The following is a 53,727-nucleotide window of genomic DNA, read 5'->3' as shown; positions in this document are numbered from 1 at the left end:
ATGCCTAAAAAATTCTCTATTCTCTTTATACTTCCAATGTACAGATTTTTGGGCTTGTCCGCATACTTCATACAAATTATCTACTTGTCTGCTTACTACACCACCCTTAGCAAATTTTAAATGATACATCTCTACGCAGATGCAATCATCCTTTTCTTTTAGTGTAATTATATCAGCTATCTCTCCTGAATTATCATCATCGTAAATAATGTTATAATCCGCATCCATGCCCATCAATTTTTGAATTACATTATACTGTATAGATTCTGTGCGTAATGTTCCTACACGCTGCGATTCTTTTGATATATCTACACCGCTCCAATCCCAAGCATTAATTCGTTCTACAGGATAAACACCGGGAGCTTGCTTTAATTCAATGTATTCATTTCCGCATAAATATGAACCATCGATAAACCAAATACTTGGTTCATAAAGTTGAAAGAATTCTTCAATTGAGAAATCTTTTCGACCAACGTGGACAGTTACCGCAGGCATTCCTTCCTGTAATGCATAGTGGCTAAATGCAATGTCACCTTTTTCACCGATAGTCATTATAAATTGACAACGCAAGTCATCATTAGACAAATTAAAACTTAGATTAAATATAATTGACTCAGAGCTTGATTTTTCAAAATCCAAATCAATCGATGTATTGCCTAAATCACATTGATATCCATTTACATGGAACTCTATTTTGTTTTCTGAACTATTATATAAATCTTCGTTCCAGTCTATCCAAACACAAGATTTATTCGGTATCTGAGTAACTAATTTTGGTACGAGAGCCTCTTTTAGTATTTCATCTCCGTCTATATTAGGGTTAACTACTTTAGTGCCTATGGATTTACACCAATTAACAAGGCCATGAATGTTCCCTGTCAGCAATGTCCAAACTCGACCTTTATATGAACATCCTAATGTTACTTTATTTCCGTTTTCATAACCTGAACCAACAATGAAAGCTTTTTGTCCACTGGACTTTTCAGCAATTGATAATGCTTCAGCTACATCGCTACCTACACTCATTCTAAACCGAATATTTTTGCCTACCACTTGTTTTAACCCAACATTTTGTAAGCGAACACGATTTATTCCATAGAATGATTTAAATGGTTCTGAACTCCTGATTAGAGAAGTTTTTTCACCAATAACTGCTTCTGCTAATGTCGCATACATTCCTTTATTGTCACTTGAATTTACATAGAGCAGTTTATTATCTATATCATTAATTACAATTAGCAAATCCCAAATAAGATTTTCTACTTCTTGAACGTTTCCCCAATCAACCGGTTGTCGGCGAGCAATGATAACTAATAGGACGTTTTCTTCTCTATTTAGGATAGACCAAGCTTTATCTCCTTCTTTAAGCTCTATTGCATTTTGATATTGTTCATAATGCCAAGCATTTTTGGGATTTCGATAAATAACTGTGCTCAATGCTGGCCTAATGTTTTGCAATGGAATTTTTAAGTCACTCGGTATATTAAACCCTTTTAGAAAATCACCAAATCCAATTTCTTGTGCAATTGAATCAGTACTCATTTCGGGCAAAAGGCCATTCCAATCGGCATCTTGTGCGTATAAACGTTCTAATTCTTGACTAACCGATATATCTGCGATATTAGCTACAAATGTAGCATCTCCTAAATCTTCATCGAACTTTGTTCGAGTAAATCTACCAATTAGCTGTAGGGTTACAGTCAAACTTTTTTTCACATCATGTAATGCAGCAACTTTCAAAGTAGGTAGGTCAAATCCTTCACCCAACATGTCAACACAAACAACAACTTTTGAAATACCCTTTTTAAGATTTTCAATTGATTCACGTCTACTTTGTTCTGATAACCCCGAACCACTAAAAATCATAACAGGATTGTACTCAGGGGATAGTTGCTTATAGATTTCAAAAACTTCTCTTGCACGTTTTTTATTTTCACAACGTGCCATCACTATTTGCTTTATATAGCCTGCTGCTTCTTGTTGCTTTAGTATGACAATAGCTGCATTTGCTATTTCGATATCAGATTTTTCACTGTTTATCTCAAATATTGGACTAAATGAGATATTAGTGAAATAGTGTTCTTCCTGTGCCATACGTAAAGGATAATTATAAATTATCTCACCATTAAGCTTCGCTCCATCATTTCTAAAAGGAGTGGCTGTAAATTGCAATACTCTGGAGTTAGAAAATCTCTGAATAAATTCTGTCCAAGTTTGTGCAGTCGTATGATGTGCCTCATCAATAAAATAATGTGAGCAAAGATCGGAAATACATTTTTGCATTATGTCTGAGTATCCCGATACGCACGACATTGTTGTAATAATGACATTACAGCCAATAATGAATTCCCGAAGCTCATCGCATGTTTTGAAGCGTTCATGTAAAATTCCAACAATAGGTTGTTCAACTGTCGGTAGGACAATTCCAAACGCTTTTAAAAGACCAAGTGTGCAAAACTTGTGAGATAATTGGCCTCTTAAGGAGTCACTAGGAACTGTAACAATCAATCTCTCGCATTGAGCAGCAATAAGTAACGACAGCATGGTCTCAGTTTTTCCGGTTCCGGTGGGCATTACTATAGTTGCAATATCAGTTGAAGTCGTCCAATGTGCAAGTGTAGCATGTATCGCTCCTAATTGGGGTGTACGTAGACCCTGCTCGTCTTGAGATTCCTTTTTCAGAAGTATACCGTTGTGCCAGGATTCCCTTATTTGTTCAGCCAATAAGTTCTCATTTGGATGTCGCATCCACTTTAATTTTTGAACGCCCTGGAGAATATCGTCCAAGTTCGGAACAGTATCAGTAGTTAGAATATATTGTTCATTATATTTGAATTGAGCTCTTTTATGTTTGATATATATCTGAACACCAGATGGATCAATAGCAACAATATCGCCCTTTGGAGATTGTTTTATGCTTACATCTGTTTCTGGGGTAATCATATGTGTTATCATATTTTTCCCAAATTTCTTTTGTTTTATATAAGCTGGTAGCTTAATTGAACCATCCAATAAAATCATCTCCTAACTCTATTTATCCAAATTGTATGGTTTACGGCAATGAGTATTTCATGATCTGTGAGGTATATCAAACAATATTTTTATAGTAATTCAATTTCTTCATCAGTAAACCAGCCATTTGAAATGGCAGTATCCCTGACTACGTTTTTATCATTCGTGTAAGCCACAACTGACAAACTTTTTTCTGCTCGCGTACATGCTACATAGAAAAGTCGTGTCGTTCTTAAGATTCCCGTGTCCTTGCCTTCACGTTCATTTTTGATATCTGTTTCTGTTTTAGCCTTCGCACCGAAAAGCTTCTCATAGCTAAATAGAAATCCTTTGGACTCGGCGTCATCCATAATAACCATAACTCTAGGGAACTCCAAGCCTTTTACACCTTGGTGCGTAGCAAATTGGGTATTGTCAGTGACATATGCCGAATATCTTTCCAACTTATCAAAAGGCACAGACAGTGCTTCCCTTAAAGCTGTTATCTTTTTATCCTCATCTGCTGTTGGGCCAGACAAAATATCGTCTACACGATCATTGAGGGGGAAAAGGTTAGTTTTTTTGATGACCTTTAATATATCAACACAAGTAGGAATAGATCCATCCTTCCAGAGCAAGAGCAATTCTTCGACTGATTTTTCGGCAGATTCAAGCAATTTGCTCTGATCTGTAGAGTTTTCTAGGAAAGCCTTTTTGCCTAAAAGCGGGGAAGACTGTCGCACAATTTTTGAAACCTCAAAGTCATTTCCGCTTTGATATGCTTTTATTAATGGAGAAATAACATTTGCTAAAAATGATATTTCAGATATTGGTCCATTACGCAAAGATGTGCTGAAGGAATCTATTTCGTTCAGCGGGGAATATAATTCAAGAAATCCAAATCTACTGGCAGCCATATGGTGCTCTAGAATCAGGCTTTTATACTGGGTGACATCAAGCCATGCTTTGTCATTAGTTTTCTCAGACATAACTTTAGCGGCTTGATGTTCTACTTCTTCTTTATTAGCAGAAGAATCAGCTATAAATAAACGTACTGTTCCTGTCTCAGCATCAGTGCGTGGCTGCTGTTGCTGTTTATCAATAGTCTTCCGTATTGTATTGGCTAGCTCAACTATGCGCGTGGCACTACGGTGGTTCATGACTTTTTCAGGCTTTTCCCATTCATTGGGAATACAATCGGCTAAATTGTCCTTGCCATCCATATATATTCTCTGCATGGTGTCACCAAACATGCCAATAACAAATCTGTCTTTATATTTTTCGTAAACGATAAGCAACGCATCAACAAGCTCTTTCTTTGTATCTTGGCTCTCATCAATTAACAAGATGGGATATTTACCGATTAGAATTTCCTGCATGGTTCCTTCGGTAGCTATAAATTCGGAGCCCATTTTAACGACTTCGCTATGGTTTAGAGAATCATAGCCCACATTATCTCCATTAGGATTGTAGGAAAATTTCTTTATGGTATCAATTTTACTAATGCGAGCGGTTTTCTTTTTTATCTCTTCGGCTCTTTTAATGGCAGCATCACCGCCACGTCCTTTAGCCTGTTTTTCATTCAACTCTGCAATATCTCTTTTCAGAGATTCGATAATCCAAGCTTTAATATCAGGCTGATAGTTTTTAATCAGTTCCCATAGAAAACTATGAATGGTAGATACCGCAAAAATCGGCTTATACTGAAGCCTTTTAGAAATTTCGTCGCAAGCAGCGTTGGTATAGGTTATAACTGCAATTTGTTTTGAGTATACGGACAATTTTGCACCCATTTTCTTATCTAAGAAAGAAAGCGCATTAATTAAGCTCCGTGTTTTGCCGGAACCCGCTCCTGCAAACATAAAGAAGCTTTTGGGATTATCTTCAGAAAAACACATTCTTATTTCATCATCTACATGATCATCTACATGGTTATCCGATAATGGATGAGTAACTTTTATATCTTCCATTTCAACACTCCTCTGGGCGCAGAATAGTTTGGAGCCACTCTAATCCTTCCGCAATATATGGAGGGACCGTAAGCTTACCGGGATCAATGGCATAAATTAAATCCAGAGCAAATTCAGCTTTCTGGTCAGTTTTTCCAGTTCTAAGCTCATCATATATTTGCTTATGTATGTCATCAAATGACTTTTCAGCATTGAGTGCGGCATTTACTTTCTTAAGAAGGTTCCCAGCATCGCCCGCATCATCTTCCTCAAGCTTCAGATCTTTGAATAGTTTATAATTTGTATAAATCATACAATCCTCAAAGGTGCTAGACAGCACCTCTGTCGGTACTCCTTTAAAATCAATTTGTACCGGAGTCTGATAGGCAATTCGTATAGAGTACATGTAAGGGATCTTACATATAGACTCTTTTTGTTTTTCCCCAAGATCAAGAAGTTTGTCCAAATCTTTTTCTTTAATCAGCCAATTAGTGATAGCATAATTACTACTTATTAGTCCTTTGTTCCGTTCAGGGCGAACCGCCTTATGGTGACCGCTTGGTTCCGCAGAATCCAAATCAGAAATTACTAATGTTGGTAAGCATAGCTTATCAATCAAAGGACTTAGCCGATGTGAATGACGACCACTTATACTAAGTATCGAAACATACCTTTGATGCAATTCCGGATAATGTTCTTTTATAAAATGCGGCACCAGCATACTTTCAGCGGAACCTTCAACTAATATAGCAGCATCTGCAAAGAATAAGTCACAATGGGTTGTTTGCAGGTATCGCGTTACAAATTTGTCTGTTTCATCTTCTTTACCAAATACATCAGATAGATTAATTACTTTTGCCGTAGCAACATTACAGCTCGCACATTCAGGAAGTCGCTTGAAATAGCGTAAATCCGCGAAGTCTGTCTCGCGTGCAATATGGCTAGAATGGGTGCTAATAACAAGCTGTGTGGCAAAATTCATGTTTTCTTTTAAAAACTTATGATTTCTTAATACCGAGTAGGCTTTTCGTATAAAAACTTGCTGAACCTGCATATGCAAATGCGCTTCCGGCTCTTCCACTAAAACTAGATGCAATGGTTCAATTGTATCTGGAGCATCCTGTGTTTGCCGGGCTTTTCCCACCCTCATCCAACTATCTCTAAAACTCATAAGATCAAATACCATTGAAATTAGATTCTGATAGCCCAAACCATTATATTTTTCCGGCAACTTCAGTGTCTCATCGTTTTTACTAAGGGCATATTGCACGGCAGAATCGTGTTTCAATGTTTCACTTGTACTAACTTTAGTTGTAATCGTAATTTTAGGATCGGTTACTCCGGGATAACCCAAACCTTCTAGTTCCGAAATTGCAGGGGCAAATTTATCGGATAGGTTTTTGTCAAAAACACCTCTAGCTTGTTCGGTGACTTCCAATATTTCTAAATCTTCAGAGGTAGGGAGTTTCTCTGGATCTAAGTGTTTGTCATAATAGCTCCGCATCTGGCCCGATAATTGTTTTCGTGACCTTTCATTTTCATCAGAAGAATCCGGATCGGAAAAACCACGCTGAGCATCAATCATATCGATCTTGATAATACCCTTTAATGGGTTATCTGTGAAGCATTCCATTGAATAAGGGGTTGATTGTGGTGGTTCTGCTAATGACTGTTTTGGATCAAGTACATATGACTTGATAGAAAAATGCGTAGTTAATTTTTTGTCTAGGAAATCACACAAATCTTTTGGGTATAGATTTATATGAACGGCATCCTTTCCTCTTCCTATGGCTTCAGTAGTACGAGCCGCAGAATAAGCCTCCCGATATTCAGCAAATAATTTTGAAATATCTTTGGGCTGAAAGGCTAAGCGTACTCCAAGCTTTCCTCCGCGCCATTTTAATGTAGGAATAATGCTGGCAACATAGTGAATTTCGCTATGCTCAACTTCTAGCCAAACATCCATCATTGGCACAAGATTGTCCCATTTCGCCAAGTCTTCTGGCATCTTGCATTTTTCTGCTACCCATTCTTCACCAATTGCATTTATTGCAGAACGGTTTGAGATAGTAAAATCGTTAAAAACAAAGCCTCTTCCTGCTAAAAATTTGCCTAATGCATCCATAGCTGACGTTTTTCCGCTATTATTAGCCCCAACGAACAGAGTAGTACTCTTGCTGAAATCTATGTGGCACTGTTGCAATTTCCGGAAATTCCGAACATATATAGATGAAATATTCATATCGACTTCTCCCTGCTTTCTCTTTTGATATATGGGCATTTATGCCATCTGCATTTCTTGAGGTATTATTCCACAGAAATATATAACTGTATTTGTAGCTCTCATAGCTGCGTATAAGTACTATATTCCAAATATCAAGCCACTAAAACAGCCTTACAATGAACTAAAAAGCATTAGCAATCATATGACAACTATACCTTTCTCCGTCCATCCTTGGGTTTCTGCGCATCCTTAGGTATAGCCCACGTAACTCCAAACCGAACAGCGCCCGGTATCTTACCCTGTGCGCAAAGCACCTGTACCCGGCGTGGAGTGATAGCCCATTTTTCCGCTGCTTCTTTCGCTGTCATATAATCCATTAAAACGTTCCTTTTCCGAATAAATATTGTATATATTATATATCGCATCAGCGAATAAAGCAATTAGATTCGTGTAAATTATGGAAATATTCACAGTATTATGGTGAAACGAATTGAAAAATAGCAGAAATTCTACTCAAAAGAGAAATGCCGCCAGCATTTGTGGCGGCTTCTCCTGCTATTTTTATTCACTCGGTAGTTCCTGTTCCATTTGTGTATTTCCCTTAAAGGTAATTCGGATGCGGTCGGCGGATAAAACCTCCACCTTATCGATCACAGCTTTTACCACGTCCTCCCGGTATTCTTTCAGGCTGAGGTCAGTATGTTCCATCATGTAAAGCAGCTCATGGATTCGGGCTTGTGTGTTTTGGGCGAACATGGTCTGCTCTTGGTGCTCCCCAAGCTGACCCTGCAGCCCCTTTATCTCCGCTGCGATTTCCTCGAACTTGGCATCGAAGTAATCGGCACCGGCACTGGACTTGGAGCTGAGTTCCACTAAATCCATCATCACGCTCTGCAGCTCGGCGATGCGGTTTTGGACAGCGGCTTCATTAAAACTATCATCATTCTGTGAACCGATGGCCAGCCGCAGGCCTGCCTTGAGGGCTTCGATGACATCGACCTTATCCGCATCCAACTGGTTCAGGGCGGTGACAATCGCTTGGTGCAACCGGCTTTCCTCAATGGTAGGGGATTCCTTGCAGTATTTCGTGCCGTATTCCAAGCGGTTGATGCAGCGCCAGACCACTTTTTTCTTGCTGTTCCTCGCCCAAGTGACCCTGCGGTATTGTGTACCGCATTCACCGCAGCAGAGAAGCTCGGTCAGCGCATATTTGCTGCTGTATTTTCCTTTTTCGGTTTTAACCGCTTTCTTGGCCACTTTTCGCTTACCGGCTCTCCGGGCGATTTCCTCCTGTACAAGGTTGAATAAATCCTTTGAAACAATCGACTCATGGTTTCCGGTTACATAATACTGCGGGATTTCGCCGTTGCTTTTCCGGGTTTCCTTGGTCAGGCAGTCCACCACATAGGTTTTCTGCAGCAGGGCATCGCCGATGTAACGCTCATTTCGGAGCATATACTGCAGTACGCCAACCGACCATTCCTGCTTTCCGGTGGGCGAGAGGATGTTGTCTGCTTCCAGCGATTCCTTTATTTTTAGGACGCTGGCACCGGAATAAAAGCTTCTGAAAATTCGCTTGACGATTTCAGCTTCCTCAGGCACAATCTTGGGCTGACCGTCCTCACCTTTTTCGTAACCCAAAATGCGGGAATATTGAAAAGGAACCTTTCCGCTTTTGAAGCTCTGGCGCTTGCCCCATGTGACGTTGCGGCTGATGGATTCGCTCTCAGCCTGCGCAAAGCCGCTGAGGAAACACAGCGCCATTTCACTGGCCATCTCCATCGTGTTGATGCCCTCTTTTTCAAAGATGATGGGAATGCCCTTTGCCTTGAGTTTTCGGATATACCCGATGGCATCCAGCGTGTTTCTGGAAAACCGGGAGACGGATTTGGTCAGCACCATGTCGATTTTGCCTTTTTCGCACAGTGCCATGAGCTTGAGAAACTCGGTACGCTTTTTGGCGCTGGTTCCGGTGATGCCCTCATCAGCAAAAATACCGGCAAGCTCCCAATCCTTGTTTTTGCTTATTTTCTCTGTATAATAAGCAATCTGCGCAGCGTAGCTGGACTGCTGTTCTTCCTGTTCGGTGCTGACCCGGCAGTAGGCCGCCACACGCAGCTTTCTCTTTCTGGCATTGGGCTTGGTTAAAAGAATATTGGCAGGGATCACATCGACTCTTTTCTGTATGGGTGTTATGGTTTGTGCTTGCATGGCGGTTTGTGCTTGCATGGCGGTTACTCCTTTCCTGCCTGATTTTGAATTAGCTTTCCGTTGATCATCCGCAGCCACAGGCTGCCGTCCGCATCTATGACCACCTGCTTGACAGTATCCTCAAATAAGCGGATTGAAAAGGCATCCAGCGGCGGCTGTTTCTCGAATATCGCCAGCAACCAGCGGGTTAAGTATTCCGGCTCCGTATCGGCACAGGCCTCATATTTTGCGGCGGCACAGCCGAATATCAGAAACTTGGTGTAGTCGCTCTCCACCTCGCTTTTTTCCAGTTCCCGGTTAATTTGATTCTCTGTCCGGGCAACGTCAAGGGAATAATTCTCCCGGTGGGGTGAAGGAAGCTCCAGCAGGCTCGGCTCATTGATAATCGAATTTAATATGTCTATTACGCTCTCCAGCAGGGCTTGGTCGGTGATGCGTTTTGGTGTAATGCGCCCCTCGCCGGAGCAGCACCATGCCTCATAATTCTTGCTTCTGCCATCCCTTTTGTATTTGGCTCCACAAGCCCCACAAATCGCCTTACTGCGGATGCTGTCCAGTTCCTCGGATAAGGGCTCCCCTTGGCTTTTCTTCCCGATTAGGGCGGGTACAGCTCCAAACGTGTCGGCAGGGAGTATCGGCGGGAAGTCATCCCTGCCGCAGTAGCGTGAATTCTCCAGCATACGCTTGACCCTGTGCTTATTCCAGTCGGTGCGGTTCTCCATATAGGGGATGCCTTTGGCGGTTAGGCTTTCGGCAATCCGGCGATAGGACATTCCGGCTTGATAATCCTCAAAAACCTGCCGTACCACAGCGGCCTCCGCTTCATGAATGCACAGCACACCGTTTTGGATGTGGTAGCCGAAAGGAAGGTATCGGTTTTTCTTCATCTTCCGAACACCTCCTTGGGCAGCTGCTCGGTAAAGGCAAAGCCACCGATGAGGCAGAATTGCAGTTTATCCTGCTCGGTGACGACAACCTGATTGACAATGCTGTGAAACAGGGTTTCGTCAAAGCTGGTCAGGTACGGTACTCCTTGTTCCATCAGCTCCATCAGAAGCCTACAGTCGGAAATCATCTCATCGTCCGCATCGCTTTCCAGAAGTCTGCGGCGGTTTCGCTTCAGGAGGTCAAGCTGCTGGTTGATTTCATTATTTTTCTGCATAAAAATAGCAGAGTCCACGTAACCTTTCGTCCTGAGACGATTCAGTACCAGACTCTGCTTGGTAAGCTCCGCTATTTCTTTATTAATACTTCCGATTTTTGCATCGCTCATGGTGATTTTGGATTTGAGATCCATGAGCGCATTCAAAGCGGGGGAAAGAATATAGCGACTATTCTGTTTTAGCTTATTAACCATTCGGATAAATGCCTGTATAATGGCATCTTCCCGGATTTGGCGGATTTCGCACAGCTCCTTGCTGCGGAAGTGCTTATGGCAGACCCAATAGGTTTTGCCGTTGGTCACCCTGCGGGAGAAGTTTGTACCGCACTTTCCGCACTTGATTTTTTGGGAGAATACATATTGCTTACGATGCCCCTTGCTTGGGCAGAGGGCGTTACGGGCTTTCATCAGCTGCTGTGCCTGCTGAAACTCCGACCGGCTGATGAGCGGCTCATGGGAGCCGGTGATATAATATCGGTCACGCTCGCCCTTGTTGCGTTTGGTCTGAAAGGGCATGGTGCTGGTGGTGTAAGATTTCTGCAGCAGGGCATCGCCGATATAACGCTCACTTTTCAGGATATAGCTGACGGCAGTATACAGCCAGCTGACTTCACCGTTCTTGCAGGGGATGCCATCTGCATTTAGTTCGACTGCGATCTGCTCCATACTTTTTCCGGAGAGGTAGCTTCCGAATATCCGGCGCAGCACCGGTGCTTCCTTGGGATTGGGAACCATCATATTATTTGCAAGGTCGTATCCGTAGGGAGCGCAGCAGCAAGTGAAATTGTCGTTTTGCATCCTCCGGGCGTAGCTCCATCGCATATTGTTGGAGATGGAGGTGGATTCCTCCTGAGCGATGGAGCTGAAGGCTCCGATCATCATCTCATCGTGCATATCCGCTGTCTTGAGGCCATCTTCCTCAAACTCCACCTCAATACCGAGGGCTTTCAGCTCCCGGACGGTGGAGAGGCAGTCGTGAATGTTTCTCGCAAACCGGGAAACGGACTTTACAAGGATGCGGTCGATTTTGCCTTTCCTGCAGTCGGAAAGCATCCGCTGGAATTCCTCCCGCTTGTCCGACTGGGTTCCGGTGATGCCCTCATCGGCGTAAATGTCCACCAGCTCCCATTCGTCATTTCCGGCAATCAGGGAGGAGTAATGCTCCATTTGCACAGAAAAGGAATTCAGCTGATCTGCCGAATCGCTGCTGACTCTGGCGTAGGCGCAGACACGCAGCTTGGGCGGCGCATAGCGGTAAATGGCGTTTACCGGTTCAATAACCTGTATCAGCGGCATGGCGGCACCTCCTTTGATTTTCGTATTTTCATGTGTGACAGCTCCTTTCGTGTAAGTTCAATACCTCTAAGGTATTAGCACATACACTACCACATAGATGCGGACATAGCTATCACAAAATCCACTAAATAATCCGGAGCCTCGGCTTGTACTTTTCGACCACAAATTCGTCTGCAATCTGAAATTCCGCAGGGCCGATTTTTCCCTGCTCCAGAAGATAGGCGAGGAAGTTGTGCGCCATTAAATAACGGACTTCATTGACCGGTTCTGTTTTCGTCATAGCAATCTCTCCTGACCTAATTGGAACGGCGGCGTTTCAAAATCAGACAGCTTGATTTCTCCCTCCATCGGGGAGTAAATGCTGATCCCGCAGTCACTGATTGTTTGAATAAAGTTGACGGTCTTTGCCATATCCCGCCCGATCCGGCTCACCGAATCCACCAACAGAACCTGAAAGCTCCCGGATTTTGCCGCTTCCAGAACAGCCTGCAGACCGGGACGGTCAAAGTTCACGCCGCTGCCCAAGTCCTGCGAAGAACCGACAACGGCAAAGCCCATCTGTGCAGCATAGGTTTCCAGTCTTTCATATTGCACTTTCAAAGCGCCGTGAGCATCTTCCGGCGCATCAATGCGGCAGTAAATCCATGCGGATTTCTTATCCATAGAAAATTCCTCCTTTCACAAGCTAAGGCTCATTTGCGGTTCCGGAAGCAGGGCATCCAGACCGAAGCTCACGGCTAAGGCTTCATTGACCTGCTGCATCTGCGGTTCACTCAAATGGCCTATGTACTCACGCAGGCGGGAACGATCAATGGTTCTCACCTGCTCTAAAAGAACAAGGGAATTCTGCCGGAGTCCATACTGCTGGCTGCACAGCCGGATATGGGTGGGCAGAGGGTTCTTTTCGGTACGGCTGGTGATGACGGCCACGATGACGGTGGGACTGTAGCGGTTTCCGATGTCGTTTTGAACTATCAAAATAGGCCTTATCCCGCCCTGCTCACATCCGACAACCGGCGTTAAATCGGCATAGAAGATATCGCCTTTGTAAATACGCATTTTGCATTCCTCCTTTTTGTGAAATCAGTGTTATACCACAAGGATAAGGACAGCCGCCGATTGTGACCGGGTTTACCCGCAGGGCGGCTGTCCTCATAGTTTCTGATATAACAAAACTCTTGTTCTTCGTTTTCTGCTGCTTCTATTCGACACTACTTCCCGAAGCACAACACCACAGACAAAGTGCCTGCAGTATCAGGACGATTCCGTCCTTTAGGCAGTCAGCTTAAACCAGCCGTGGCTTGCGGCTGTCATGGGACTCTCACCCCCGCCGGGTTCTCCGGCGGCTGCACCCATTGCGATGTCTGTGGCTATGCAGAAGTATCATTGTAGGCTGTTCAGGTTATGGCGGAGCAATCCACCACGGATTGCTTCTTGGACGGACATTTCTCGCTCGGCACCTTTGATGCTATCGTGTTGACGGATAGCTCTGACCTATCCGCAGATGGTCTTGGCGTGTCCTCCGAAGCCGCTTTCCCCTCATCGGAGCTGAACAGCTAACGTATTTAAGCTGCTGGATATGACCGAATGGTTTCGGTGTTTTTCAAGGAACACGAGAGAGATAGAAAACTCCCCCTCACTTCTATAAAGGAAAAAGTGAGGGGGGTGGACGGATTAATTTTTAATTTTCAAGAAGTTTTTTCAGCTTTCTTAGTATCCGCTTCTTTTTATCACTCAGTGTCATGCGGGGAATGTCAAGCTCCGCAGCCAGCATCCGCTCGCTTTTATCATTGAAAAACAATTCGTCAATGAGAGAGCGTTCGTCCTCCGGTAAGGATTGAAGAGCAATCCACAGTGCCTCCAGCTGTTCCTGATGAATGAGCTTGTCCAAGATATCCGGCTGAACGCGGACTATGAGGTAATCAATATTGACGCCGTCCTCCCGGAAGCGTTCCAGCGACAACTCATTTTGGCGGGTCAGCTTGTTCTGATAGCGCTCCGCTTCCCGCTCTTTATGGTAGGCACGGTAGATGGCCTCGCTGACCTCTACACGCTGCCGTTTTACAACGATGGTATATTTTTTGTTCTCTGACATATGCTTGTCCTCCAATTTTCAAAATGTGATTGAAAACGAAGGACAAGAGGCGGTGACCGGCACCGAGGAATGGTTCTGTGCAGCAAAAAAAGAGCATACCGATGGACATGGCTGTCCGTAGGTACGCTCTTGTACTTTATTTCACATTCTACCTGCTCTGGTGGTTCGTGTTGGTAGGCATAGTTATCCGCTGGGCAACACAGGCTTTTTTTAACGAATCACCTATGTAAGTATCGGTTATGAAGATAGACTAATGTCGCTGCAGCAAATGCGCAGCGGTGTAGTCTGTATAGACCAACACATATAAAATCCCTCCAAACTTTAACGGGTCTGGAGGGATGCTTCAATAAATTAAGGCATAGAGAAATCCCCGCCAAAGCGCCGTTTTTTTATTTGGCGGGTGATTAATTTGTTATTAAACAATTATCCTTTTGCCTATACAAAAATGCTATTGATCATTCAAGACAATCCGGTGTTCTTGTAGGTCTGCTTTACCTGTATAAATAACGGTGCTACCATCCTTTGAAAAAGATAGCACTGCTTCCTGCGTAAGCTGCTGGAGTGTTCCATCAAAGCGGTTACATGCATAAAGCTTGTTTTGCTCCAGCCGGTTTATAAAAACCACTTCCTTTTCGGTTAACAGGAAGGACGCCGTAACGATTCCGTACAGTTCCGTTTCTTGACCTGTACAGACATCATATCGCATAAGCTCGGATTTCTCATTGATGTAATAAACACTCTCGCCATCATAAGAAAGGGATTTCAGAACAGGTACTTCGATGATGACATCCGTTTTACCAGTTACTCGGTTCACTTTGCGTACCTGTCCATTGCCTATGAGATAGAGATTCTGGTCGTCCAGAAAAAATGCTTCTGCAAATTTAAAGGGCTCAATATCCTGTTCATCCGACTTTCCGATACCCAAAAATGTATCACGGTTAGTATCCAGATTGTGTTCCAACGCAATTCTGTCTGTGAAGTTACGGGTATCCACCTCTACAATCGAAAAGTGGTCAGAGGTAGAGAGAAAGCCCGTTTCGTAGGACTCGATCTGCATATAATAAATATAATCACCGTATCCGTATATCCTTTCCGATACTTTTGTGGCGGTCTGCATGGGGTTGCGAACAAGTGGGTGTTTTTCTCCAATGGATTTATTCTCCATCATCCATGCGGACTCATTGGAATTGGGACTTTCTACAAAGAATCGGTAATGGTCATTTTCGTAGGAGCTGCTCTGCTCCAAATTAAACAACGGATGCTCCTGTGCAGTATGTGGTGCGGAACAACCCGAAAATGCCGAAGTTAGAATACATAGCATCAAAACCAAACAGGGGGCTTTGCTTACTCGGCGGATATTCTTTGCACACCAAATATTTGTATGTTTTTTCAGGATGATAATCGCCATCATAAGCATTAGGCACAACGTGATTCCCCAAAGCAGCCATCTTGCTGCACTCCCGATTTCCTGAAATGTCAGCACCTTTTCCTGCATTACGGCATCATACTGATATTCATTTCCTCTGAAAAACCCTGTAGAAATCATGAACCCAAGCGGCCCCGGTAGAAAATACTTAGCGGATGGCAGGGTAAGGCCGTAAAAGGGAAGTAAAACAACTGCCGTACAGGTGAACAGCGTGAGAGCATATTTCTTTACACACACAGAAACAAACAGAATAAGCATGGCGAAGCTCAAGCTTCCGAATAGCTTACCGAAAGAAACTTTAAGGAACGTACCGATCAGTGTTGCTTCTCTTGTGGAAGTTGCAAAATACGAAAGGCTTTGCAAAGGGTAACTCTCATGCGGCAGTCCATACCTCCATTCATAAAATAAATACCGTATACCGCTGTTTAGCAGACAGAGGGTACAAACCACTAACACTACAAGAACTATTTTGTGCAAGGCATGATGCCTTGCGCCTTTTGGCTCTGTCAAAATCAATTCATCCATTTTGCTTTCGTATTCCTGACAGAACACCGGGGCTATGAGCAACAGCAAAAGCAAGACAAACAGCAAATCCAAGCTATCATGGGACAGTAGGCTATCCCAGCCGTTAGTATAGAGAAACCAGCGGTTTTCTGTATTTTCCCGGATACCGTTATATTGCTCATATAACAGCTCAAAGCCCTTTTGATAGCGCACGGTTTCCTCGGCTGCGGCGATTTGAGAGTTAAATTCCCTTTCGGTCAGCTTTCCATCATAAAAATCACCATAGAGCCGTTGAAGCTCGCTGTTCGCCTTTGCAATCCGCTGGGCTTCCTCCGACAGCAGACTTTCTGTTTCATCTGTACATTTCCCCTCGACCTGATGCAGATAGTGGTCATATGCTTCCCGGTTCCGTTCTACATCGTCGTTCATCGGGGTATCGAACAGAAGAAGTCCAGCAAAACTCAGGATAAAATAAAGAAGAATGAGCCATATCCCTCTCTGGTGCCGGAACATCTTTCTGCTTTCATACTGCATTTTGCCGCACCGCCTTTCCGACTACCGCACTTTTTCGCACGGTTACCACAAGAATGACAGAGAAAGCGACTCCCCATAGAATCGCCATAAGCATCGCCATGATATAGCTTGGTATAGGAAAACCGAACAGGTTCACAAACTCCGTTTTGCGAAAAAGCTCCCGATTTACCATGAGCACAAAAGGATTTGTAACCTTTACCCATAGATACCCTGATCCCATAAAAGCCCCTTGCCAATAAATGAGGCCGAATGCTCCTGCAAGGCTAAGGGCAAAAGGCAGCAGGGAATTTTTGAACAGGCTGGAAAGCAACAGGATACCAACACCAAGCGCCAGCATCCCCATGGTCTTAAACACTCCGGAAAGCAGAGCGTATTGTCCCAGCGTCAGGTTTAAAGACGTATCCGCAAAACTTTTAATAGCATACAAGGGGGCTGCTGCACCTTCAACGGAACCAAACACCGTAGAAAACACTGCAAAATCAAACAACCAAAACCATGTGCAGACGCCGATTACAAAAAGAGCGGAAGATACAAGTTTTCCCACAATGGTTTTGCTGCCACCGTGTTTTGTAGTCAGAAGTAAGGTATCCATTTCCGATTCCTTTTCTGATACGAATACGCCTACCAAACCATACACGCAGAGAAGAAGCGCTAAAAAAGAAGAAAAGTCGTAATGGAGATAATACTGATACATTTCTGTAAACGCAAAGCCCTGTATTTGACGTCCGCTGAAGCTCTCTGCAATGGCGGCGTTCTTCCGGTAATCATAGGTGTTTCCGACTGCTTGGTAGAAGCTCATATTTTCCTGTGCTGCCGTAACAACCTGCTGTGCGTAGCTCTGATACATATAATCATGTTCCATCGGTAGGACAAAGCAGCGCCGAAAGAAATGATAGTCGGTATATACATTGCCGGTATAGGTATTGGGGTCATCCATTCTTGTGCTTGCTGTCAAATCCGCTGTTTTTGCTTCAATTGGGCGGTAGATCTCCAGCAACTGTTCGATTTTATCCGTCGTGATCTCTCCACCGAATTCTTTGTAATAATCCCAATAAAGCTGTTTTATCTGAGCGGATTCCTCCGCGCTATGTCCTCGGGAAAACATGGAATTCTCAGAATAAATGCCGTAAATTTTGAAAGCGCTTATAAGAGAAAATACCAGTATCGCGATAATGATTGACGGCTTAAAAAAGTGCTTACGGTACTCAAAGCGGATCAGTCTTACCATTGCTCCCCCTCCCCAAAGTGGTAGAGGAACACATCCTCCAGATTGGCCTGTATAGGAACCGCCGCTTCGTCTGGTCGTTCATCCCCGATGATGCGGAGGTGAACGCCATCATGATCCCGAAGCATATTGCTGATTTTCAAGCTAGCGAGCTTTTCATTAAGCGCATCATCCGAAACGGTGAGCGACCACACCTTGTTTTCCATGCTCTGCATGAGCTTGCGGGGAGTATCCTGCATTAGCAGATGCCCCTCTTTCAGTAGCATGACCTCGTTTGCGATAAATTCAATATCTGACACGATATGCGTAGCTAATAGGACTGTGCGCCCCTGCGCAAACTTTGTAATCAGATTGCGGAAGCGAATGCGTTCCTGCGGGTCAAGTCCGGCAGTAGGTTCGTCCAGAATCAGAATATCCGGGTCACCCAGCATAGCCTGTGCAATACCCACACGCTGGCGCATCCCCCGGAGAGCGCACCGATTTTTTTATGGTGAGCCTCACTCAAATTTACAATTTCCAAAAGCTCTTTGGAGCGCTGCTCTCCCTGTGGTTTCGGGATACCTTTCAGCGCACACATATACTTCAAAAATTCCATGACTTCAAAATTCTTATAGAACTGCGGATACTGCGGCAGATATCCGATGCGAGATAAAAATCCCGCACCCAGCTTCCGAACATCCACGCCATCAATCAGCACCCTGCCGACATCCCCTTTGAGGATGCCGACAAAGATGTTGATGAGTGTGGTTTTACCCGCACCGTTGGTTCCCAAGAGGCCGTATACGCCCTCCTGAAGCTCGGTGGTAAAGTCTTTTAGGGCATATTTGCCCTTATATTGCTTTGAAACGCCTTTAAAAGTTATCTTCATTGATCCTCCTATGGGAGCACTGTATTAAAAAGAAAAAGATGCTACCTTTGTGCTCACGGCCGCCTGTTTATGCCCCAAAAGAACCATGCAGGTCTTTGCATTATCCACCACACAAATCATGGGGTCGTTGATACCGTACAGCTCCTGTCCGTCATTGGATATGCTTTCTTCCTTTACAAGTTTTCCAGTGTCTGATTCGTATACCCGAACTGTCCAACCGGTCCTGCTGGGAACCGATGACGCAAAATAGCGCCCGGTATCGGAGCCGTAGATATTGCCGCCTTCTTTTTTGTCGGATAGCTTATGGGTTTTCTGCTCTCCAGTTTTGCTGTCAATCACCATCATGCGCCCGGAGGCTGTTTTAAAATCCTCGGCAATCAATAACCGTGAAGGATAGCTTGTTAGCATTTTGGGAGAATAGCCCCCCGGTTTTTTGTTTGTCAACCCACTGCCATCTATGTTTACGGTTCCTACGGTATCAAAGGATGGTTTATTATTTACAGCAGGGACATCAAAGCTCTGCGCTTTAAAGGCTACGCTCTTCCCGTTGTTTGTGAACCCAATTTGTTCAATAATAGAAAGCCCCAGATTGTTTTTATCATCATTTCCGGTGAGAGCAATCAGCTTCGTGCTCTTTTGGTTCACACGGTCATAAAGCATGATGCCCTGCTGCAACGTAGCAAAAGCGAGGGTATTGCCATCCGGCGATATAGCAATAGCTTCTGTTTCGACCAGAAGCCCTCCATCTTCCACAAGCTTCGAGATATCAATTTCGGATTTTAATACAAGGTTTTCGTCATAAATAACGGCGCGGAATTGAAACGCAGAGTCGCTTAGCACGAAGCCACCAGTGGAATTCTCCGAAATTGTCTGTCCCACAACGGCATAACCGCTATCAAGCGCCAAAACACGAATTGTACTCAATGTTGGAGTTTGGGCGGTAGCAGCAATCTTTCCGCTTGCCAAGTCATACAGTGACAGCTGATCGGCAAGAACCAGCACTTTGCTGCCATCTGCGGGATAGATGCCTTTGATCTTTCCCTGTATGCTGCTAAAGTTTGCCTGCTTCACAGCGATGGGAGTAACGGTTACTTCACTTGACGACGGGGGACTACTGGTCTGCGGAGGCGTACTGTCTGTTATTGCTTCCGCTACGGGGACAGAAACGGATGGGAGGGCGCTATCACTTTGCACAGGAGTGGTTTGCGGGGAAGAACTCGATTCTGGAAGTTCATTGCCTCTTTGCGCGCATCCGGATAAAATCAAGATTAAGCACAATACCACACTAAAAACTGCTTTTTTCATTTTCATTCTCCTTGTTATTTTTTATAGAGCAAAACCGAAGCGGTCTTGTTTAAAAACTTGCCGTCCTCCCAAAGCTCCTGAACATTGCATAGGGTAGAAACTACATAGAAGGTATTGAAATCTTCCAGCTCTGAAAGATCAATATCTGCTTCAATCACGGATACATTCCCCTTTGTCAGCACGGTTTCAAAGGATGTGTTCTTCCCATCCGACAATGCCTGATGATTGATGTAAAAGGTGTGACGATACCGTGAACCGGGATATCCTACGATTTTGAAAGTAACGTGGAGCGTTCCATCTGCATTCACTTTCAGGTTGCTGATCAGTCCGCCCCCACCATCAAAAAACTGCTGTGCGAAAACCTGCTTGTTTAACGTTTCCAGTGTAATATCTTCCATGCCAGAATAAATGAAAAGGCTATCGAGGTAATCCTGTGTAACCGGCTCCGTGGATTGTTTAACGTTGTGTAATTTCTTATACTTTAGCAGGGTGGTGCTGTTTGGAGATTGAGCATCTGCTTCAAAAGTGATTTCATAATCACCGGCAAGGGTGTCATGATACATACCGTAACTGCTGGAGTTCTCCATATCCGGCATAAAATCAGGCGCATATACGCTGACAATCATAAGCGATAGGGTATCTCCCATTTTTCCGGTCACCGGTTCAAAAATGATAGAGAACGGGTACTCTTTGTCGTCCTCCGCTAGGTTCATACTGTGCATGGTTTGATAACCGGGAGCAGTCTCGGTTTTGTACGGTTGTGCTATGCCGTCCACAAATACAAGAAAGCCTACATTCTTTGCTTTCCCGGCAGCAGAAACTTTGTAGGGAATACTTATTTCACCACCCTCATAAACAAAGGGGAGTTTGTTTCCGTTTTCATCTCGATTCATAGTTGTTGGACTATGGCCGATACTTCCAAGAACACCGCCCGCCATTTCATCCCCGGTTTGAAACGGATTTTTATCCGAAGTGTTAGAGCTGTTATTCGGAGTGCTGCTTGGCTCACTTTTCTGTGGGGCGCATCCCGCTACTGTCATGGCCAACAAAAATGCCAAGAGTAAAACAAAGTTTTTTTTCATGGGTTACCTCAACTTTCATTTCATTTGCACTTAAAGGGATCAATATCATAGACAATTGTCTACATTCGGGGTGCACGACCACCTTGTTTCGGTGGTAACGAGGTCGTGTTGGTGCATTATTATGAATTAGTTTTCATCGTCAGCAATTATACGAGGAATTAAGTGATACATTTCAGGATCTTGTATTTCTGGGTCATAGGGCGGCGCTTGGGATGGTTCCACAGGAGTATCTTCATAGATGGGTATAAGCACATCGGGTGGTAAGCTGTTATCAACGGCATTTTGTCTCTCCGAATCATCTTTGGACGTATCGAATGGGGTCGTCGTAAACATATCATTGGGTTGTGTGCTATAAATATAACTTGGCTCTGTATCAGCCGTTATCGTTTGATTAAGCTGTTGTTCATTGCTTTCGGGAACAACAGGCAGGGTCGGAGATAACGCAAAGGCAGTGGTTCCGCACATTGTCACCGCTACAACAGCCATAAAGAGTACCGGCGAGAAGCGCTTATTCGCCATGTCCATCATGGCATAAATACGCTTTTTCATGCTCTTAGTCCCGCTGTAAAAATTTGTGGACAGGGCTGTTTTATAAGCGCCGCTGTTTCGCATCGTACCGATGACGGATTCTCCATATCGTGCGCGCCCTTTTGCGCCAATTCCTTTCAATACTTCCTCGTCACAAGAGATTTCACATAGATTCAGAACCGATCTTACGGCCAAGTGAATCACCGGGTTAAACCAGTGGATAGCGAGGGTTGAAAGCATCAGGATTTTGTACCACAAATCCTTTCTCTTAATATGCACAAGCTCATGCTTGAGGATAAGCGGCAGCTCATCCTCAGAAAAAGTCACTTGTGGCAGTAACACCACAGGGCGAAGCAACCCTACCACCATTGGCGTTTTGATGCAGGCACAGGATTTGATAGGAATATATTTGTTGATGTGAAGCTCAGCTTTCGTGTTATTGAAGATTCTCAGTATATCTACATCCTTAACATCTTCACTCCAACGCTTTACAGCAGATAAAAAACGTAAGTGCGAAAACAGATGCCAGATTAAGAAAACGGATGAACCCAAAATCCAAAGTGCCCCTGCATATTGGAGCCAATCTAAACTTGCTGGGGTATTGGCAGCAGTGACAGGAGAAGCAGCTTGCGTTGTACCCTGCGGCACAGCGGCCTGTAAGAACTCCGGCAAGGTTAGTTTTATGCTTGTCCGAATAGGTACAAGTAACGCCACAAAAACGACTGTCCATAAGTAATAGCGACATTTTGCTGAATACCGATGTGTCAACATGGGAGAAATAAACAGCATCAGCATGATGATTAAGGAAAGCTGTAACGAATTTTGAAGATAAACAGAAAATATCTCACGCATATTATTCACCCCGCTTTTTCAACCATTTTGACAGCTCATCCAAGTCGGACTCGTTTAACTCCTTTCCATCGTACAAAGTATCCACAAGACTGACGATGGATCGGTTGTGAAATCGCTCAATAAAGCTGCTGGTTTCAAATTTTAAGTATCGCTCTTTATCCACCAAAGGATAATAGGTACGCTCCTTGCCGTTTTTTTCGGTGCGCAAAAATCCTCGGTCAACTAATCGAAGTAAAAGCGCAATCAGTGTTTGCAGCCTCCACCCCTTTTCATTGCCCAGCTGATCCATCAAAATGTTGGTGGTGACGGGAGGTTCGTTCTCCCATATAGTTTTCATTACTTCAAATTCCGCATCGGGAAGTTTTTTAATGCTTTTCATGATCTCAACTCCTATTGTAAACGACAAATATATACAAGTGTCTATAATAAGTTATTATACAACCGTCTATAATGATTGTCAATATGTTGATAGACAAATGTATACATTTTTTTGTTCGTATTAATAGTCATCATTGGTTCGTTCTCAATCCAATGCTCATACTGTAAAATTGGGTGTGGAGGTGAACGAACAGTGGAGGAATTGCTGAACTCATTTGGTCAGACCATAAAGGATGCCCGTATTACCGCAGGCATGACACAGGATGCGCTTGCGGAACAGACCGGAGTCACGCCAAGATACATAATGGCCATTGAGAATGAAAATAAACACCCAAGAATGCCGGTGCTGCTTAAGATCATCCGCACCTTGAAAATATCAGCCGATACGATCTTTTATCCGGAAATTCAACATACAGACAGAGAAAAAGAACAGCTTTTGCACATGATCCAGCTATGCGGAGAAAAGGAAATCAAAATAGCTGCCGCAACCATCAAAGCTCTATTGGATGCCAGATAAGCAAAATCCATCTTCTATCTTCGAGGATGGATTTTCTTCATGGCAGAGAGATAGATTGTCTTTTCTCTGTGTTTAAGAAATCCTTAGAGTGACAGGTTCACTGCATAGGTCATGATGACACATACCATATGCCGCCGACAGGACGCACTGCTCCCTTGGCGGCAGGGTATGTGTTTTCTCATTTCACTGTAAACAACAAACTGCTCTTGCCGCCGTTTTCCCGCCAGCGCTGTTCCTTTTGAAGATGGCCGGTCTTTTCAAGGTCAGCGATGGCACGCTGAACGGTGCGGCGGGAGAGCTTCAAGTCCTTGGCAATGGTACCGATGGCGGGATAACAGGTTCCATCCTTGTTCGCTCGGTCTTTCAGATACCGGTACACCACCACGGCACGGTGCGGAACATCTGCGGCATAGAGAGAAGAAAGATAGCTCATCAGGAACACCTCCTTAATCTGTGCGCAGGGGCATGGCAGGAGGCTCCGGCTCATGCTCCGGTACCAATGTATGCAACATACCTCCGCTACGGTCATCATAGGGAGGCTCCGGGAATTCGGCAAAGTCATCCTCATCATAGGCACAGCCACGCTGGAGGATTTCCTGCTCCAACTCGAAGCGGTCGGCATAATGAACCTTTCGGGTAGCACATTCCTCCACCTCAAAGGACTTCTCAAATCGGATACCCCATTTCAGAAACAGCGGTAGCTTAGTGCGCATGGGACAGCAGCCAGTTTTAGCAAGAATAAAGTTCCCCTTGGATAGAGTTTTCAGCTCATCCGGTGTCATCAGCGGCCTTTGGATCATCTGCAGGCTCTGGCTGGGATCATTTTTTCCTCTGCTGATGGAACCGGACATAACAGTCTTGTTCCCAAGCGCCCTTGAGAGAATGTCTGCACTTTCCGAGTTAGGAGCAAAGCCTCCGAACAAAATATCCTGACAGTTATCGATGATGATAGCAGAACCCTCCTTGCCGTAGTTTTTCTCAAGCTGTGCAAAGGACTGGATAATGGGTACCATGCTGATGCGGCGGGAGCGGCCTGCGGAAAACATCATCTCCATCGACTGGATTTTTGGGATGGTTCCGATCTCATCGGCAAAGATCATTACCCGGTTGGGGAGCTTACCTCCATATTCATCTGCTACAGTCAGCATCTCCCGGTAGAGCTGCTGGAGGAACAGGCTGACCATAAAGTATTTCGTGTTATCTTCCTCCGGCAGTACGATGAAGATGGCACACTTCTCTTTGCAAAAGGTTTCTGTATCCAGTGAGCTGTCGAAGCACAGAATCTGCTCCATCTCCGAATCCAGAAAGGCGTTGAGGCGTGACATAGCCGTGGACAGTACGGAGGCCATCGCTTGGTCGGCGGTGTTGAGAGCTGCTCCCGCAAACCATCTTGCCTTATGGTCAGTCGGTAACTTGTCCATAAGCAGCTGAAACTGGCTTTTGTTTTTCACTGGTGAGGGAGCCAGCAAATCCTGTATCATTTTGAACACCGATATGATGTGCCGCTTCTCCGGAGGACAATATTCTGCAATCAGTAAGATTACTGATGTCAATAAACCCTCGGCAGCATCATAGAAAAATGCATTCTGACCGTAGCTTGCCGAGTCCTCTCCGCTGCTGGATATGATGGTCTTGGCGGTGATTTTGGCGTACTTCTCAGCCTTGGCTTTTAGTGCAAGATTCTCCGGATTTTTCATGTAGGCATCCATATAGCGGTTCACAAGCTGCAGGATGTTGTCCCCATCCGAGCGGGTGGGATTGCGCAGATCCAGCACCGATATTTTGTAGCCGTAGTAATCCTTAGCGATGCCTGCGTAGTTTCGGAACAGGTCGCCCTTGGTATCGGTGCAGAGGAAGCTCATACCGGAGGCACAGGCATATTCGATGTTGGGGTAGAGAAAGTTGGCGGTTTTACCTACTCCTGCAGCGCCAATCATGAGGCAATGAATGTCGCCGTCATCAATGAGGGCGGTGGTGGAGCCTGCCTTTTGCTTGCAGCCCACCACAAGCCCCTGCAAAGCGGGCAGATTCTGCCCACGCCGCCATTTCTCCGGTTCATAGGGTACATGGGCGTATATGCGTTTGATTTCGCTTTCTGTGGCAAAACGGGCGGTACCGTGCTGACCGTCACCGACCGTTTTGGATTTGATGCCACTAAGGGTATAGTAGTGTGCTAAAAGAGAAAGACCGCCGATGACGAAAAACATCACGGCGGCAACAGCTATGAGGATAGTTACTTGGGATGGCATAGGAAAACTCCTTTCTTTCACATGTTTGTTGTAGTATAATAAAATGAATATTAGGTTTAGAGATAGAGAATATGTGACAAAAAACAAGGTGGTTTATAAATGAAAAATTTCAGAATAGTAATTTGTTTTCTGATGCTAATAACTATTGCTTCGCTTGTATCATGTAGCAATATATCGACAAAAGACATCAAGCTTTCCATTGATATGGAACTAACCGAGGATTACGATGAAGATGCTCCCTTTATTGATGAAAGGTTAATCTATGTTTCTGAGGACGCTAAGAACATAGATTTAAATGTTTCTTTTCAGATGACGGGCGAAAGCGGTATATTGGAAATAGCGGACAACGCTACCGGTGAGATTTTCTGGAGTGAGTCATGGGATGACGATGTGAGCAAAACTGCGTTTATCATTCCGCTTGCTAAGCTTCAAACAGAAAGAGAATATGTTATACGTTTTACTGGCACCAAGATAACCTATGCAAAAATAGAAATCACCTCTGACAGCAGTTTTGTCAAAGAACAAGAGAAACCCTTAAAGCCCAATAGAAGTTAGGACACTATGCCAGCAATGCGTTAATCAAAAAATATGACTACCATAAAGGGGCTATCATCATTTCATCTCATTACCATAGCCGGTGCGGTCTGCTCCTGTGAACATGATTCTTTCAAATCCTCATTCCAATCCTTGTGTGCCGAAACATTATATACCACACCTTCAAATCCCTGCTCCTTTAAGGTTTTATGAATGCGGCTGGCAGCCTTACGTCCGGCTTCATCATTATCAAGGCAGAGTGTAACCCTTTGAAGTTTCGGATACAGCTCCAGTAGCTTCAGAACCGGCTGTTCCGACACACCGTTTAACGCCACATAGCTGGCATTTTTCCAGTTCTCCGGATGCAGGCTGATGTAGGAAAGCAGATCAATGGGCGCTTCAAACACAAACAAATTATGGGGATAGGGATTCTTTGAAACATAATGAAAGCTGTAAGCCGGATGACTGCCCTCCACATTGATGCGAAAAGCACTGCCGGTAGCAGTGCTTTTCTTATGGGCATGACGGGAAACGCCCTTTTCATCAAAGCCTACAAATACAGCGTTGTGATATTCGGCATCCTCAAACAGCAGATTTTCTCTGGCAAACTCGGACAGCACCTCCCGGCTGATGCAGCGCTGCTTGATAAGATAAGCAAACACCCGGCGCATATCCGTGTGCGCTGGCGGCAGGGCAAAGGGCTTTCGCTGCTCCGGTTCGCTGTGTTTACTGTGCTGCCGGTATTCCACACCCTGTTCACCGCCCAGCAACAGGCTAACCGCCTCCGGGAAAGACAGGTTGTAGAGCCGTTTCACAAGGTCGATGGCATAGCTGCCCTCCTCAGAAGCGTGATCATACCAGCGGTTGCCACGCACCGTGATGCTGTGATCTCTGGCCAGCCGCTTATCTCTGCCGGAGGGCAGGAGCTTTTCTCCCTGCCGCTGGAGGAAATCCACCAAGTCCACCGTGTTGGCTCGCTCCTTTTGTTCGTCTGTAAAATAGATGTAGCCTGACATAGTAAAACCTCCCATCATAAATGAATTTGTGGCACATGGTCATCCCGCTTGTGACCCTGCGCCTGCTTTTTCTCCTGCAGCTTCCGTCTGCGCTTGCGGTCGATGTGATCGGCAGCGATTCCTGCTGTTCTGTGATAATCCTCCCGGAACAGATTTTCCAGCCGGTGCATCAGACGAGTGGCGGCCAGCAGCACCGAGGGATTGCGGTAGCTATTGATGTTGTCAATTAGGTACTGCGCATATTGGTTTCCCTGCTCGGCGGAGGCGGTCAGCCAGCGGACAGCCGCTTCCATATCCTTTGAAACATCCTCCCCTTGGAGATAGAGCTTGCCAAGCTGGTAAGCCGCATACTCGTTTTTCTTCTCTGCCGATAAGATGAACAGCCGGATTGCCTCACCGACATTCTTGGGAACACCGTCACCGGATAGATACAGCTTCGCCAATGAGTACCCAGCGTAAGCATTACCGAGGTCGGAGGAGAGCGTAAACCATTTGACTGCTTCCGGAACATTCTTCGGGATATCCGTACCGGCAAGATAGAGCCTGCCGAGCTGGTAAGCGGCGTACTCATTTTTTTGTTCTGCAGCAGCTGTAAACATAGCTACTGCCTTTGAAATATCTTTCTCCACATGAGTTCCATCCCGGTACAGCTTACCGAGGGCATATTGCGCTCCGGCGTTTCCGGCCTCGGCTGCTTTGACCATCCAAGCTACAGCCTGCTCAGGATTTCCGATGCCTGTTTCCAGACACACCTTGCCCAGCAGATATTGGGCATTCGCATTTCCGAGCTGCGCCGACTTCTCCAGATAGGAAACCGCAGCCTGCACATCCTTTTCCGTGCCGGTTCCAGTGTAAAACATCTGCCCGAGGCGGTATTGTAGCTTGTCATCATGGCTGTCCTTTTCCAGACGATAAAAGCCGGAAAAAGCAGCTTTGAAGTGCTGATCGGAAGCAGTGGAATTCACTGGGGTACCGACACCGTCACGGTACATCTTGGCAAGCTCATAATCCGCATAAGGATTTCCCTGATCGGCAGACAAGGTATAGAGCCGGAGCGCCTGTGCAGAATCCTGCGAAACACCCTGACCACGGTAATATAAACAGCCGAGGGAATATTGGGCGTATTTATGGTTCTTGTCCACCGCCTCCTGAAACCATGAGGCTGCCTTTCCATAGTCCTGTTCCGTTCCAAGACCGGCGGCATGCATTTTTCCGATACGGTACTCCAGATAGGGCTTCGGCTTTTCTGTTTCTGCCGATAAAAAAGCCGCAAGCGCTTTTTCATACCATGCGTGTGCGGCCTGTAAATCAATCTCACGGCCTAAGCCATCGGCTAACATTCTGCCGAGATCGTGCATGGCAAGGGCATTGCCGGATTCCGCTTCCAGCAGAAACAGTTGGTATGCCTTATCAAAGTCCTGCGGTACATCTTCGCTGCCGTAGAGATGTTTTTTCCCCAGCTTGTATTGCTTGTTCCACTCCGCACGAAAGATCACATCGGCAGGCTCCAGAAACACATCATCTGACTGAACATCCGCAGGCTCCGGCAGCTCCGGTTCCGGTGCGGCTTCATCCTCAAATGAGAAATGGTGACTACCAAGCTTTAACGCTTCGGCAATCACCATATTTTTAATGCTCTTAAATTGTTTCTGTTGGGAGAGCGGAGGAAGATGCGGTAGCTTATTTGAATAGGTCTTTAGGATTTCATTCTGCCAGTCGTTCCATGCCCGATACAGCTTGTCGATCCGTTCCTCCTTGGCAAGCTCATCCACGATGCGGTCGATGATGGCTTTCACATCGGATTTGAGGTATCCGTACACCTTTTTGCCTCCGGTATTTTGAAGCCGCCGAGCCAACAACCGCAGATCCACTTCGATGGCTTTGTTTTCACAGACACAATCCTGAACTTGTGAAAGCAGTTCGGACATCACATCGGCGGCACCCTGCTTGAGCTGACTTCGGGCTTCGTTCTGATGCTCATAAATATGGGCGAAGTCCTGACGGAAAATATCGTGCGCCAGCTCCGAGCGCATAGCTTCGATGGCAGGCTCGGTGAGGAAACCGTCATTGTCCTTGGCGGAGTAGACCATGAGATGCACATGAGGATGATGGCTTTCATTATGAAAGGCAGCGTACCAACGGAGGTTCTCGCTGTCGATTTTCATATGCTTGCAGAGCATGGCTTTTTTGCTGCGGAGTAAATCCTGCCACTGCTTTCCGCTGTCGTACCCAAGTCGTGCGGCATCCTCCCGACGCAGGCTGATGACATGAGTCCAGACAGCGCCCCTGTGATTGCACACATCCTCCTGCACCTGCGCCAGTACCACCGGCACTCCCGCATCGGTAAACAGGCCATGCTCTCCAATCCGCTCCACACGGGGACGGCCTGCGATATATTCCACATAGTTTTCCCGCTTGCCGATGAGGTTGAGATTCTGTTCCAATGTCAGGGAGATGAATTCGGTTGCGTTGCCGATGGTGGGGTTCTCACAGTAGTCGGCGTACTCCAACATATCCTTGGCGGAGGGAATGTCACGAATGAGCTGGTTGATGAGCTGATGCTGTTTTGCCGTAGCCGGGAGTAGCAGCTTGCTCTCATCGATCTTTTCCACACCCTCATGGGTTCCGATGTACTGCACATAGTTTTCAAGCTGGGCTGGCGGGGCATCCCGCATGTATTGTGAAGTGAATATGATTTTAGGCATGGCGGCCTCCTTTTTGAATTTTGGGTAAAAGAAAAGAGCGACCACAGTGATCGCTCTTTTACCACATTTTTTCGTTTCTTCCATACAGTTGCTTTGTAACATCAACTTGAATAGTCTCTATTTGTCTACCCATAATTATGAAGTTTTCTATTTCTGGGGGTGGTAGTGATATAAGAGACTTATTTTCAAGCAAAAGATATTGCTCTCGTAGTTGCATTAGTAATCTACCCAAGGCGTTTACTCCAACAAAGCTATCATCTTCTTTTTTAGCTCCCCAAAAAACATCCTTTGAGGAATCTTCTACAATTGTTTTCCCAACAGTAGATTTGAGCAGTTCTCCAAAGTCGTGCCAATTACAGAGTAATTTTGCCCTTATTGCCCACCGCATTATCTTAACACGTTCTTGTTCCCAATCGGAACGTGTTAGATTAGCATACTTTTTGCTGACGTCCTTTGCGTACATGGGACTGTGCTGTTTGATAATCTGTTGTTGTATTTCTGGATGGTTAGGAAATCGACATGCTTGATAAAGTGCCTCGGCAGTTAAAAAATGTATATCATAGATATCAATTTTATAGTTTGGAGCCATATTTGACAAACCGCCAAAGGCTTCTGATGTTTTTCTGAATGCTATGCAATTGCTAATATTATATGTTCTGATTTGCTCATTCCCATACAAACATATCACCGCCATTCTCATTGGCTTTACGAGGAAGCAATGGATACCATTTACTAAAAGGATGCCACGGTTCAGCATTGGCATCTCCCCACCAAAATGCTAATGGACAGTTATTTGACATGTTCATGTAAGTTGCAAAAAATGCACCAAATCCAAAAGAAATCCTATTATCGTAGCCCATGGGTCTTATAAACCGTTTGTTATTATCACTAAAGCTAATAATTTTTAAGCCAGCTTCCATTAACTCTTGTTCAAGAATTGCTCTACTATCCTCTGACGTGTAGACTCCACCCGAATAGATACTTTCTCTAAATAGCCTGACCTTTTTCCCAGGAGTCATATCTGATTCATCCTTAAGGGTATTGATGTAATCAGAAACATTTTCACTTTCATATTCTTGTGGCCATAAACATTCATAAGAGTGATTTCTGCCTCCAGAATTTTGAATGGTCTTGCATCTCCAAATATCAAAATTAATATTATTCTCTTTTATTGAATCCTTTAAGCTTTGCTGAATCCACCACTCTGCAAAACTATGTACTACCATAAAAATCGTGTTAATAGTTGAACCATTAGGTACTTTCCTTATTAATTTTTCCATATCTTTGCGCACAGTGTTTCCAGAGAACATACAGTCATCTACATAAACAAAAGATGTTGCATCCGAATCGCAATCCTCAATATCAATTCCATATAGATCCAAAATAATTTTGCGTGATTTCTTGTACAGGCGATCCTGACTGTTACCCTTTGTCTGACAATTTAAAAAAATAGTATTGGAAATGGCCTGTTCTATATCCTTGCCCCAAATCTTTGTCGAAGAATATATCCCAGTTAAGTATTCTTCAATATTTTCTTTTGAAAAATAATACTCATTTAATAACTTAAAGGTTTCCTGTAAAATAATTTCATGATGGTTATCAAATTGAGACACCCAACGTTCGACATGGGATTTGTCAAACTCAACATTCAAACAACCTTTTTTTCTATTACGAAGTCGATATTGCTCAATTATATTAGCTATTTCTTCACAGTAGTCTTGCGGCATATAAAAACCTCCAATCAGAAATCTAATTTATATAATTATACTACAATCACCGACAAAAATCATCAAAAATGTGCAATTTATGAAAAACAGCCTCCGCTTCCGCAGAGGCCGTCCATCTATGTTTCCTTACAGTGCACCGAGCTTTTTCAACAGCTCCACGCAGTCCCTTGCACCCTGCACATAAAGGTGTTGACATTCATGATCCGCAATCAAATTGGTTTTCTCAAAGTAATCAGTGAGGATTTTCTGCTGTTCCTCCGGCAGTGATTTGACGATCTGATTCGCCTGTGAGCTGAGAGCCTTTACTTCGGCATAAAGCTGCAGCTCGCTGTCATACAGAGCTTCCTTGCGCTTTTCGATAGCGGCTTCCGTCAGCTCACGGATTGCTATTTCAAAGATTTCACTTTTCTCCATTTCATTTTCATCTCCTTTCCCAGCACTACAATGCTGTACACCAACATATAAATGGATATGCTTTCATAGTCCATACCCAAATAGAATAAATTCACCTTACATTTTTAGGTTCGCCGCTTTTGGTAGTTATATGCATCCTCGAAATCAACCGCACCGTTGATCCGCTTTACTTCCTCCACACATTTTAAGTGTAGGCTTTGGAGTGCCTGCTCGTCAACCGAATGGGTATACGCCACCACATGAGAGAGCTTTGACAACTCGGTAGCAATTTTGAAATCCATTCTAGCCAGACGGTTTTCCGTATCCCGGATGGCGCTGACGAGGACGGATGATAAACTCTGCAGCAAATAGTTTTCGATTTTCTGCGAGGTAAGATACCCGCAGTAAAACTTCAGCGCCTCGGTGACAAATTCATTTCTGGATTTCACATTGGCCTGCTCCAGCAGCTCATCGCACCGATCCAGCACTTCTTTTTCGATATAAAATCCGGTGCGGACTTTTTCCGGTTCTTTTGCCATACTGCCTCCTTTTCTCTGTGAATTTTGCCCCGGTATGCACAGTAAGCCCCGGAAACACCGGGTTTTCCTTGCTCTATTCTGAAACCAGCATAACAAATGAGGGCTTTGGTCAGAAAGTTATGTCATTTTAGAATCCCCGAACGGCTTTGCCGGTCGGTGTTCAGGGGAGTTATGCTGCCAAAGCAGCATAACTCCTTTAACCTGCACCATTTTCGACCCAACCGGAACGCCCTCATTCTGAGCCTTTATCGCCTTATCCGGGGCTTTTTCACATTTCCTCCACACGGGCGCAACGTGGGCGGTATCTTGCTGATTGGTATCAGGCTGCCACCCTGCCTGCCAAAAGGTCACACAGCGGGGCACCGCCGCTCACACGCCCGGACTGCGTTTCTACTTACGCCTGCCTATTGTCAGAGCCACCAGTCGCAGCAGGGCGAACCGGTCTTTTGGGTTTTGCAGCGGCCTCACGGGAGAGCTTATCGTCAATGTACTCACGGGTGGCCTGCGGAACGTGCTTTTCGTAGAGCTTCTGGACGGTATCCTCCAGCTCCGTCTGCAAATCCGTATCCTTTTTGCCCATGTGATAGGTCAGGGCATCCAGCTTTTCACTGTCAAAGCTGACTGTCAGTGTTGCTTTTTTCATGATACTTTCCTCCGTTTCATTTCATTTGGGGTGACTGTAAGGGGGTATCGCCCTCTTGCGCGACCCATTTTTCATAATCCGATACCGGGCAGTACCCGGCAAGCATGGACGAGAATTCCTCCAAGCGGGAGGGCTTCACCTTGCCCAGCTCCATCTGCAAACCGTAATAGCCGTTGTAAACCTTGACCACCTCGGCATCCAAAATATCAGCCCAAGCCACTTTCCCGGCATCGGTCAGGGTATGCTCATCCAGCTCCACAATGGTGGCAGGCTGTACCTCCACATCCTTGTGAAGCAGATGGATATCCTCCCAATGGAGGTGGAGTAAATCTTTCAGCCTGCTAACCGGCTCAGTGGATTCCGGCAGCTGCTCCGGCTCCGATTCCTCCGGGTGACCGCCATACTGCGGACAGAAGTTGAGGTAATAGCACACATCAATGGCATTCTCATTCAGCTCGACATCTGCTACGGCTTCACGCTCATGAAGCATATCAACAAGAACATTGCAAATTCCATCGTTGAATTCCAGATTGATTCCGGTTTGTTTTTCAAGCTCATCAAAGGTGAGAATCCAGTTTCCCTCCGTTGTATTCTGCGTTCCGGAGGACACGATGTAATCCACCGCCTTCGTCAGTTTCTGATTAAACTGCTGCAAGACCGGGAAGGTCAGAGCAGAAATGTCGGGAACATAGGAGGCATACCGGCAGTAGCCATAGCCCTCCGATTCCACCAGTAGTCCGTCCTTTCTGCCCTCACCAGTGAGCAGCAGGCAATGATACACACCGCCACTGTCGCAGTGCATCTGATCGATATTTTCCTGAATAAAGACGTAATCCCTCATAGGCTTTTGCAGCACTACTTCAAAAACATCAGCGGGAAGCCGAATGGTTTTTGATACCTCGAAGCTCCGCAGATTGAAATCTGAAGGCTTCCGTTCAAAAATTGCTTTCATGAAATATCATCTCCTTTTGTCTATTTGAGCCTGCCGTAAGCATAAAAGTGGCTGCGCCAATAGCGGCTGTTTAGATCCGCATAGCCGATTGGGCTTCCACAGTGCAGCATCTGACCGTTCCCAACATAGATTCCGATGTGGCTTATGATTCCGGCTGAGGCATAGGTTCCTTGGAAAAACACCAAATCTCCGGGCTTGGCTTCCTCACGGGAGATCACCGCACACTGATTAAAAATACCCGATGCCGTGGTGCGGGACAGATAATATACGCCGGATTTGGAATAGACCCAGCACACATAGCCGGAGCAGTCAAAGGAAGTCTGCGGAGAAGAGCCACCCCAAACATACGGGTAGCCGATATATTTTTGGGCTTCCTCCATCAACGCCTGATAGGTACCATCGCCCATCTCTCCGGGATATTCCCCATCCTCCGCACCGGGGATGGCTCTGCCGTACTTGGCATGGGAGTAAATCTGCTGGGCATTGATCCAGTTTTCCTCTGTAATGGTTCTGGCGAGGGAGCTTTCAAGGTTTGCATATATCTCATTCAGATCGGTAATGGGAACAGCCACCGTGTAGGTTTCCTCCGTTTCATTGCCGTTCTCATCGGTAACGGTGCGGGTGCGTTCCTCGTAGCGGACAAAGCAATCGGCAAAGGCTCGGTAATCGGAAGCATTTATGCGCAGATTTTTAGCGCCGAAATACAGAGAATAAAAAATTGATTTCATGCGGGTGCTGTCGATGCCACCGCTTTCGATCATGGGCGTAATCTCAGATACAGCTCCGTCCAAATCAGAAAAGCTGCCCCGCATATCCTCAATATACTGCCGGTACTCGGCAGGAACCTGCGACGAGATACTGCCTCCGTGAAAGCTCAAATCCACAGCAGAATTGTTGTGGTCTGCGGTACCGGACAGCAGGCTCATAATCATAACGATAATTAAAATAAACGGAGTGAGGATGGCTGCGATGACCACGCCCACCGCTTTCCATGTCCGTTTGTCGGTGGCTGCGGCGATTGCCGCTTTTACCGCAAGGGTAATGGTTGCCGGGTCTGCCATCGGGGATCACCACCATTTCTGCTGCCAAAGATTGAATTGGGCATCCTCCGCAGCCTGCTGCTCCTGCGCCAGACAAATGGATTTCTCCACCGCCTGATCCAAAAAATCCGTATCAAATCCTGCAGTTTCATAGCCCTCGGCAATGGTGTGGAGATAAAAATCCGAGGGTGCGCCGAACTCTCTGCCGTCATTCATGATATAGACCATCGCATTGACCGGTTTGCCGTTCAGCTCTACCTCCAGCATTTCCTTGCGATAAAAATTCGGATATCCCTCATAACGGTCGAGGGAAAGCTCATCCTGCGGCCTGATTTTCCATAGAAGCACAGGCACGGAGCTGCCCTCCAGCGGCTCGATGGTTGCAACGGCACCACGGCTGCCGCCACGGAACAAAAGCTCATATCCTTTGATTTCACCGGCTCCCACCACCTTGGCAGTGGGGCAGCGGAATGCCATCTGCGGCAAATGAAGATTGCTGCCATAGGCAATGTATAAGCGGGTTTTATCCATGTTTTCCTCCTTACATTCGCATAGTAAAAGCCGGGGCATCTTCTGCCTCGGCTTCTGTTGGTTCGAGAGTGGTAGGCTGCACTTCTGTGGAAGTCTGCCGTGCCTGTTCCAGCTCTTTTTCTTTTTTCTGCCGCATCCGTTCCTTTTGTTTTTCTGCCTGTGCCGGATCACGCCAAGCAATGCAGCCGTCCAGATTCTTGAGCAAATGCTCACGGGCGGTCTTGAATTCATCTCCAATCAGCCCCAAGCGCAACAGCCAAGTCCGAAAGGTGTACTTTTCGTTAGTGGTCTGTGTCTTGATTCGGCTGGCACAACGCTGATTGAGCGCCTGTGCGGATATGGCCATGCACAGCTGAATGTAGGCCTTGATTTTCCCGGCATGAGTGGTTCCGTTGAACAGACGAAACTCCACCGTGCCTTTCTGGAACACTGAATGAAGATTCAGGCAGTGGTACCGGCTGTCGTCATAGTGAACGTTGCTGCGGCTTTCGCCGTTGTACCAAATTCGACCGACCTGATCCAGTGTCCGGGGCTTTCTGCGGTTGAGTTCCTCCAGAAACCGGTTATCCACCGGCTTGCACCAGCGGTGCTGTCTGGCTACCGATACCTGTAATGCTTTGTAGATCAAGTCCTCTTTGGCAGCCATGATATTGGTGATATTCCGCAGGGTATTGGCATCAAATGGCGAGGCATCCACATGAACATGGATGCCGCAGGAGCTGTTGGCAATGGCACCGGCCTCCCGGAGCTTGCGCACCAGCTCCTGTACTTTTTCGATATCCTCCCAACGGCAGATGGGGCTGACCATCTCGGTTTTGTATTCATCCGATGCTGCTACGGTCTGTCTGCCGTTTTTTCTCTGTGGTGTAATACTGGCATCGCTCATGAATTTCCACTTGCGCCCTTGGGAGTCGATGGCAGCATAGGTGTCGTAATAGCTGCCGTCATACACAGCCGTTGTACCAAAATAGGCGGCTGCAATATCGGCAGCAGCCTTGCGGGTAATGCCTGTCAGCTCCACCTCAATGCCGAAACGCTGGGCTTTCATGTCCATAACTTTCACCTCTCATTAACGGCCACCCGCCTTTCCGAACAGCTTCGCCTTATGCTCCGGAGCGTTTACCATCAGGTTATACCGCTCATTGCCGCATTTGTAGAGGCACACGCCACGTTGGGGGTAGCGGATCAGGTTGTATTCGCTCTGTTCTAACTGGAGGGTGTCGATATAAAACTTTGCATCAATATTTCCGGCATTGAACAGGAACTGATGAGTCGGGATGCTGAACAGGGGCTTGGTGTATTCCCGGATACCCTCGATATTGAAGTCCTCCAGATTCTGTGAGGCGATGATCACGGCTGAGTCCTTTTTGCGCACACGCTTGGAGAAGTTACGGACGTATTCCACGGCGGCGAGGTTGGTCAGGAACAGATAGAACTCGTCAATGCTGGCGGCGGTGTTGCCGTTGGTCAAAAGCTCGTTGCTCATGTAGGATAAAATGTTGAACAGCAGGGCGTTTTTCAAGCTCTTGCTTGCCTGCAGCAAACCTTTCACTCCAAAGGTCACAAAGCTGGAATCGGTGATATTGGTATGTCCGTCAAAGAATTTCGACTCCGCACCCTTGCAGATGGAGTGCAGCCCCAGCAGGATATTCTGCAAAAGCTCTGCGGTGTAAAGCTGGCGGCTGTTCTCGTCAAAGGTCTTGTATTCTTCCTCAATCAGCCCATACAGATCCGACAGGATGGGATAGTCCTTGGCAGTCAGCCGGTCGAATTTGGTACTGTCGCTGATGCCAAACTTAGCGTATAGCTTTTGCAGCATGATTTCGATGGTGTCGATTTCCCGGTGGTTAAAGTCCTTGTATGTCCGGAAAAAGTCCTTGAGAAAGGAAATATGTTGACTGAGCTTGCTGCTGATGCGGAAGGTCTGCGGCGCATCCTTATCCTCCGGGCTGCCGTTTTCATCCCATGTTTTCGGTTCCAGCACATTGATGATGAATTCACCAGACATGAGGTCAATAAAGCAGCCGCCGAGATTTTTGGTCAGATCCTCGTACTCCATTTCAGGATCGAGTGCGCGCACATTCATGCCGGATTCCCGCAGATTGCACAGAATGAGCTTGAGCAGATACGACTTTCCCTGACCGCTGTTGCCGAGAATCAGGATGTTTGCGTTGGTCTTGTCATCGGCTCGCTTATTAAAATCTACCAGCACATTGCTGCCGAACTTATCTCGCCCCACATAGAAGCCGCTGGCATCCGTTTTACCGGAATAGTTGAAGGGGTAGAGGTTCGCCACACTTGAGGCCGGAAGAACACGCTCGAACTGGTCACGGAACACATTAAAGCCGCTGGGCATCACGCACTGGAAGCCTTGCTGCTGGCGGAGCATCAGCCGGTCTACGTTGAGCTTAGAGCGGATCAGCTCGGTCATGACCTCGGTCTGCAGCAACTTGAGCTGATCCAGATCGTGTGCGGACAGCTCGATGTACACAGCCGAGTGGATGAAGGGTTCCCTGTTCCGGTGCGCCTGCGCCACGATAATGGCCACATCCTGCAGATTGCTTTCGGCCATAACGGTCTGCTGCAGATCATTGGTATTGGATTTGTTCAGCCGGTTCTTATTGGCGGCGTTGATGATGATTTTCTTTTCCTCCACCGGCGTGACATGGCGGGTATAGATGCGCAGGGTTACACCGTCCTTTTCTCCCAAGTGGCGGAGGATTGCCTGTTCCTCGGTGGCGGTGGGATACTCACGCAGCGCCCAAACGCAGCGGTAAGTGTTCCCACAGATGAAGTGATCGGTGTTGAATTTAATCACCGAGGGAGCAATCATATCCAGAAACTCTTGTATTCTGGCATCCTCCTGCGGTGGGGATGGGGGCTTTCTTTTTCTTGCCATCGGCGTTTCTTCCTTTCTGGTTTGGATTTGGGGTATAGCAAAAGCCGCCACATTTCGTGACGGCTTGAAGTAAAATGATTCACTTTGATAGAGAAGTGAGGTATAATTATCTTCACAATTAGAAGAACGGTATTCAAAAATACAAGTTATTTATTATGCTTCATAGGAGGCCTTATGAAATTAAGAAAATACAAACCGGAGGATTGTGTTGTGTTGGCAGAGCTTTTTTTCAATACCATACACTCCATAAATGCGAAAGATTATACAAAACCTCAGCTTGATGCTTGGGCAACAGGAAATGTAGACATATCTGCTTGGAATAAATCTTTTTTGGATCACAACACAGTTGTTGCGGAAATAAATGGTATTGTTGTCGGCTTCGGTGATATGGACGATAAAGGTTATCTTGATAGACTTTATGTCCATAGGGATTATCAAAACAAAGGTATTGCAACCGCTATTACAGATAGTTTGGAGCAGCAGGCCATTCTTGATGGTGTTTCTCTTTTTACCACCCATGCCTCTATTACGGCTAAGCCTTTTTTTGAAAAGCGAGGCTATCGTGTCGTCCATGACAATATAGTTGTTCGTAATGATCTAAAACTTACTAATTTCACAATGGAAAAGAACTGTGTGAACGAGCAAGTGAAACAGTTAAGGCGGTGATGACTATGCGTAAAGAAATTGAAATACAGGGTTGTGTAGAAATTCCCGAAAGCCTCTCATTTGATGAATTTTATGATAAATTCATTGCCTTTATAGAGGCTAACAACTGGTCATTTGGAGGCGGGATGAATGAAATCGTTGACGGCTTCTACATCAATTCCGATGGAACTAAAGGAAAACACGTTTTAGACGAATCTGAGGAAAAATAATTTATGGATCATTACAAATCATGGGCAGGACTCAAAAAACAATTAAATGAAGCCCTGTGTGACACATTAAAAAACAGGGTCACCTACTTTCTCACACGGTATCACGAGGTGCATAACTCCTATGGCAGAGCGGCCATTCTACTTGATGGAAAAGAGCTGGTCTGCTTTTCATGGATAGAAATGTATTATCAGGAGAGGGACATTACACCTTTATACGATGAAATGCCCGGTTCTCCCTATGAAGAGCTTGTTGAAAAAATGAAGCCTACATGGGATGCCAACTGCACTTATTGTGAAATGGATTTTTTAGAGGCGGTTCTTAAATTTCGCAATATGCCGATTCAAGAAGCTCTTACATCCGAAAACTATATCATAAAAGTATTGGCGATTATGGATAGACGTGTCGGCAAAAGGACACTCTCAAAAATCCTTGAGGACGAAGCATATAAGGATTATCCCGCTTGGGTACGTCAGTTTTACGAATTACGTTTATCTCAAATGAATTAAAACGATAGGTAAGCGGAAAGCCAAGGTAGAACCTTTTGGTTTTCCGCTTTTTCTCACTCATTCAAGATAACCCATCGCTCCCCATCGAAATCCTCGAATTTCTCGGTCGTGACATTCTGCTCGAAATAAACCGCAAGGATGCGCTTGATGTCCTCCTTGTCCGCTCGTTTCACCGAGAAGCCCTGCTCTTTCATAGACTTCTCAATGCGGGACAGGTACAGGAACACCTCTTTTTCCTTTTCATTCCGCAGGCGGATCAGGATTAAAAATTCCCTTGCTGTAGCCATCTGCACCTGTATCCGGTCAAGGAAGGACAGGTCTTTTTCGAGGAGCTTTCGCACCACAGGGTTTTGCTCCTGCTCCATGCGGCTGTGGAGAAACTGCTTGTTGTCCTCGAAGTTTTCCCGGCTGTTTAAGCACAAAATCTCGATCTCGGCGATTCCCTTGAGAACAGTCATCAGAGCATAGATGCGGGTGCTGATGCTGGCCTCAGACAGCACCGATATGTTGCTGGGCTTAATGATGAAATATACCAGTTCTCCGTGACCATAGGTCTGTAGGCTGTACTCGGTGATTTCCTTGGTACCAATGAGCTGCCGGGTGGAGGCTCTTTTTTTGGCTTCTGCCTTATCGTTCCTGCGCATTGGGCGTGTACCTCCATTCATAGAATTGCTGCTTGGTGATAAAAAAGGCACAGGCATACCGGAGAAAATCCAGAATGCTTGTGCCCTCAAAGCGGATGGTTAAAAAGGCGTAGACGGCGGTCAGAACAATGGGCGGCACAAAGCCCAGCTGGGAAACCGCAAGCACAGAGAGAAGCAGCGCCACACCGATGATGCCGATATCCCGCAGCTGCCACAGCCATAGGGTTGCCTTTGCTCTTAAGTGATCGGGGTAGATATACATGAAGCACCTCCTTTACATCCTCATGGAAAAACTGGAGCCTTGGGTCAACTCCGGTTCCATTTCTTTAGCAGCATAATGCACATTTGGGGAATAACAGGACTCATTCAGCTGCTTGGCATAGCTTTCGGCCTGTTCCATCGACTCAAATTCCATCGGCTTGCCGTCATGCTTGCACCAGCTTTGGGCGGCTCCGCACACCGAACCGGCGCTGCGCATCGCCCATACGCCATATTTCTTTTCCATAGCAAAACCTCCTTGGATTTGTTCTGCGGATATCTCCCTGACAGGGATACCCAGCTTTTTTGCTTCATTAAGCTCCATCGCCATCCCGGTGGAAATCCGGCTCCCACAGATCCACAGCTCATCACAGGCCTCCAACACACGATGCCCCATGCGAAGACCGGCTTCTCTCTGGACAGAATCGCTATCATCCAGAAACTGCGGGTACAGAAGATGAACAGCCACCGGCGTACAATTCTGCTCCATTGCATACTGGCAGGACGCCTTTGCAAACTCCACATTCTTCTGCACTTCACCGGCGTAAGGTGAAGCGATATAGACCAGCTTATTCTCGTTCATTTCGCCACCGCCTGTACTACTGTTTTAGTCATGTTCACCGCTGTCTGCGCCGCATACACCGTACTCATGAGGCTGGCTTTGGTGCTGGTATCCAGCCCGAACTGTCCGGCAATGCGGGGGATTTCACCGGCTGCCAGCATCAGGCCAAGACCCAGCAGGGCATGGTCTTTGACCACCATGAGTCCGGCAATCAGCACGGTTGCCTGCAAAAACGCCGTCAGGCATAGGCCGATGACCTGCTTGCTCCATGAAACAAAGCCGTCAATATAGCCACGGGGAACACTAAACATATACAGGCTTCCCACAGCAATCTGGATGAGAAGGATGCCGCCACGCTTCAGGTTGGCGAAGAACACCTTGATGACCGCATAGCCCATGAGGATCAATATAAAGATCATCATGATCGGGCTTGTAATAGCAGACAAGCCGCCGAACACATTGCTGGTCATGGCCTGCTCCAGATTTCCAGCATCCTGTAGGGAGGCGATAATGCCTTGGGCTACCGTTCCGAAGTCGGTTCCAAGGCCGGTAATCCCGGCAGTGAAGCTGCCCTGCAAAGATACCGACAGCTTATACAGCTCCACCGGCACCGTGGTGAACAGCCCCACGGCCATAAAGCCTTTGATGGCGTTGAGGGCGGTATCCTTGATGCTGCCTCTGCCGGACTGAGACTCAATTCCGCATTCAAAGGCGGCCACCACAAGGCCGACACCGTACAGCGCCCATGCCAGATAGGAAAAAAACAGCACGATGGACTGCACCCAGCTCATTTCGAACAGGTCGGCTCCCATGTTTCCCATCTGCATAAAAAAGTTGCCGAGAAAGCCCACGATCTGACCGTAGATCCAATCTACAATCTGACCGAGGACAGTGTCGGCTACAAAATCCCATATGAACATTTGAAGTGATCAACTCCTTTCACAAATTAATAATTTATGCTCTCCTAAAAATAGGGGATTGTAATTGTTGCAGACAACCTCCTGCGATGCTAAAATTGAAAAAATATGATTGCTAAGGAGAACCATGAATGATAAAAGTAATAGCACCAAGCATTATAAAAGAGAACCATCTATCGGATGCTCTACAACTCTACAAGCTGCTGGTAGCGGAAACCGTAAAAGAACATGGATGCATTTCTTATGAGCTATTTCAGGCGCTTGATGATCCCAATAGCCTAACCTTGATTGAAGAATGGGAAGATGAAGAAGCGCTGCATCACCACACAGAGACACCTCATTTTATTGATTTGGTCGGAAAACTTGCGGAATATGAGCAGGAGCTCCCTGTTCATATCTATAAAAAATTATTTTAGGCACTTATGACTTGACAACCCGCTTGTTCAGAGCTTTAATACCACACAACGGAGGCCGCCGGAATAATTTCAAAGGAGGTATTTGTGTGGCAGATTACAAAAAGCTCTACTATAAAATATTTAACGCAGTAACCAATGCCGAGAAGCTCGTTTCTCAGGCTGCTGGTTTAATGCGCACTGCCCAGCAGGAGTGCGAGGAAACATATATAGATGCAGACGATACGCCACTGCGCCTGACGGATAAGCCGGAGGAGTAAATCTCCGCTACATCCCCAGCACTTGCCAGATGTATAACGGGGCTGTTAATGTGAACACCAAGCAGGCAAACAGGATTGCCGGAGCCGCCCACTCGAACTGACCATGTTTCCGATAATCAAAATAAGCCGTGCCTAATTTGGCAAAGAAGAACACGGCCAGAATCAGGTCTATGGCGGGGAACACCACCTTGTTGACCACGGTTTTGATCTGCTGGGAGGCCGTTGTCCACGTTCCCTCAATCGCCCCTGCCACATCACCGGTTCCCGCTGCATAGGCCGTTGTACTGAACATCAGGCACAGCAGCAGAACCATGCACAGGAGCATTGCAATTCGTTTCGATTTCATTGATTTTCCACCTTTCATCATAGGGTTGAAAACAGCAAGACCGCAGCTTTTGATTGGCTGCGGTCTTGTTTTTTCTCTGTTTTTAATGGGGTTTCTGCGGCGCAATATGCCAGTCCGTCCATAAACTATCCCGGATGGTAACGCTGTCCGTGAGATTCATGGAGAGCATCCCGGCGGGTGTCCAGCTGTCTATCAGCCATGTGTATGAGGTATAGCTTCCGTCCGGGAACCAGATGGGTGAAAAATGAGTCCTGCGGCTGTAGGTACTGTAGGAATTCTTCTGAAACTCAAACCGGGCGCTGTAGCCGGAACTCATGCGCTCTAATAGCCTCCAGTAGGTCTGATACCCGAATTCCGGGAAGTAGGTCACCGCAGTCTGCGCTCCGGTTACCGCCGAGGACTGGTTGGTGCTGACTCTGGCAGAAACCGTTTCATTGATCCCGTAGCCGGATTTCATGGCCTTGCTGCTGGATGTGGGGCTTTTATCATCGGGCTTAATTGCCATGCTCGCCGACAGGCTGGCCTGATACCGGTCAATGTCAAACTCCCACCAGCCCTCATCGACCCATTCACCGTCATCCTCCCAATGACCGCCGCCGTCACCATCGCTGTACCAATGCCAGTCGCTGTGCCATACCCAATGCTCCTGCCACCAAGGTCGCCACATTGTCCAACTGGTGGAGGTCTGCTGCGCCTTGTTGGGAACAGCCGATTTTCTAAAGCTGTCATTGCGGTCATCTGCCACAGGATTGGGCGGAGGATTCTTATCAAGGTCAACGACATTTACGTTAATTGTCGCCTTGCTGGAGCTGCCGCCTCTGGACACAGAAACCGCAATGGTCATATGCTGCGGGGTATTTGGCGTTGTCCAGCGTATCCATGCCAGCTGGCTGTCGCCATCGGGATAGTAGCTGTTGCTGACCCGATGGCTTCTGCCATTCACATAAAAGGTGGCGGATACCGGATGATCCGGATCGCTCTGACCGCCGCTGACTGTAATCGCTGTGATAACCTCAGTATTGACCCGGTATTCGTAGTCATATACCGAAACATTGGGCGGCTCGGCAGGCTTATCCTTAAAACGCACAATGCCAAGACCGAGAGCTGCTTTAATATCCGCATTGGAGGCTGCCTTGCTTCGACTTCCCGACCATGCCGGATAGCCGAGATCCGCCACCTCCAAGAACATGGCCAGCGGCAGATTCTTATGAGAAAGGGATACCATTTTCTTTCTCAGGAGACCGCCGACCTGTTCGTCATACATGGCGGCTTCTGTGGCTGTGGTGGCAATCATCACACCCTCGAATTTGTAATAGGCGATGGGTTCCAGAAGTAACTTGTACTCGCCACCGATTAACACATCAAAGTCCATTCCAGTGAGACCGGCAATGCTTCGAATCACCTGTTCATCCGTAAAATAACTTTTGATGGCGGCAATATTGTTACTGCCATTGGTGCTGATAATGCGAGGGATAGACTGTGTTGGTTTAATTGCAACATAACCGCCTTTGACTGGTGACGGTGACCTGCCACCGTTATATTGCAGCTTACTGACCTTTCCGAAATTGTAAATTGATGAGTTCGGCGGTTTGTTTGTTAAGTCAATCGGAGTTGTGACAATAGCGTGATCATCAGATCTCACTACAGTCACCCGCACACCCTCATTACCCGGAGACCACGAGTTGATGCTGGTGCCATCTCCCATGCCACCGCCGCCTCCATCCACATTTCCATCACCAACGGCATAAACGGAAGCAGGCGAAATCAGACAAAAGAGCAATATCAGCGATAAAAAAGCAGAAAGCAATCGTTTCATTTTTTCTCCTTTCCGCAACAAAAAAAGCACAGCATAAACTGTACTTTTGTTGCAAAATTTTTTTAATCCATTTCGCCAATCTTGTTGCCGTTTTCATACATATCGTCAGCGTTTATCACCTGATTGGCACCGCCGTCCGGCACGTTATCAAATCCCGGCAGGCCACCGCCGCCCTGCGGCTTGCTTTCCGCAGCCGGTTTCTTCTCCGTATCCTCCGGCTTGTATTCTGGCGGCTTTGCTGGGTTTTTGTTATCCGCATCCTTTGGCAGCTCAGGCTTTGCGGGAACTTCCGGCTTTACCGGATCGGGCTGGAGCTTCTGCTCCGGCAAATCGGTTTGGGGCGGCAGCGTTTCCGTGCTTTCCGACTCCGGTGTGGACTGTGGGGAAACCACCACCTCTTTTTTCTCTGTGTTATTCTGTATATTAGGAGCCACATCCGAAGAGCTAACCGGCTCCTGTGAAGAAGCATCCGGTCTTACCGGTTCCTTAGCAAACCGCATTCCGATGGCAATCACCAACGCTATGCAAATCACCGCAGCGCCCGCAATGGCGAGCCTCCTTTTTGTTTTATCACTCATATAAGCAACCTCCTTCGAGAAGTGTAAAATGTTACCTCTTTGTATTTTTCACCATACTACATATTTTTTCGGAAGTCCAGACAATTTCCCGAACAGTTAAAAGACCTCGGTGTATCCCGCCTGCACCTTGAGTTTGATCTTCATGGGAGTCAGCTCCTTGCCGCCGAAATAGACCGGTACCTCCAAAAGAATCACCGCATCCGCTTCAAAACGCTGTGCGTTTTGAAGGGAGGACGGAGCCAGCGGCGCATTGCGAATGGTGACGTCCAATCCGGAGAGTTTGTATTCCAAAGCATCCCCAGCATATTTCACATGACTGCCTCCAACGTTTTTTGTACCGAGGACACCATCCATGTAACCATAAATATCGCCGGTGTTCACGCTGTAGGAAAAGGAGGATCCGTCCGGCTGGTAGCCGCCGCTATAGCCCTCCCGCACACCGTGATACACATCGGCGTAGTTGTCGTTGACTGTTACAATAATGGCATCCTCCAAGGCTTCTTTTACACCGGAGGCAATGATATTCAGCCGAAAAAACTCCATCACGCCGCACAGGATAATTACAAGCGCCAGCGTAATGGCTACCACCAAAGGGAAGCCGTTCCCGGCCTTATCCCTGAGAATGTGTCTTAGTTTGGTCATTTGTGGTACACCTCGCTTTTCCCGGATGCCTCCGAGCGCAGGGTGATTGGGAACGAGCCAAACCCGCCGAACAGCCCGATGTTCCTATCCAGTGTCAAGGTCACGGTGATTTCCTGATTCAGCTGGATAGTACCGGTCTTTGACCATGAAATCCGGGGACTCAGCCCGGTCTGCTCGGTAAGAACTGCAGCACGGCGGCTGGTTTCGCTGCCCACCCTGCCGGAGATTTCCGCCTCTCGGCACAGCTCGGTGGCATAGGTGTCCAGTTGATTCTTTGCTATAAACACCGGCAGCACCTGCACGGCCAGCGCAATCACCGGCATAGCACATAGGACGAGGACGCACACATCAATGTAGCCCTCGCCACATTTGGATTTTAAGATTTTCTTCATACTCACCCCTCCCTAAAACATCCCGCCAAGGGATTTTATGATCTCATAGGCAATGATGGCCAGATAGGTAAAGAGGAAGCACATCAGCATGAGAAAGGAAACTACACGGATTTTTGGCGGTATTTTCTGCGCTTCACCTTTCAGGCGTTGCAGCTCCAGCTGCTTGAAATCGTGCGCCAGCATCTGAAAATACACCGTACTGTCATCGCCACGCAGCACACCGATAAGACCTCTCACCACATCCGATAGCATGGGCGAATTGAGCCTTGCCTCAAACCGGGTAAGGGCAGCCTCGTAGCTGGAGGAGCGCATATCCGCTGCCAGCATGGTCAGCTCCCCGGCAAAGGCTTCCCCGGCGTTTTTCTTGTAGTTTTCTATGATGGCCAACACATCACGGGAGGCTTTCAGTTCCTGTTCGATGTTGGCAACAAAGCGGGGCAGCTCCTTTTCCACCGAGGCTCGCTTTGCAGACAGCTTTTCGTCTGCCTTTTTGGTTTCCTTGAAATACACCATGACCGCAAGGAACACCACAACCGGCACCAGCAAGGGAAAGAGTAAGCCTGCCGGAACAGCCAGCAGCAGAATCACGCCGGATTTCACTAGCGCATAGGCCTGATAGACCTCCGGCTCCATGTTCATGCCGGTGGCTTTCAGTACATTTTTCAGCCGATGCCAGCGGTATTCATCCATGCGGATAAACTTGGCGAGCTTTACCGCCCACGTCATGAGGTAGGCTTCCAAGCTCCTTGTCGCTTTTTTCTCTGTCCTTGTGGTGTTCAGCATGGCCTTGGCGGTGCTGAGGTATGGCAGGCACAGCAAATCCAAAAGAAGAAAGAACAGCCCCGCCGCTAAAGTGACTCCAAATAAAAACAGTAATCCCATCACCATCACCTCCTGTATTCAATAGGCTTGGTGAGCCGTATCACGCAGGCCGTAGATATAAAAATCAGGGCAGCACTGATGGCCAGAATGACCTGCCCCAGCGGCGTATGCATCAGCGTATCGTACCAGCTCTTGTTTAACAGATACATCAGCGGAATGTTGCCGATTACGAAAATAACCATGATAATAAATTCCTTGCGGGGTTCAAAGACGAGATATTCAAGCTCGCCGTTGACAATTCGCATATCACTGAGCTTGCTGACGATAGGAGTCAAGGTAACTTTCAGGCTGCGGTCGTGCTGGCAGTCGCACAGGGCATCGCACCATTCCCGGAACACCTCGTTGTCGATTTTGGTGCGCAAGATTTTAAGCGCTTCCAGCGCATCCGGATCAATGAGCTTCACCCGCAGGACAAAATCCTTGAACACCTGATGCACCGGCGGGTTTAAATAGTTGAGATTTTCCTCCACAGCCGTGAGGATGTTCTCACTTCTCAGGTAGGCTGTGGTCACAATGGAGAGCGCCGTTTCCAGCTCGGCGGCGATGTCCTTTTTGAAATGGCTGGCGGTGAGCTGCACATACCAAAAGGGCAGCATCATAAAGCCCACCGCCATCACCGGAGCTAAGAAGAAATTTCCCATTACGATAGCGATGGCAGCACCGATAGCAAACAGCAGCAGCGAGCAGGCGCAAACCAGAGAAAAACGATTGCTCCTGTCGGTCATCGCCAGCACCTCCTGCGCCATCTGGATTTGCCGCTTCAAAAATCCCGGCTTTTGGCGGCGCTGTGCCACTTTGACTTCATCCCTGATGGACTTTTTTTCTCTGGTGAGAAAGGAAAACAGCCCATCGGTGAATTCCATCGGTTTTAGGCCGAGTAAAAGAAAAAAGCCTGTAATCATGCCGACGCAGGCCAAAAGTTGAATGGTTGTCATACGGATATTTGCCCTCCTTTCTTCAGAAAATTAATACGCTCCTGCGGCATCCCGTTTTCCAGCAGCCGTTTGCACAGGCTGTCGGAGATGGGGTTGACCGTTACATGATGTCCGGTAATAAAAAACTGGTTGTCCTCATAGCGGTTTTCGGTAATCTCATACCGGAACAGGGTGCGATAATTCCGGCTGTTGTCCGGCAGGATTTCACACTCCATGATCTCCATGAGTCTGCGCTGCTTGTTTTCTAACTGCTTACAGAACACGACAATGGGATAGGCCTCAGTCACATAGCCCATGAGGGTTTCGTCTGACATATCCACGGCTCGCTTGCACAGGGAAACCATGCGGCGGTAGGTGGATTCGCAGGAGTTGGAGTGAATAGTGGTGACCACCGCCACACCGGTTCGGGCTACCTCTTGAGCGGCGTTGGCTTCCTCACCACGCATTTCCCCGACCACGATGATATCCGGGTTGAAGCGCAGGGAGATGTCCACAAGGTCGATCTGCTCAATCCGATACAGCTCGTTCTCGCTGTTTCGGGTGAGGGTATGCACAACAGAGTTGCTGACCCTGCCGTTCTGTTCTCGAATGAGGGAAAGCTCCCGGCTGCCGTTTTCAATGGTAAAGACACGCTTGTTATCAGGGATAGTGGTTAAGAGCCACCCTGCAACAGTGGTCTTGCCGCTGCTGGTGGCTCCGGCGATACATACCGAAATGCCGTAGCGAATAAACTCCGAGAGCATATCCAGCATTTCTCCGGTTGCCGTGCCGCCGTCTATGAAGTCCTGCTTTTCCATGTGGTTGGGATTGACGATACGAATGGAGGCCGCAGCGCCGACATTGGCATCCACAATGGGGCTTTTCATCACGGCAATGCGGATGTTTTCCGCAAGGGTACCCACCACCAGCGGAGACTGATCATCCAGAATCGTGCCGGACACATGAAGCATACGGCGCAGCACGTTGATGCAATGTTCGGGGCTGTCAAAGTGTTCCCGCAGCTTTTCGCAGTGCCCACCGGCATACTGGACTTCGATATCCCGCCAGCTGTTGATGTCGATTTCTTCGATTCCGTCCGCAAAGATGTACTTGGTGAGAAAGGAATACTCGGCCATTTCCGTATACAGGGCATCCACCAGCTGCTGGGGTGTTATGCCTTTGACTGCCACACGGCTGTCTTGCACAAACTTGGCGATGTACCGCTTAATGTTGGCCTTGGCTTCAGCGGCGTTGCCGTCCGACAGTAGCTCGCTGTGCTGACCGGCGATATATTCCTGTACCTGCTGCAGCACACTGTGAAAATCCCCGGTTTCCTGCTCCGGAGTAAAAAATAGATTATGTCTGCTCATACCTCAAACACCTCCCTTGCGATTTTTTCAATTTCCCTGCGAAAGCCTTTACTGTCTTTCAGGGATAAATCGGCGAACAGATTCCCGGCCAGCACCTGTACCTCCAGCTCCGGGGAATGTGGCAGCGTAAACACAGCGCTGCCCAGCACCTGCTCCATGTTCTGGCTGGCCTCGTTGGGCTTCACATTGCTGACCACCTTGTACAGCTTGTCGAAGTCAAAGCCTGCCATCCGCAGATATTCCTGCTGGCTGGACAGGTAGCTCACCGATTTCAGATCGCAGTTTATGAGCCGCAGCACCGCATCAGCCTCCAGAATGGCGATGGTGGACAGCTCGTCAAAATAAATGGCGCTGCCGCAGTCGATGATGATATGGCTCTCCATATCACGCAGAACGCCCACCAGTTCCCTCAGCAGCTTTTCGTTCACCGGGGGATAGCAGTTTTCGTTTTCTCCTTTTTGCAGACCGATGACCGCCAGATGGCTCATCCGCTTATGGGTGTTGCAGTTATTTTTCACCAAGGACTCCGTGATGGAATTGGTAGCCAGAATACTGCGGAGGGAATGATCCCCCTCCAGCTCACCGGACGGACAGATGCAGGGAAGCATGGGCGTGGTGCAGTCGCAGAGTAGCAGCACCACATTCTTTTTTCTGTCTGCCAGATATTTGGCCAGCTTCACCGCCACAGTGGTCTTACCGCAGCCGGGGCTGCCCCAAACCGCCATCACCTGTGCGGTGTTATCCGGTTCCATGTCCTGCGGTTCAGGATCGTTTTTACGGCTGAACAGGCCGCCTTTTTTGAAGTTCAGCATTTACTCAGCCCCGCTTTCCACCGGTGGTTCCACAGGTGCTTCCGGCTGACTGGCATCCTCGCTTTCCTGAGATTCCGGTTCCTCTGGATACAGCTCGGAAAGCGCCGCATCCTGCGCTTCGGTAAACTTCGCCGCATTTTCCTTGCTGCCACGGTAAACAAGGGACACGTGAAGGGTACCGTCCGCTTCCAGCTGGGCAAGGATTTTGCTCTGCTCCGGTGTGACCAACAGCGTAACGGTGGCAGGCAGCTCCTTTTCATCCGCATCTTCGGCTTCTTTCTGTTCACCGGTGTTTGCATCATAGCCGCTGCCTGCGGTGACAGCGATAACCTCCAGATACTGCAGCTCCGGCGGGATCACTGTCACGCCCTGTTTATTGTAGTCCGGGGCAACAATAGACACGATATCCCCGGAGATCAGCTTGCCCGACAGTCCTGCTGCAAAGCTCTTGACCGATACGGAAATGGCCTGCTTTTCGCCGGTCAGGCTGTAGAGATAGGCATTCTCCGCAGCCGGGGCATCGGCAATTTTGGAGGCGATGATGTAATCTCCCGTCGCTAAGTCGGCGGAGGCAAACTTCCCAATAACCGTATCCATATGCCTGACTACGTCCTCCGGTAGATTGTAACCGCCCACCTCCACGGTCTGCACCATGTCCTTGGTGATGGCCTCCCCGATTTTTATGGGCTTGGTCACCCGCATGATTTCGGTTTTCTGGCTGATGCTTTGGTTAAACAGCGGCGTGATTGCAAAGCAAATCAGAAGCGACAGCACGATGCAGATCACGCCGATGACCGTTCTATTCTTGAAAAAGCTCATAGCTTAAGTCCTCCTTTGATTAATTAAAAATGACTACTGCGCAGTATATTTTCTGATCTTGTGCCTGCGGATAACGTGTGGAATGCCAACAGCCGCAGCCACAGTTGCAAGCGGCAGCACCACACACAACAGCTTCAGAAAAGTTCTCTTATTTTGATTTCTCATATCATCCATCCTTTCACGAAATGAAATAGGCGTACAGACAGCCCGCCGATAAAAAAGGTGCAAGAGGGAAGACTTTCTTCGCCTCTCGCCTTTGTACCCTGCAAACAATCCGGTATATAGCTACCTAGATGAGCAGCAGGCTGAGACCAGCCATTGCCGCAAGCAGTCCTTTGGGCAGACCCAACACAAGGCCGCAGGCCGCCATCAGCTTGATATCGCCGCCGCCCATGCCGCCGAAAAACACGGCGGCCAGCAGGAACGGCAGGGTAATCAGTATTCCCAGCAGCTTGACCGGTGTAAATCCGATTACGGAAACACCTACGATTCCAAGACAGAGCCAGTTTGGAACAATGCGTTTTGTCAAGTCCGTTACCGATGCCGCACACAGCAGTAGGGCAAAAATGGCCGCCTGCAAGACGGCCAGCTTATCCGGCATAATTGAACATATCCTTAATTCGCTGAGTAAGAGTGGGCAGCACGGTTTTGTCAAAGAGCAGATACAATCCGGCCAGCACCAAAGCGCCGATGACCACCGCCATTAAAATCTTAATGGCGGTATCCACGAAGCCCTCAGCGTAGTTATTGGTGAGTGCCATTTTCGCCTTGATCGCCAGCATATTTGCCTTATGAGTTACCTTGTTCACGATTCTATTCATGGTGTCTTACCTCCGATTTTTTTGTTGGTTGATAGTATTCTTACATCCCGCCCATCTGCATGGGCGGCTGGGTTTGCTCCGGCGGGGCTTCCTGCGCCTGTACAGGAGCTTGGTTCATGGCTACGGCTTGCTGGTAGCTGTCCAGCACCGCTTTGTGGAGCTGTTCCCGGAACTCCTTGGTCACCGGGAAGCAGATTTCCTTGTAGCCGTTTTCTGTCTTACGGCTGGGCATGGAAACAAAGAGACCATCACGGCCTCCCTCCACCACCTTGATGCCCTGGATACCGAGGCATCCGTCTACCGTTGCCGAAGCATAGGCACGAATGCCGCCGCTGGCTCCGGGCGGGTACATGGAATTGATTTTCACTTCTACATCGGGCATGATTTCTTTCTCCTTTCGCATTCTGGCAATAAAAAACAGCCCCTTTAGAGCTGCATGGTCTGTGTCTGTTCCGGTGGCTGGAATGCAATTTCCTGAAAGCCGAAGCGGTCACAGTAGAAGAAGCTGCTGCCGTTTTCATCATACAGCTCCAGCACATCCGACATAGACAGGGAATGCCCCGCATAGCCGGGAGGATGATCCACATTAAATTTGGTGTACAGCGCCTCCAGATTGGTGGTTTCCACCTCACCGTCATAGACGGTCTGGTAATCGGATATCTGAGGTTCCCCGAACTCCTTAGAGAAATCCGAAAGGCTGATGAAGCGCATCCGAAGATCCGATTCGGGCTTTAGCTGCCATACACGGCAGTTTTTCAGCAGCATTAATTCTTGGGAATCCCGCTGCCCATTCATAAGGCGGTCATATACACCGCCTGTCCACTTCACCTCCCCAATGTCCTTTTGGCGGCTGAGAAAGGCATTCAGTTCCTCCGATTCAAACAGAGGATCGACCACCGCCTTGCCGCCGCTGACATAACCGGCAGGGTTGCCGTAGTACAGAATAATATCTTTTTCCATCCGGATATTTCGCATTAGAATGCCTCCTTTACGTCATGGTCAGGCCTCCGTTCTCGGGATTGCGGAAGGCTTCCATTTCTTTCTCCGTGGGATGGAGGAGCCTGCCATTTTCCATTTCCAGCACACAATAATCATCCCGGTCGCAGAGCATGATGCGGTGCTGGTAGGGCTTCTGCATCTCTACGTAATCCAATGCCTCCTGCTCGGTACAGAGCCATACTCCGGAGGCATAGCGGCCATCAGGCAGAAAGCTGTAGCCGCTGTATTTCGGTTCATGATTCTTCAAATCCAGTGCCCCCACCGGCCTGATTTGGGAGAGCTGCAGCTTGGCGCTGTCCGGCAGAAGCTCTGGCTTGAGGATGCCGATGACCTCACTGCGGTTTTTGAGCGCAACCTCCCCGGTGCGCAGGGATACCAAAAAGACAGCCGAGCCGCTGGGGTTGGCACCAGCTCCGTTTCCGCAGAGGCAGAAGTATAGCTGTCTTTCAGGCGTGTCGTTGCCCAACACGACAACCTTTCCCTGAATGTTGCAATGAGAGCCTGTTGCCGAACAGTCTTTTTCAG

The 53,727-nt window shown here is 47.2% G+C and carries 57 protein-coding genes and 2 pseudogenes; 7 read left to right on the top strand and 52 right to left on the bottom strand.

Annotated features, from left to right (window positions below):
* The 19 genes and pseudogenes from RTK01_RS02705 to RTK01_RS02620 form a co-directional block, all read right to left on the bottom strand.
* Positions 1-3,012 (bottom strand): DEAD/DEAH box helicase family protein (locus tag RTK01_RS02705; RefSeq protein ID WP_312279502.1); only part of this gene is annotated, 3,012 nt, incomplete at its 3' end.
* Between the two features lie 89 nt (positions 3,013-3,101).
* Positions 3,102-4,961, bottom strand: a complete 1,860-nt coding sequence (locus tag RTK01_RS02700) for a UvrD-helicase domain-containing protein (protein WP_312279501.1) — start codon at positions 4,959-4,961, stop codon at positions 3,102-3,104.
* 1 nt (position 4,962) lies between these two features.
* Positions 4,963-7,182 (bottom strand): AAA family ATPase, encoded by a 2,220-nt coding sequence (locus RTK01_RS02695; protein WP_312279500.1) that lies wholly within the window; start codon positions 7,180-7,182, stop codon positions 4,963-4,965.
* Between the two features lie 191 nt (positions 7,183-7,373).
* Positions 7,374-7,541 (bottom strand): helix-turn-helix domain-containing protein, encoded by a 168-nt coding sequence (locus tag RTK01_RS02690; RefSeq protein ID WP_312279499.1) that lies wholly within the window; start codon positions 7,539-7,541, stop codon positions 7,374-7,376.
* 184 nt (positions 7,542-7,725) lie between these two features.
* On the bottom strand, positions 7,726-9,393 hold the full coding sequence (locus tag RTK01_RS02685; protein WP_312279498.1) for a recombinase family protein: 1,668 nt from the start codon (positions 9,391-9,393) through the stop codon (positions 7,726-7,728).
* Between the two features lie 5 nt (positions 9,394-9,398).
* A complete protein-coding gene (locus RTK01_RS02680; protein ID WP_312279497.1) occupies positions 9,399-10,262 on the bottom strand; it encodes a recombinase family protein in 864 nt (287 codons plus the stop codon).
* Complete coding sequence (locus tag RTK01_RS02675; protein ID WP_312279496.1) at positions 10,259-11,833, bottom strand: recombinase family protein; 1,575 nt, start codon at positions 11,831-11,833, stop codon at positions 10,259-10,261. Before RTK01_RS02675 ends, RTK01_RS02680 begins: the two co-directional genes overlap by 4 nt.
* A gap of 124 nt (positions 11,834-11,957) precedes the next feature.
* Positions 11,958-12,113: an SHOCT domain-containing protein gene (locus RTK01_RS02670; protein WP_312279495.1), complete on the bottom strand. Its 156-nt coding sequence runs from the start codon at positions 12,111-12,113 to the stop codon at positions 11,958-11,960.
* On the bottom strand, positions 12,110-12,496 hold the full coding sequence (locus RTK01_RS02665) for a recombinase family protein (protein WP_312279494.1): 387 nt from the start codon (positions 12,494-12,496) through the stop codon (positions 12,110-12,112). The genes RTK01_RS02670 and RTK01_RS02665 overlap by 4 nt, the downstream gene beginning before the upstream one ends.
* Before the next feature lie 15 nt (positions 12,497-12,511).
* Positions 12,512-12,892, bottom strand: coding sequence for a type II toxin-antitoxin system PemK/MazF family toxin (locus tag RTK01_RS02660; RefSeq protein WP_312279493.1), 381 nt, complete (start codon positions 12,890-12,892; stop codon positions 12,512-12,514).
* A gap of 622 nt (positions 12,893-13,514) precedes the next feature.
* On the bottom strand, positions 13,515-13,928 hold the full coding sequence (locus tag RTK01_RS02655) for a sigma factor-like helix-turn-helix DNA-binding protein (protein WP_312279492.1): 414 nt from the start codon (positions 13,926-13,928) through the stop codon (positions 13,515-13,517).
* 448 nt (positions 13,929-14,376) lie between these two features.
* Positions 14,377-16,392: a hypothetical protein gene (locus RTK01_RS02650; protein WP_312279491.1), complete on the bottom strand. Its 2,016-nt coding sequence runs from the start codon at positions 16,390-16,392 to the stop codon at positions 14,377-14,379.
* Positions 16,382-17,620: an ABC transporter permease gene (locus RTK01_RS02645; RefSeq protein ID WP_312279490.1), complete on the bottom strand. Its 1,239-nt coding sequence runs from the start codon at positions 17,618-17,620 to the stop codon at positions 16,382-16,384. The genes RTK01_RS02650 and RTK01_RS02645 overlap by 11 nt, the downstream gene beginning before the upstream one ends.
* Positions 17,614-18,048 (bottom strand): hypothetical protein, encoded by a 435-nt coding sequence (locus tag RTK01_RS16805; protein ID WP_397352195.1) that lies wholly within the window; start codon positions 18,046-18,048, stop codon positions 17,614-17,616. Before RTK01_RS16805 ends, RTK01_RS02645 begins: the two co-directional genes overlap by 7 nt.
* A gap of 15 nt (positions 18,049-18,063) precedes the next feature.
* A pseudogene (locus RTK01_RS16800) lies at positions 18,064-18,485 on the bottom strand (ATP-binding cassette domain-containing protein); the annotation flags it as partial.
* 24 nt (positions 18,486-18,509) lie between these two features.
* Positions 18,510-19,790, bottom strand: a complete 1,281-nt coding sequence (locus tag RTK01_RS02635; RefSeq protein WP_312279489.1) for a hypothetical protein — start codon at positions 19,788-19,790, stop codon at positions 18,510-18,512.
* A 14-nt stretch (positions 19,791-19,804) separates the two neighbouring features.
* On the bottom strand, positions 19,805-20,872 hold the full coding sequence (locus RTK01_RS02630; RefSeq protein ID WP_312279488.1) for a hypothetical protein: 1,068 nt from the start codon (positions 20,870-20,872) through the stop codon (positions 19,805-19,807).
* Between the two features lie 126 nt (positions 20,873-20,998).
* The gene (locus RTK01_RS02625; RefSeq protein ID WP_312279487.1) at positions 20,999-22,252 is read right to left on the bottom strand and encodes a M56 family metallopeptidase; all 1,254 of its coding nucleotides are present in this window, start codon (positions 22,250-22,252) and stop codon (positions 20,999-21,001) included.
* 1 nt (position 22,253) lies between these two features.
* Positions 22,254-22,631 carry a BlaI/MecI/CopY family transcriptional regulator gene (locus tag RTK01_RS02620; protein WP_312279486.1) on the bottom strand — a complete coding sequence of 126 codons (378 nt, stop codon included), beginning with the start codon at positions 22,629-22,631 and terminating at the stop codon, positions 22,254-22,256.
* Positions 22,632-22,823: 192 nt separating this feature from the next.
* Here RTK01_RS02620 and RTK01_RS02615 point away from each other — a divergent pair, with 192 nt between their 5' ends.
* Positions 22,824-23,147, top strand: coding sequence for a helix-turn-helix transcriptional regulator (locus tag RTK01_RS02615; RefSeq protein ID WP_312279485.1), 324 nt, complete (start codon positions 22,824-22,826; stop codon positions 23,145-23,147).
* A 178-nt stretch (positions 23,148-23,325) separates the two neighbouring features.
* Here the strand turns inward: RTK01_RS02615 and RTK01_RS02610 are convergent, their stop codons facing one another.
* Both RTK01_RS02610 and RTK01_RS02605 read right to left on the bottom strand, forming a co-directional pair.
* Positions 23,326-23,580: a helix-turn-helix domain-containing protein gene (locus tag RTK01_RS02610; protein WP_312279484.1), complete on the bottom strand. Its 255-nt coding sequence runs from the start codon at positions 23,578-23,580 to the stop codon at positions 23,326-23,328.
* Between the two features lie 13 nt (positions 23,581-23,593).
* On the bottom strand, positions 23,594-25,396 hold the full coding sequence (locus RTK01_RS02605) for a VirD4-like conjugal transfer protein, CD1115 family (protein ID WP_312279483.1): 1,803 nt from the start codon (positions 25,394-25,396) through the stop codon (positions 23,594-23,596).
* A gap of 99 nt (positions 25,397-25,495) precedes the next feature.
* On the opposite strand from RTK01_RS02605, the gene RTK01_RS02600 reads away from it, so the two are divergent.
* A complete protein-coding gene (locus RTK01_RS02600) occupies positions 25,496-25,951 on the top strand; it encodes a DUF4624 family lipoprotein (protein WP_312279482.1) in 456 nt (151 codons plus the stop codon).
* A 62-nt stretch (positions 25,952-26,013) separates the two neighbouring features.
* On the opposite strand, the gene RTK01_RS02595 is transcribed toward RTK01_RS02600, so the two are convergent.
* From RTK01_RS02595 to RTK01_RS02540, 12 genes are all read right to left on the bottom strand, one after another.
* Complete coding sequence (locus tag RTK01_RS02595) at positions 26,014-26,946, bottom strand: DUF3991 and toprim domain-containing protein (RefSeq protein ID WP_312279481.1); 933 nt, start codon at positions 26,944-26,946, stop codon at positions 26,014-26,016.
* A 14-nt stretch (positions 26,947-26,960) separates the two neighbouring features.
* Positions 26,961-29,651, bottom strand: a complete 2,691-nt coding sequence (mobP3, locus tag RTK01_RS02590) for a MobP3 family relaxase (protein ID WP_312279480.1) — start codon at positions 29,649-29,651, stop codon at positions 26,961-26,963.
* A gap of 58 nt (positions 29,652-29,709) precedes the next feature.
* Positions 29,710-30,330: an NADAR family protein gene (locus RTK01_RS02585; protein ID WP_312279479.1), complete on the bottom strand. Its 621-nt coding sequence runs from the start codon at positions 30,328-30,330 to the stop codon at positions 29,710-29,712.
* Positions 30,317-31,378, bottom strand: coding sequence for a hypothetical protein (locus tag RTK01_RS02580; RefSeq protein ID WP_312279478.1), 1,062 nt, complete (start codon positions 31,376-31,378; stop codon positions 30,317-30,319). Before RTK01_RS02580 ends, RTK01_RS02585 begins: the two co-directional genes overlap by 14 nt.
* A gap of 126 nt (positions 31,379-31,504) precedes the next feature.
* Entirely contained in the window at positions 31,505-31,792 is a 288-nt protein-coding gene (locus RTK01_RS02575) for a hypothetical protein (RefSeq protein ID WP_312279477.1), read from the bottom strand.
* Positions 31,793-31,896: 104 nt separating this feature from the next.
* Positions 31,897-32,310, bottom strand: a complete 414-nt coding sequence (locus tag RTK01_RS02570; protein WP_312279476.1) for a hypothetical protein — start codon at positions 32,308-32,310, stop codon at positions 31,897-31,899.
* A 394-nt stretch (positions 32,311-32,704) separates the two neighbouring features.
* The gene (locus RTK01_RS02565; protein ID WP_312279475.1) at positions 32,705-32,953 is read right to left on the bottom strand and encodes a DUF6103 family protein; all 249 of its coding nucleotides are present in this window, start codon (positions 32,951-32,953) and stop codon (positions 32,705-32,707) included.
* A 16-nt stretch (positions 32,954-32,969) separates the two neighbouring features.
* Positions 32,970-33,905, bottom strand: a complete 936-nt coding sequence (locus RTK01_RS02560) for a DUF6329 domain-containing protein (RefSeq protein ID WP_312279474.1) — start codon at positions 33,903-33,905, stop codon at positions 32,970-32,972.
* Between the two features lie 20 nt (positions 33,906-33,925).
* Positions 33,926-34,966, bottom strand: a complete 1,041-nt coding sequence (locus RTK01_RS02555; protein ID WP_312279473.1) for a C40 family peptidase — start codon at positions 34,964-34,966, stop codon at positions 33,926-33,928.
* A 6-nt stretch (positions 34,967-34,972) separates the two neighbouring features.
* On the bottom strand, positions 34,973-35,476 hold the full coding sequence (locus tag RTK01_RS02550) for a gamma-glutamylcyclotransferase family protein (RefSeq protein WP_312279472.1): 504 nt from the start codon (positions 35,474-35,476) through the stop codon (positions 34,973-34,975).
* A gap of 10 nt (positions 35,477-35,486) precedes the next feature.
* On the bottom strand, positions 35,487-36,530 hold the full coding sequence (locus RTK01_RS02545) for an amidoligase family protein (protein ID WP_312279471.1): 1,044 nt from the start codon (positions 36,528-36,530) through the stop codon (positions 35,487-35,489).
* Positions 36,531-36,545: 15 nt separating this feature from the next.
* Complete coding sequence (locus tag RTK01_RS02540; RefSeq protein ID WP_312279470.1) at positions 36,546-38,375, bottom strand: helicase HerA domain-containing protein; 1,830 nt, start codon at positions 38,373-38,375, stop codon at positions 36,546-36,548.
* Between the two features lie 174 nt (positions 38,376-38,549).
* On the opposite strand from RTK01_RS02540, the gene RTK01_RS02535 reads away from it, so the two are divergent.
* Genes RTK01_RS02535 through RTK01_RS02525 form a run of 3 tightly spaced genes read left to right on the top strand, consistent with a single transcriptional unit; the run spans position 38,550 to position 39,757 of the window.
* A complete protein-coding gene (locus RTK01_RS02535; protein ID WP_312279469.1) occupies positions 38,550-39,041 on the top strand; it encodes a GNAT family N-acetyltransferase in 492 nt (163 codons plus the stop codon).
* 5 nt (positions 39,042-39,046) lie between these two features.
* The gene (locus tag RTK01_RS02530; protein WP_312279468.1) at positions 39,047-39,250 is read left to right on the top strand and encodes a hypothetical protein; all 204 of its coding nucleotides are present in this window, start codon (positions 39,047-39,049) and stop codon (positions 39,248-39,250) included.
* 3 nt (positions 39,251-39,253) lie between these two features.
* The gene (locus RTK01_RS02525; RefSeq protein WP_312279467.1) at positions 39,254-39,757 is read left to right on the top strand and encodes a hypothetical protein; all 504 of its coding nucleotides are present in this window, start codon (positions 39,254-39,256) and stop codon (positions 39,755-39,757) included.
* Positions 39,758-39,810: 53 nt separating this feature from the next.
* Here RTK01_RS02525 and RTK01_RS02520 read toward each other — a convergent pair whose 3' ends face one another.
* From RTK01_RS02520 to RTK01_RS02505, 4 genes are read right to left on the bottom strand one after another with little or no spacing between them, the layout of a single operon-like run.
* Positions 39,811-40,401 carry a hypothetical protein gene (locus RTK01_RS02520; RefSeq protein WP_312279466.1) on the bottom strand — a complete coding sequence of 197 codons (591 nt, stop codon included), beginning with the start codon at positions 40,399-40,401 and terminating at the stop codon, positions 39,811-39,813.
* Positions 40,385-40,663, bottom strand: coding sequence for a hypothetical protein (locus RTK01_RS02515; RefSeq protein WP_312279465.1), 279 nt, complete (start codon positions 40,661-40,663; stop codon positions 40,385-40,387). The genes RTK01_RS02520 and RTK01_RS02515 overlap by 17 nt, the downstream gene beginning before the upstream one ends.
* A 12-nt stretch (positions 40,664-40,675) precedes the next feature.
* Positions 40,676-41,242 carry a DUF4406 domain-containing protein gene (locus tag RTK01_RS02510; RefSeq protein ID WP_312279464.1) on the bottom strand — a complete coding sequence of 189 codons (567 nt, stop codon included), beginning with the start codon at positions 41,240-41,242 and terminating at the stop codon, positions 40,676-40,678.
* Positions 41,239-42,141, bottom strand: a complete 903-nt coding sequence (locus RTK01_RS02505) for a conjugal transfer protein TrbL family protein (protein ID WP_312279463.1) — start codon at positions 42,139-42,141, stop codon at positions 41,239-41,241. Before RTK01_RS02505 ends, RTK01_RS02510 begins: the two co-directional genes overlap by 4 nt.
* Before the next feature lie 128 nt (positions 42,142-42,269).
* On the opposite strand from RTK01_RS02505, the gene RTK01_RS02500 reads away from it, so the two are divergent.
* A complete protein-coding gene (locus RTK01_RS02500; RefSeq protein ID WP_312279462.1) occupies positions 42,270-42,554 on the top strand; it encodes a putative quinol monooxygenase in 285 nt (94 codons plus the stop codon).
* Positions 42,555-42,640: 86 nt separating this feature from the next.
* Positions 42,641-42,811 carry a hypothetical protein gene (locus RTK01_RS02495; RefSeq protein WP_312279461.1) on the top strand — a complete coding sequence of 57 codons (171 nt, stop codon included), beginning with the start codon at positions 42,641-42,643 and terminating at the stop codon, positions 42,809-42,811.
* 7 nt (positions 42,812-42,818) lie between these two features.
* Here RTK01_RS02495 and RTK01_RS02490 read toward each other — a convergent pair whose 3' ends face one another.
* The 15 genes and pseudogenes from RTK01_RS02490 to RTK01_RS02420 form a co-directional block, all read right to left on the bottom strand.
* Positions 42,819-43,157, bottom strand: coding sequence for a DUF3852 domain-containing protein (locus tag RTK01_RS02490; protein WP_312279460.1), 339 nt, complete (start codon positions 43,155-43,157; stop codon positions 42,819-42,821).
* Positions 43,158-43,239: 82 nt separating this feature from the next.
* Positions 43,240-44,973 (bottom strand): hypothetical protein, encoded by a 1,734-nt coding sequence (locus RTK01_RS02485; RefSeq protein WP_312279459.1) that lies wholly within the window; start codon positions 44,971-44,973, stop codon positions 43,240-43,242.
* Positions 44,974-45,035: 62 nt separating this feature from the next.
* Positions 45,036-45,551: a DUF6550 family protein gene (locus RTK01_RS02480; RefSeq protein ID WP_312279458.1), complete on the bottom strand. Its 516-nt coding sequence runs from the start codon at positions 45,549-45,551 to the stop codon at positions 45,036-45,038.
* Between the two features lie 96 nt (positions 45,552-45,647).
* The gene (locus RTK01_RS02475) at positions 45,648-46,193 is read right to left on the bottom strand and encodes a hypothetical protein (protein ID WP_312279457.1); all 546 of its coding nucleotides are present in this window, start codon (positions 46,191-46,193) and stop codon (positions 45,648-45,650) included.
* Positions 46,190-46,585, bottom strand: coding sequence for a DUF4320 family protein (locus RTK01_RS02470; protein WP_312279456.1), 396 nt, complete (start codon positions 46,583-46,585; stop codon positions 46,190-46,192). Before RTK01_RS02470 ends, RTK01_RS02475 begins: the two co-directional genes overlap by 4 nt.
* Before the next feature lie 12 nt (positions 46,586-46,597).
* A complete protein-coding gene (locus tag RTK01_RS02465) occupies positions 46,598-47,467 on the bottom strand; it encodes a secretion protein F (protein WP_397352178.1) in 870 nt (289 codons plus the stop codon).
* A gap of 5 nt (positions 47,468-47,472) precedes the next feature.
* On the bottom strand, positions 47,473-48,402 hold the full coding sequence (locus RTK01_RS02460; RefSeq protein WP_312279455.1) for a hypothetical protein: 930 nt from the start codon (positions 48,400-48,402) through the stop codon (positions 47,473-47,475).
* Entirely contained in the window at positions 48,399-49,751 is a 1,353-nt protein-coding gene (locus tag RTK01_RS02455) for a CpaF/VirB11 family protein (protein ID WP_312279454.1), read from the bottom strand. Before RTK01_RS02455 ends, RTK01_RS02460 begins: the two co-directional genes overlap by 4 nt.
* Complete coding sequence (locus tag RTK01_RS02450) at positions 49,748-50,563, bottom strand: ParA family protein (protein WP_312279453.1); 816 nt, start codon at positions 50,561-50,563, stop codon at positions 49,748-49,750. Before RTK01_RS02450 ends, RTK01_RS02455 begins: the two co-directional genes overlap by 4 nt.
* Positions 50,564-51,382, bottom strand: a complete 819-nt coding sequence (locus RTK01_RS02445) for an RcpC/CpaB family pilus assembly protein (protein WP_312279452.1) — start codon at positions 51,380-51,382, stop codon at positions 50,564-50,566. It abuts the gene before it with no gap.
* A gap of 178 nt (positions 51,383-51,560) precedes the next feature.
* Positions 51,561-51,983: pseudogene (locus tag RTK01_RS02440) on the bottom strand (prepilin peptidase).
* Positions 51,973-52,164: a DUF6133 family protein gene (locus RTK01_RS02435; protein WP_397352193.1), complete on the bottom strand. Its 192-nt coding sequence runs from the start codon at positions 52,162-52,164 to the stop codon at positions 51,973-51,975. The pseudogene RTK01_RS02440 and the gene RTK01_RS02435 overlap by 11 nt, the downstream one beginning before the upstream one ends.
* Positions 52,165-52,243: 79 nt before the next feature.
* Entirely contained in the window at positions 52,244-52,585 is a 342-nt protein-coding gene (locus tag RTK01_RS02430; RefSeq protein WP_312279450.1) for a SpoVG family protein, read from the bottom strand.
* A 44-nt stretch (positions 52,586-52,629) separates the two neighbouring features.
* Positions 52,630-53,178 (bottom strand): YodL domain-containing protein, encoded by a 549-nt coding sequence (locus RTK01_RS02425; protein ID WP_312279449.1) that lies wholly within the window; start codon positions 53,176-53,178, stop codon positions 52,630-52,632.
* Between the two features lie 13 nt (positions 53,179-53,191).
* A partial coding sequence (locus tag RTK01_RS02420) for a hypothetical protein (protein WP_312279448.1) occupies positions 53,192-53,727 on the bottom strand: 536 nt, incomplete at its 5' end.

The organism is Oscillibacter sp., from assembly GCF_031978065.1.
Lineage (GTDB): Bacteria > Bacillota > Clostridia > Oscillospirales > Oscillospiraceae > Oscillibacter.
The sequence above is the reverse complement of the archived record's forward strand: the minus strand, read 5'-3'. Positions and strand labels throughout refer to the sequence as shown.

Bases quoted from the DNA above. Each gene is read 5' to 3' on its own strand.
- RTK01_RS02555 (WP_312279473.1), bottom strand. From the start codon at position 34,966: ATGGCAGACCCGGCAACCATTACCCTTGCGGTAAAAGCGGCAATCGCC.
- RTK01_RS02455 (WP_312279454.1), bottom strand. From the start codon at position 49,751: ATGAGCAGACATAATCTATTTTTTACTCCGGAGCAGGAAACCGGGGAT.
- RTK01_RS02450 (WP_312279453.1), bottom strand. From the start codon at position 50,563: ATGCTGAACTTCAAAAAAGGCGGCCTGTTCAGCCGTAAAAACGATCCT.
- RTK01_RS02670 (WP_312279495.1), bottom strand. From the start codon at position 12,113: ATGACGAAAACAGAACCGGTCAATGAAGTCCGTTATTTAATGGCGCAC.
- RTK01_RS02545 (WP_312279471.1), bottom strand. From the start codon at position 36,530: ATGGACATGAAAGCCCAGCGTTTCGGCATTGAGGTGGAGCTGACAGGC.
- RTK01_RS02435 (WP_397352193.1), bottom strand. From the start codon at position 52,164: ATGCTGGCGATCAAGGCGAAAATGGCACTCACCAATAACTACGCTGAG.
- RTK01_RS02490 (WP_312279460.1), bottom strand. From the start codon at position 43,157: ATGAAATCGAAACGAATTGCAATGCTCCTGTGCATGGTTCTGCTGCTG.
- RTK01_RS02480 (WP_312279458.1), bottom strand. From the start codon at position 45,551: ATGAGTGATAAAACAAAAAGGAGGCTCGCCATTGCGGGCGCTGCGGTG.
- RTK01_RS02655 (WP_312279492.1), bottom strand. From the start codon at position 13,928: ATGTCAGAGAACAAAAAATATACCATCGTTGTAAAACGGCAGCGTGTA.
- mobP3 (WP_312279480.1), bottom strand. From the start codon at position 29,651: ATGCCTAAAATCATATTCACTTCACAATACATGCGGGATGCCCCGCCA.
- RTK01_RS02675 (WP_312279496.1), bottom strand. From the start codon at position 11,833: ATGCCGCTGATACAGGTTATTGAACCGGTAAACGCCATTTACCGCTAT.
- RTK01_RS02595 (WP_312279481.1), bottom strand. From the start codon at position 26,946: ATGTCAGGCTACATCTATTTTACAGACGAACAAAAGGAGCGAGCCAAC.
- RTK01_RS02430 (WP_312279450.1), bottom strand. From the start codon at position 52,585: ATGCCCGATGTAGAAGTGAAAATCAATTCCATGTACCCGCCCGGAGCC.
- RTK01_RS02475 (WP_312279457.1), bottom strand. From the start codon at position 46,193: ATGACCAAACTAAGACACATTCTCAGGGATAAGGCCGGGAACGGCTTC.
- RTK01_RS02690 (WP_312279499.1), bottom strand. From the start codon at position 7,541: ATGGATTATATGACAGCGAAAGAAGCAGCGGAAAAATGGGCTATCACT.
- RTK01_RS02635 (WP_312279489.1), bottom strand. From the start codon at position 19,790: ATGAAAAAAGCAGTTTTTAGTGTGGTATTGTGCTTAATCTTGATTTTA.
- RTK01_RS02610 (WP_312279484.1), bottom strand. From the start codon at position 23,580: ATGAGCTATCTTTCTTCTCTCTATGCCGCAGATGTTCCGCACCGTGCC.
- RTK01_RS02700 (WP_312279501.1), bottom strand. From the start codon at position 4,961: ATGGAAGATATAAAAGTTACTCATCCATTATCGGATAACCATGTAGAT.
- RTK01_RS02460 (WP_312279455.1), bottom strand. From the start codon at position 48,402: ATGACAACCATTCAACTTTTGGCCTGCGTCGGCATGATTACAGGCTTT.
- RTK01_RS02445 (WP_312279452.1), bottom strand. From the start codon at position 51,382: ATGAGCTTTTTCAAGAATAGAACGGTCATCGGCGTGATCTGCATCGTG.
- RTK01_RS02515 (WP_312279465.1), bottom strand. From the start codon at position 40,663: ATGTATATCTACCCCGATCACTTAAGAGCAAAGGCAACCCTATGGCTG.
- RTK01_RS02630 (WP_312279488.1), bottom strand. From the start codon at position 20,872: ATGAAAAAAAACTTTGTTTTACTCTTGGCATTTTTGTTGGCCATGACA.
- RTK01_RS02425 (WP_312279449.1), bottom strand. From the start codon at position 53,178: ATGCGAAATATCCGGATGGAAAAAGATATTATTCTGTACTACGGCAAC.
- RTK01_RS02695 (WP_312279500.1), bottom strand. From the start codon at position 7,182: ATGAATATTTCATCTATATATGTTCGGAATTTCCGGAAATTGCAACAG.
- RTK01_RS02600 (WP_312279482.1), top strand. From the start codon at position 25,496: ATGAAAAATTTCAGAATAGTAATTTGTTTTCTGATGCTAATAACTATT.
- RTK01_RS02680 (WP_312279497.1), bottom strand. From the start codon at position 10,262: ATGAAGAAAAACCGATACCTTCCTTTCGGCTACCACATCCAAAACGGT.
- RTK01_RS02570 (WP_312279476.1), bottom strand. From the start codon at position 32,310: ATGGCAAAAGAACCGGAAAAAGTCCGCACCGGATTTTATATCGAAAAA.
- RTK01_RS02650 (WP_312279491.1), bottom strand. From the start codon at position 16,392: ATGCAGTATGAAAGCAGAAAGATGTTCCGGCACCAGAGAGGGATATGG.
- RTK01_RS02550 (WP_312279472.1), bottom strand. From the start codon at position 35,476: ATGGATAAAACCCGCTTATACATTGCCTATGGCAGCAATCTTCATTTG.
- RTK01_RS02510 (WP_312279464.1), bottom strand. From the start codon at position 41,242: ATGAACGAGAATAAGCTGGTCTATATCGCTTCACCTTACGCCGGTGAA.
- RTK01_RS02665 (WP_312279494.1), bottom strand. From the start codon at position 12,496: ATGGATAAGAAATCCGCATGGATTTACTGCCGCATTGATGCGCCGGAA.
- RTK01_RS02530 (WP_312279468.1), top strand. From the start codon at position 39,047: ATGCGTAAAGAAATTGAAATACAGGGTTGTGTAGAAATTCCCGAAAGC.
- RTK01_RS02580 (WP_312279478.1), bottom strand. From the start codon at position 31,378: ATGCCGCAAGACTACTGTGAAGAAATAGCTAATATAATTGAGCAATAT.
- RTK01_RS02540 (WP_312279470.1), bottom strand. From the start codon at position 38,375: ATGGCAAGAAAAAGAAAGCCCCCATCCCCACCGCAGGAGGATGCCAGA.
- RTK01_RS02500 (WP_312279462.1), top strand. From the start codon at position 42,270: ATGATAAAAGTAATAGCACCAAGCATTATAAAAGAGAACCATCTATCG.
- RTK01_RS02660 (WP_312279493.1), bottom strand. From the start codon at position 12,892: ATGCGTATTTACAAAGGCGATATCTTCTATGCCGATTTAACGCCGGTT.
- RTK01_RS02560 (WP_312279474.1), bottom strand. From the start codon at position 33,905: ATGAAAGCAATTTTTGAACGGAAGCCTTCAGATTTCAATCTGCGGAGC.
- RTK01_RS02505 (WP_312279463.1), bottom strand. From the start codon at position 42,141: ATGTTCATATGGGATTTTGTAGCCGACACTGTCCTCGGTCAGATTGTA.
- RTK01_RS02470 (WP_312279456.1), bottom strand. From the start codon at position 46,585: ATGAAGAAAATCTTAAAATCCAAATGTGGCGAGGGCTACATTGATGTG.
- RTK01_RS02575 (WP_312279477.1), bottom strand. From the start codon at position 31,792: ATGGAGAAAAGTGAAATCTTTGAAATAGCAATCCGTGAGCTGACGGAA.
- RTK01_RS16805 (WP_397352195.1), bottom strand. From the start codon at position 18,048: ATGCTGGGTGACCCGGATATTCTGATTCTGGACGAACCTACTGCCGGA.
- RTK01_RS02535 (WP_312279469.1), top strand. From the start codon at position 38,550: ATGAAATTAAGAAAATACAAACCGGAGGATTGTGTTGTGTTGGCAGAG.
- RTK01_RS02525 (WP_312279467.1), top strand. From the start codon at position 39,254: ATGGATCATTACAAATCATGGGCAGGACTCAAAAAACAATTAAATGAA.
- RTK01_RS02625 (WP_312279487.1), bottom strand. From the start codon at position 22,252: ATGCGTGAGATATTTTCTGTTTATCTTCAAAATTCGTTACAGCTTTCC.
- RTK01_RS02685 (WP_312279498.1), bottom strand. From the start codon at position 9,393: ATGCAAGCACAAACCGCCATGCAAGCACAAACCATAACACCCATACAG.
- RTK01_RS02565 (WP_312279475.1), bottom strand. From the start codon at position 32,953: ATGAAAAAAGCAACACTGACAGTCAGCTTTGACAGTGAAAAGCTGGAT.
- RTK01_RS02520 (WP_312279466.1), bottom strand. From the start codon at position 40,401: ATGCGCAGGAACGATAAGGCAGAAGCCAAAAAAAGAGCCTCCACCCGG.
- RTK01_RS02485 (WP_312279459.1), bottom strand. From the start codon at position 44,973: ATGAAACGATTGCTTTCTGCTTTTTTATCGCTGATATTGCTCTTTTGT.
- RTK01_RS02605 (WP_312279483.1), bottom strand. From the start codon at position 25,396: ATGCCATCCCAAGTAACTATCCTCATAGCTGTTGCCGCCGTGATGTTT.
- RTK01_RS02465 (WP_397352178.1), bottom strand. From the start codon at position 47,467: ATGGGATTACTGTTTTTATTTGGAGTCACTTTAGCGGCGGGGCTGTTC.
- RTK01_RS02645 (WP_312279490.1), bottom strand. From the start codon at position 17,620: ATGGTAAGACTGATCCGCTTTGAGTACCGTAAGCACTTTTTTAAGCCG.
- RTK01_RS02620 (WP_312279486.1), bottom strand. From the start codon at position 22,631: ATGAAAAGCATTAAAAAACTTCCCGATGCGGAATTTGAAGTAATGAAA.